Genomic DNA, 57,671 nt, shown 5'->3' on the forward strand with positions numbered 1-57,671 from the left:
TGCATCGACCTATCGACGTCATCTTGGCCGCCTTACTCATCAGTCCTGAACTCTATTTATGGGTGAACCTCATCACATTCACAAACGTATGGCCAGGTAAACTATCCGCGAACAAAAAAGACGGCTGGGCCGTCCAATACAGCGCCGAGCGGGGGCAAACAAAGAGTAAGCTCGTAGAAGGAATGGTTGCAGTCATCTTGCTCGCAGCAGTGGTCATCTATCTATGTATCGATCAAAGGGAATTTCTAACTAGCGAGACCGTTCGAATTGCTCTAAGTCCTTACTTACAATCTGGATGGATAGTGCTTACCTATCTTACAATTATTTCAACTTTCGCAATGGTGCATCAGATTTGGAAGTTGAGGGGACGTTATCATGCTTAGGTGGATAGTTTGAAGGCATTGGTTCCAGTGAATCCAAAAAGACGCGATCCGGAAATCCGGATCGCGTCTTTTGACGGGAATCACCGTAATATATTTAACCTCTCTTGCGTGTGAAATTGGTGGATTAAGGATTATCCCCAACATGATGACTAGAATATTCCTCTTAAAAATTTATAATTGTTGGTTACTAGCTTCCACGAAACCTTCAAATATTCGTAATGAAGTTTTGTCTCCACGATTCGAAAGCGCTTCAGGATGCCATTGCACACTCATCACAAATTTGTGTTCAGTGCTTTCAAGGGCTTCGATGATTCCATCTTTTGCTATTCCAGTCACAACTAATGGTTTTGGTATAGCGTTAACAGCTTGGTGATGTAGCGAGTTCACTAGGATTTCTTTGCCACCCGCATAAGTCGATAGTCGACTGCCTTCATCCACGACTACAGTATGTGTCGGATAGTTACGATCCGCCTGTTGCTTATGTTGGTTTAGCGGACCTTCCAAGTCTGAATAGATGTGCTGATAGATTGTACCACCGAGCGCAACGTTCAGTACTTGATGTCCACGGCATATACCAAGTACAGGAATATTCTTTCCAATCGCACACTTTGCAATTGCAATTTCCATAGTATCCCGTTCAGGTGCTATTTTCCCTAGCTCACGTTTCGGTTCTTCACCAAACACTATAGGATTCACATCTTCCCCACCTGTTAAAAGTAATCCATCGATCCTGTTACAGATTTCTTCTATGTCTTCTAATCCTGCTGGTAATACAACTGGTAACCCTCCAGCCCGCAAAATCGCCCGACTGTAGTCCGCTTTTAAGAAAGTTTCTCCTTTTTCGTCTATGTCTGAAGTAATTCCTATGATTGGTTTCATGGTAAAATCGTCTCCTTCGGAATGTGAATAGCCACCGTAATCTACATTGGCTGATTTCTATCGCATACTACTATTCCCGGTGAAGTGATTTTTAACCTTGTTGGTAATTTCAGAGCTTTAAAATACACACCGTTATTTAAAATAATTTATTAAAGGCACTAGAGATTAATCATTTCAATATCCACAACGACATCAAGAAGCAAATTAGCGCATACAAAAATAATCTTACAAAAGCAAAAAATCTCTGGGTTAGCGAGAATCCCAGAGTCAAATGCATTCTTCATATTCATGCAACGTTTAAAATCAATTTTTTCTTCTGTGATCAAACTCCACATCGAAATGTTAAAGCTCGGAATCAGTAGCACTCATTACCGAAGTGGAAGATCATTCCTAAATTGTCCCGATAGTTGAACGACCTTTACTTCCAATATATTTATGGCATCTTGAAGCTCCTCAATTTGCCGATTAAAATCAGTGATCTCCTTCTGAGTCAACTGGTGCTCAGCAGCATACTCAGCTATCCTCTTCATCTTGCGTAATCTTATTTCAATTTCCTCCAATAACTTATCTTGTTGCTTACTCAACTCTAACTGTTGCTTAGCATTTTCTAATTCAGTCTGCTCGTTATTATGCATAGGTTTCTCCTTAGGTAAACACTCTTTATTTTTATTAAAGCATAAAGTATTTTACTCTTTTTAGCTTTATTTTCAAATTGAATTATGTATTAGAAATTGAATATCATTATAGCAACGCCACCTTAGAGAGGTAGCATGCACATTCAAATATATAATGATAAAGAAGTAGGTGGAACGTGGCAAGGGAAAATTGTTAATCATTCGATAAGTACATCATTTGACGGAATAGTGTCTGAATTGCACCGTGCACAGGCAGTCAAACTTAGTTGAAGACCTTCAGGCTGTTTATTTTCTTATTAATGGTTGAGACGGCAAACTGTTTGTCCAGCAGATGTTGCTTGTATCGAACGAAAGAGAAGCGAGAAAGCGGTTGTGTTTCATTTGCCGCCTTCTCGTTCAGGAACTTCTGGAACCCTTTCACATCACTTCCGTATGATTCAATCGTTTTTGGTGCTCGCCTTTCTTCCAAGAGCCATTGTTCAAAGTTTGTTAACAGATTCATTCTGTATTCCCCCTAAACACAAAAAGAGCCATTGATGCGTATGTTTCTGCACCAATGGCTCTTACCAGTTATGATAGTTCCCAGTGAACTTTTTAAATGTATCGTTTATGTCGGACCATTCGCTTCCCCATGCTTGTCGCACGTTCTGCGGGTCAAGGATTCGGTAATGTTCAGTAACTACATTTTGTTGAAGCTTCCAACCGCTTGTTGATTCAATCGTTTGCCAGAAGACTTGACCACCTAGCGTTTTAGTTGGCATATTCGGAAACAGCATTTTTCATCATTCTCCTATTCATCGATTATTTATTTTTCACTACTTCTTTTACAACTTCAACCGCAACAGCAACAACTACTGGAATAATCGCTTTCCACATTTTCTTTCACCTCCCTTAAAGCCAACTCACGACAGTTATATAATAATGTCAGGAGTTTTTTCATTCAGAAATCATTCAAGTTCTTTGTCAATCATGGATTCTGCAAAAATGGATACACCCCCAATAAGTTTTGCCGTAAGATTACGGAAAGAAATGTCGTGAATTCCGCTTGTAAGGTTCAATCAGCAATCAAAATAGCCCAAATGATTTTTTACTCGATATACATTTCATACGCTATTGGTTCCCCATTCTTTACCCACAATTCATACAGTTTCTTTCTTGTTCCTTCCTCTGTTGCAAATGCTGCTACCCACTCATTATCTTTGTCATCCGCATACATCACTGTTTCCAAGAGCAACGGATTGGGTAGCTTTACAAGGTGTCCCGCAGGAACTAACAAGTCATCCAAATCTTCATGATAGAAATCATAGGCTTCAAAGCTTACATCCTCTCTATTGACATCGATATTAAACATCTTTTTCATTGTTCCTACAAACCAATCCACATACATCATCTTTTCTCCTCCGATTAGTAACCTTGAATATTAACTTTTTTTCTTGATAGATTTTAATAATAAAAATGCCCCAATCCCATTTCTGAGATTGAGGCACTATTCTGCACGTTCTGCTAAAAAGCTTTCTGTTTCATAACCTAACGTTCCAACGATGGAGTACAACATGATTCCACTTTCATTGTCATTCAGGATGAAGGTTCGATACATCAAAACGCTTTCTTCAAATGTCACTAACTCCACGTACTCCACAGTGCAATCAACCAAGTTGCTAGATAACCCAATCAACTCGATATCATCCTCCGATGTTTCTAGGAGAACCATTCGGCAGTGCCTACTCATGTCAAAATCCTCCACACGTCCTTCTAACGAAAAGGCATTGTAAAATTGTAACCATTCTTGCACAATGTACCGTTTCACTTTATGAGGAATTCTCTTTTCACTTAGATGATTCAAATCACTGTATTCGTCAAGTACCTTCATTTTATTTCCTCCTTATCAATTGAAAAAGGACTTCCCTCCTAAGAGAGAAGCCCAGTGTTTGTGAACATCAGATGAATGCATGTTCTAGTAGATAATATATGCTTTCGTTCTAATTCATTACCTCTATATGTAAAAGAGACCCTAGCAAAACTAGGGTCTCTTTTACATAATCTAATATTAACGAAGAAGTTGTAGAACTCCTTGTGGTTGTTGGTTCGCTTGAGCCAACATTGCTTGTGCTGCTTGTGAAAGGATTGAGTTCTTTGTTTGTTCCATCATTTCTTTCGCCATATCTACGTCACGGATACGAGATTCCGCAGCAGTTAGGTTTTCAGAAGATGTGTTTAAGTTGTTGATTGTGTGCTCCAAACGGTTTTGGTTCGCACCAAGTTTAGAACGTTCAGCGGAAACTTTATCTATCGCTGTTTGAATTTGTGTAACAGCCGATGCTGCATTTTTTGCAGATGAAACATCTAATCCTTTTTCACTTCCAGTAGAGTCTGTACCATTGTTTACACCAGAGTCAGTAGTAAATCCTGTTCCTGTGCCAGTGAGTCCTAGAGCTGTTGCTCTCATATCATTAATATTAATTGACATAGATTGGTTTTCATTTGCTCCAATTTGTAACGAAGCAGATTGGTCGTTACCTGTTACTACTGGACCTGTTGCGGATTCTTGACCAACTTTTTGGTCTAACTGTATTTTACCGTTAACTACGGTAGCTGTATAATTAACACTTAGTCCTGCATCATCATTAATTGCTTTTGCTAGAGAAGCTGCATCTTTCCATCCTGCTGCTCCACCTGCTGCATCATAAGTAAGAGTTGTACCATCAATTGAGACATCTTGACTTCCGAAACCAAATTGGTAAGTACCAGCTTCTGCGGGTGAACCTGCTGAACCTGCCGAAGCATCAAGACCGCCAGTAATTGCAGCCGATGTAGTAGCAGTTGTTTCAGCCCCAGGAGTTCCAGTGACCGCTACAGTAATTCCAGTAAATGAACCAGCTTGAGCAGTGAATGCTGTTTCAATTGCTGTTTTGATATCTGCTGCTGATGAGAAAGTACCAGCTAAATCAGTATCATCAAAGTCACCATTGATAACAATTTTTTTGTTCGTTGTATCAATTGTAGCTCCTTCAGCAGTACCATCAGCTACAGTTCCAAATTCAATTGTATATCCATTTAAAGTTGCGTTAGCTCCAGTAAAATCAAATGTTAGTGCGCCAGCTGTAGCGGTTCCTGGGTCTTGAGCTGTAACTGGTCCACCTGCAGGAACTTCTGCTTTACCAGCAGTTATAGTGTTCGCTCCACTTAATCCTTTTGAACCATCTAGTAATTTCTGAGTATTGAATTCTGTAGTGTTACCAATACGGTTAATTTCAGAAGTTAATTGGTTAACTTCTTTTTGAATTTCTCCACGGTCCTTATCAGTATTTGTATCATTGCCAGCTTGAACTGCTAATTCACGCATACGTTGTAGAATATCATGTGTTTCGTTCAATGCACCTTCGGCAGTTGCAATTAACGAGATACCATCTTGAGCATTTTTTGAAGCCATGTCTAGTCCGCGAATCTGTCCACGCATCTTCTCAGAAATTGCAAGACCAGCTGCATCGTCCCCAGCTTTGTTAATACGCATGCCTGAAGCCAATTTCTCCATAGATTTTGATTGATTTGTTGTTGCACTGTTCAACTGACGATGCGTGTTAAGTGCCGCGATATTGTGATTAATAATCATTATAATTTCCTCCTTGAGTTGTGTTAGGTCCACGTCCTTGTGAACCTGATATATTTGTTGCTCGCTAGGGATCTAATGCCGGCCGAAACATCTATCCCTTGCTTACATAACTAATATCGGACCAGTTGCTTAAGTGTTTAGCAGTTTTGCTAAGTTTTTTTAAATATGAAGAAAACTATTTGACTCTTTAGCATTTTAAGAAGTTCAAGGATGGAAACCCCTTTAAGATTATCTACACAAAAAAAGAGAACCCTCACCAAGCTCTCAATCCCTCTTCATCAACTGCTCAAACACACTCAACTCCACAGTAATCGCCTCAGCATTCGTTTCCGAAATCGACTGCACCAGCTCGCCCCGTAATATATCAACGGACTTCGGCGCCTCTATCCCAATACGAACCGTATCCCCTTTAACCTCCAAGATTCTCAACTCAATATTGTCACCAATATTTATAGTCTCATTCGTTTTCCTAGAAAGCACGAGCATATCAACGCGCCCCCTTTTCTACGGGTTGACCAATTGACTGTCGTAACTGGTATTTTGCATTGTTTAAAATCATTTGCTTCGCTGTTTTGGAATTGATATTAAAAATCAACGGCGCTTGCAAATTAACAGTCGATGACTCAATCGGCTGTTTCATTGTCATAACGGCAAGCACCATGACATCTTCTTGTGACTTTATATCCAAGAGTTCAATTGTCGGTTCATCGATTTCAAAAGAATAATTACTTACTAATGTATAAGGGTTGGATACAATCAACGCAATTTCAGGTCTTCCCACGGACTGCATCACTTGTAAACTGTCATTCCCCTCAATCGGTAGCAAGACGAACTTCTTTTCGTCCTCCAGTCCAGGAAGCCCTTTTGGAAACGTCCACTGACTAATTGTTTCAATATCAACTTCCCCATGAAATTTCGTTTGGACACTCATATCAAACTCTCCTTTGCCATTCTCTTTCATCCTTTCCAGTCAATCTGGATGGATGGGTATTGCTCGATATGCCCGGTCACTTTCCCCGGCGTATATGTATGGATTGGTTTATTCACTTGAACGTTCAAAATTGGTTTTCGAGGCGTTGCATTGATAGTCGTGGTACCCGGCGTGATCGACAACTGGATCTTCGAGCGATCCGCAATGAAACGGATTCCTAGCGGTGCTGGTGGAGGAGTCCCATTCTGCTTCGCAAGATCCGCAATGACATTCCCGCCATTCTCAATACTCAACAATTGCTGCCCTTCTGAAGCTCTACGACCAATCCCATCCAATACAGCCTGACGCCCAAGCTGAGCATACTCCTCCGTCCGCCTGAACGAACTCTTCTGATCAATATCCTCCCGCACCGCAGTCGTATCAATCGACAACTTAGAAGGCGTAGTCGTAATATCTAAAACCGCAGCAGGCTGCTCCTGCTCCATCGTCGCCTGAGGCTGCTCAATTTCCTGAACCGACTTCTCAATAGTCAACCCTAATCTACCAGGCGTCGTTTGTACTTGTAATTGAGGTATCGCCATACATAGCACCTCCATCTGTCTCTATTAGGACTTCATCTCTATTTCTATCAATATCATGATTAATGAAAGCTCTATTTTACTGACAGTCTCGTTGATTGAAGTGGAAGATGGCGACTCCGGAGGGATCAGCACGATGGTTAGACCCTGGAAGGAGCGAAGCGAATGAAGCGGCTTACCATCCGTGCCCCTCGGAAAGCGTCCATCTGGAACGTAAATCAACACCGTCTAATGTACAAATGCCAGGCACAAAGCACCTGGCACAACGTAGTTATCTTAAGAAATCCACCAGCGATGGCTGAATAATCCTTGCCCCCACCGACAGTGCCGCACGATGCACCGACTCCTGGGATATCATCTCTGTGATAACCTTCTCATAATCGATATCCTCATTTAGAGATTGCTGCTTCTTCGCAATCCCTTCCTGAGCCTCCAAGCGATTGTCCATCAGCTCAACACGGTTCATCCGTGCACCTACACTCGCACGTTCAGTCAATAGAGCATCCATCTGGTTATCCACATCTGTAAGCCCTTTATTGAAATCCGCATCTGATCCAACAAAACTCTCAAACATATCATCGATATCCTTGAACATTTTCGCCGATGTCGAATTCACATTCAGCTTCACACCATCGAACACATCGATATTCACATCAGACTCGAATGCCGTCGGGCCAGAAGCGGGATTTTCAGCATCCGTACTCAGCTGAGGATACGCACCGTCTTTATACAACGGTGTCCCCGTCTTAGTGCCACTGAACAAATACTTATCTCCAACCTTCGTATTTGCAATATCTTGGATCTGTTCCCGTAGCTGGCTCAATTCTGCTTTGACTTTATCCCGGTCTTCCTCCGTCATCGTTCCGTTAGCTGCGCTACCCACAAGTTCTCTGGCACGCTTCAGCGCTTCTCCAACTTTATCAAGCGCGTCATCCGTACTGTCCAGCCAATTGTTCACTTCTCCGATGTTCCGCTGGTATTGTTCAACTTTGTCCGTTTGCATACGATAAGCCAGACCACGCATGGCAACTACCGGGTCATCTGAAGGGCGATTCACCTTTTTACCAGTCGTCAATTGGTCATTGAGTTTGCCCATTTTAGTGTAACTTGTCGTCAAGTTACGAAGCATATTAGTAGAAAGCATTGATTGTGTTACACGCATTGCAGTTCCTCCTCATTATCTGCCGACGACACCCATGCCGTTTATGATCTTATCAAGTGTTTCATCGACAACTGTTACCATTCTTGCGGATGCATTATATGCTTGTTGAAATTGGATCATGTTCGTCATCTCTTCATCAAGTGATACAGCACTAATGGAATCACGTCGATTCGATACGGATATCAAGAGAGTCGCCGAGTTGAACTTCATTTTATCTGCCTGCTGACCGTCCACACCTAGTTGTCCAATGATTCCTTGGAAGAAGGTTTGGACAGTGGCTCCTTCTAACTGGTTTGCATCCGTTCCTTCTATTTTCAAGAACTGAATATTTCCGAGTTCTTTCGCATTTTCTCCGTTCCCTTCCTCACCTGGTTTTGAAGAAGCGGCAATAAGAGACGGGTCTTTAATAATTGCATCACTAACTTTAATACCGCCGGCCCCAGTACCTTCACCTTCGAAGAATATATTACCGGTAGAATTATCACCTAACCCATGACCAGCCTTATGCTGCTCGTTAAAAGCGGTCATAAAAGCATTTGCCATTTTGTCGAGGTCAGCAATCATTTTTGGAAGCAAAGTGTTATTCGTAGCAACTAATGAAGCCAAACGACCTTTGTCTTGCTCCATGTTGGCAACGTCTAAAGAACCTGCAGCATTACCGCCAAACCCGCTAATTGCAAATCCATCTATTGTATCGCCTGTTTTTACAGCACTTAATTGACCTGTTTCTTTTCCACTTAGTAACGGTATACTTCCATTTTTTGTTTTAATGTTGATAACTAAAGAGCCTTCAGCCATCCCTTTAATCGCCTGTCCCCCCGAATCTATCGGAGTTCCCATTTCTATAGGCAGATACTCTGATAGCTGATCGACTAATGCATCACGCGCATCGTACAAATCATTTGGCAAGTACCCGTTTGGCTCAACGCTGCTGATTTGTTTGTTCAAATTTACGATTTGATTCAAAATCGAGTTAATTTCCTTTGTTGAGATTTCGATTTCTTGTCCGTTGTTCGTTCTCAGTTCTTCCAACGACTTGTTCATATAGTTGAAGGAATCTGCTACAGCTATTCCACGCTCCACAGTAACTTTTCGTGCACCGCCATTCTCCGGATGCACTGCCAGGTCCTGAAGACTTCCCCAAAACTGACTGAGTGACTTTTGTAAACCGCTATCCGAAGGCTCGTTCATTACATCTTCAATCTGACCGACCGCCTTTGATCGCGTATCCCAATAGCCGAGTTTAGTGGACTCCCCACGAAATTGATGATCGACAAAGCTGTCACGTACTCGCTGGATAGATCCTGCTTGCACCCCAGTCCCTAAGAACCCAGGCATCGTACCCGAATTTAAACCCACACCGGGAAAGCCCCCTGTAGCTTGCATGTTTACACGCTGTCGCGAGTAGCCGAGTGTGTTAGCGTTACTGATGTTATGCCCTGTCGTATAAAGAGCAGACTGCTGAGTTTGCAAGCCGCGTCTACTTGTTTCTAGTCCCATAAATGTTGAGCCCATGATGATTTCCTCCTCAAGCTTGCGAATCGAATGATGCGATTTTCTCTGTTAGTGGTTTGCCTTGTACTTCATTTTTCGAGTAGTTCACGGATTCGGTCCGTGGACGGACCATGTCCAGCGACAGATTCACAAATTGAAGCGATTGATAGGTCAGCTTCTGGTTTAAATCGTTCTGCCATTTCAATTCATGAATCGCGTGCAGGAGACGGTCCTTCGCCTCCTTGAGCTGAGTGTGTTCCGGCTCTTGGATGATGTTGAGTACATCTGTGATTGTCGGTTGAAGCGGCACCGGACGTCCTTGTTCGGTGAAAAAAGATACGACTGCTGTTTCGCGAGCTTTGTCTGTTTGCAAGATTGCAGCGAGATGAGCTTGCTCGTCTTTGAGGAGCTGATCGAGTCCACTAATGTCGTTTTTCTTAATGCGTGTTGTTTTGTCGTTTGCAATGCGCAGCAGGCTTCGATGTAACTTTTCTAGTTGGTCCAGCGACGCTAGAATCTGTTCGATTGGCATGGTTTTCCCTGCTTTCTTCAAGTTAAGTGCGCCCGCTTATTGTTTCGGTTGGTAATAGCCGATCAGATCGGAAGCGAGCTGTTCCGCGTCGACCTTATACGTACCAGCTTGGATTTGAGCTTTCAGTGCGTTGACTTTTTCATTTCGTTGCGCAGTCACTGGGCTTATTTCGGAAAGTGATTTCGCCTCTTTCGAAATTTCCAATCTGTCGCTTTGAACAGCTTTCTCAAATCCTGCTTTCTCACTCTTCACCTGATTCGCCCGGTACGGGTTCACAGGTGGAATAGGGTTATTATTAATCTTCATGTGCTCTCGCTCCTTTGGAATAGTTTTGACTATTACTCTCTATTTCGGCTGAATCCCAAGTAGTTAAAGGGTCTTTCGTACGAAATTATAGTTTTACCGATATATACACCTCTATACCTACTGGTTTGGTAGCGCTTTACACGTACCCGTTTTTAGGGTTACAAAACTAATTCATTAGGTGGATATTATATTGTAGACAACCCGAGTCTCCCGAGAACCCCGTTGATTGTAGTGGAAAGTGGCGACTCCGGAGGGAACAGCGAAAGCCGTAACGAAGAACGGCTTTTGCGAGTAAAAGCGAAGCGTTAGGAGCACTTCTTTTGAAGCCCCCGATCAGATGCCTTAATTTCTGCAAAAAACGCAATAATACGGCAAACCGAACTCTTCGTTGTTCGATTGGCTGAAATCAAGCCCCTCGGAAAGCGTCCACTTGAAACGTAAATCAACACCGTCAACAATCCAGTTTTATACCAGAAAAATTAATGGCAGTCCCATAGTCATTTTATGACCACTCGGAACTGCCACATAATCACTTTTTACGCTCTGCAAGATACGTCCCTTTGTCTTTTTGTTGAATGGCTTCCCTAAACTCTGTAGCTGCTTCAAACGTTTGCAGCTCTTTCTTAAGTTCTGCTGTACACTCGTCACACAGTTTCCCTTTAGAAGTCAGCTTCCCACAATTATCGCATGGATAGCCTAAATTCGGAAACAAAGCTGGTTGTAAGCGTCCTTTTCGTACCCATTTGTGAAGCATGGCCTCAGTAGCTTCTGTCATTTCTACAATGCGTTCGATTGTCGCTGCACGGTTTTCTCGCTTCCGTAAAAAGCGGTACACCTCTTCATAGATGCGTTCTTCGTTCATCCCACATTTCCCGCACACTTCACGCACACCTGTATAGTTGAAAAAATCGCCACATGATGGGCAATGTCTTAGTTCTGCCATTTGTAGTTCCTCCTGTACTCATTTCTGAATTGATCGAATAAGGGTTACCGCTTCTACCCTCGAGGCGCCTGCTTGTTTCAAGACGGTTGCCGCCTGACGCAGCGTCGTTCCCGTCGTATAAATATCGTCCACCAATCGATACGTGATTGGTTGTACAACTGCACCTGGTACGAGTTCAAATAAATGTTCCACGTTCAGTCGCTCGTGTCTGGACTTTTCTCCCATGACACTTGTATTAGTCTTAGTCAGTAACTGCACATAGGGTCGTTTTGAACCATCCAATAATTTTTCCACGTGAGCAAATGTCCTGATCCGTGCTCGTTCTGGATGCATTGGTATGGGAACGATTGTATCGTTGCTTGAAAATGCACGTCGCAGTTCGTTTGAGAACACTTGTGCAAGTGCTACATCTTGCATGAACTTGTATTGATGAAGCCAATCCCGCATTGCTTCGTCGTACTCGTACAGAGAATGAACGGCATCTAATACGTCCCCTTCTTCCTTTATGTCGGCACGAACGAAGCGTTTTGAACAGTCGTCACAAAGTGTCTTTTTCTTTTCTAGAGCGAAGAACGATTGCCAGGAGGCGACTTCTGAGATTGGTTTCATACACAGTAAGCATGGGTTCATGGTTGATCCCCTCCTGCATTCAGCCGTTTTATTTCCCGACGCGCATGGTCCATTGCGTAACTGATTCCATTATGAAACAACACGAAATCACCAGACGGATGGTTCACATTTCGACCTACGCGACCGCCAATTTGAACAAGTGCACCAGCGTCAAAAATGGATTGTTCAGCACCCACTACTGCCACTTGGATGTTATTAATCGTTATACCCCGTTCTAAGATTGTTGTCGTCAGCAAGCCTGGTATCTTCCCTGCCCGTAAGTCTTGGACATGCTGTTTACGGTCAGGATGCGCGGAATGGACAGCTCGGACCCGATCATCGAGTTGTCGAATGGCTTGCTCCGCTTTCATCATTAGTTCTATTTCATGAAAGAATACTAGGAATGGTTCGTTCAGATCGAGCCGTTGTATGATCCAGTTTTCAAGTGCTTTCGGTATTTTTCCTTTGGATAGCTGTTTGGAGTAGTTCCAGAGTGGTTCATATCGTGGACCAGGGAGTGGGTGACCGTGATAGCGACGATAGATGGTCGAGACTGCGCCTGTTTTCTTGATGTCTGTCAGTAGTTTGTCTGATGGTGTTGCTGTGACGAAGTGGATTGGTGCAGCTGATTTTGCAGCTTTTCGAACGGCGTGCTGAAGGGTTTTCTCTGCAGTATATGGGAATGCATCGGCTTCGTCGACAAAAATCGCGTCGAATGCATGACGGAATCGGTAGAGCTGATGGGTGGTTGCTAGGATAAGTTGGGCGTCGAATGCTTTAACATCTGCTCCGCCATACAATGCTTCCAGTTTTGTCGATGGAAATGCTGCGCGTAGTCGTGGTTCAAGTTCTAATATGACATCGACGCGAGGTGCTGCGATGCATATGCGTTTACCTGCTACTAGTAGCTTATGTATTGGTTCGAATAAAATCTCGGTCTTTCCAGATCCACAAACTGCGTGAATCAGATGCGGACGAGCCCTCACAGTACTCTCATATAATTCTTCGGAGGCACGTTTCTGGTGTTTCGTCAACGTTCCTTCCCACGCAAGGGAGTGTTCTGTGGGGTAATTGGTAGGTGGACCTTTCCAGACGATGAGTTCCGTACAAACGGAGACTCTTCCCATTTGCAGGCAGTTACGGCAGTATGCACAAGGACCTTCGCATTGCAGGCAATTAAACGAGGTGAATAGTTGAGGGTCTTCATTTTCGCACCGAGCACATTTGCAGCTAATTTGCCCGAACAATCCTTTTTTCATCGTGACTCCTGCGGTCGTTTCAATCATTCCACTCTCAATATGTTCATTAATGATTTCCATAGAAAAAGGCGTATGCTGACGCAACCAAATGCGACCGTCCAGAAAGTCTCTGACGGCCGGATCGAATGGTTTGTTCATCCGCACACCCCCTACTGTTTAGTTGTTCATTTTCCGCTTGACCCAACCGAGTCCCATGGCACCTTCACCGAGATGAGTACCGATAACAGGTCCGAAATGGCTGATGGTGAATTTGACATCTGGGAGACGTTCGCTCAATTCTGCTAGCCAGAATTCCGCCTCTTCGGGTTGATTGCCATGAATGATTGAGGCTTCAAGAGGCATTTTAATTGCGTCTTCAGCAAGCATATCTGCGATCCGCTTCATCGCTTTTTTACGAGTCCGGATTTTCTCGAAAGGCACAATGACTTTATCGACAAAATGCAAGATGGGTTTCACTTGTAGTAGGCCACCAATTAATGCTTGTGCACTGGATAGTCTGCCGCCACGTTGCAAGTGAGACAAATCATCGACCATGAAATACGCACGCATCGTTTGTTTCATTTCTGCGAGTTCGCTCATGATGTCGCTCATAGAAGCGCCTGCTTGTGCCAGTTCCGCTGCGCGAATCGCATAGAATCCCTGCAAGTAACAGGAGATTTCTGAATCGAAAACACGGACGTCTAAGGTTTCAGCCAACTCACCAGCTTGGACGGCGCCGGTGTATGTACCGCTGATGCCACTCGACAAGTGAATAGAAACGATTCCCTCTGCACCTGCGTCTTTCAATTCGTTGAACTTCGCTGCGAATTGGCCGACGGACGGTTGTGAAGTTTTCGGTAGCGGCCCATCTCCACGCACTTTTTCGTAAAATTCTTTAGAGGTTAAATCGATTTCTTCGTCATAATCTTGTCCATCTATTGTTACTGCGAGCGGAACAATATGGATCTGTAGCCGCTTGCGCAAGTCTTCGGGTAAGTAGGCCGTACTGTCTGTAACAACTGCAATTTTCACTCTCATCAACTCCTTTCCTCATTCTAACGAATTGCGCTAGAATTGGGAAATGCAATGTGATGAAAAGTAAAACTTTTTTAGTCAAGCTGACGGCCCCACCGGATTGCTTCTTGGGAATAAACACACAAATCGTTCAAAGGGATGTCAAGTTCCTTACAAAGCACTTTCATCTGTGGCAAGTCGAGACGTTCGACAGCAATCGCGATTTGAAGGAACGGTGTCATCTTTGTCGCTTCCCCCATTAGTGTTTGCATTACTTCATCAGAAAGGGGAATATCGTGTTCAATTTCGTGCCAATCACGATGTAATATCGCGTCCAACATCGAAAACATGCCTACTAAGAAAAATTCGTCCGAGTTTTGGTGTCCATTTCTTTTTGCAAGCAGCTCACACAATTTCGCGCGTACAAGGGAATAATCGACAAGTACTTTCGTTCTCCCTTTCCCTTGACCGACACCCATTTGATGGAGCGTAATGATGTAGAGCCATTTTTTTGTTTCTTGCAGTCCAATAAGGACGATCGCTTGTTGGATGGATGTAATTTTTCTTGGGATGCCAAACGCATAGGTGTTGATGAATCGGAGTAGTTTGTAAGTGAGTGACATATCTTGCGTAATGAGTCCTGCCACTTCCCGCACACTCGGCAGCTCGGTATTCAGTCGATCCATAATCCGGAAATTGTGCTCATCAATCGCAGGCACTTCAGCGCCCTTTACGATTTCAGGTGTAGCGAAGAAATACCCTTGAAAGAGCGTGTATCCCGCATCTTTCGCTTCCTTGAATTCGGCTTCTGTTTCAATTTTTTCAGCTAGCAATTGGACATTCGGATAGACTCTTATGAAATTTTGAATCCGTTCGCGTTCTTGTAGATCTGATTGGATGAAATCGACTTTGATGAAATCGATAATTTCAAATAACCCTTTTTCGACTTCATATTGCTTCGTCAGGACAAAATCATCTAGGGCGATTCGAAAGCCTTCGTTTTTCAATTTCCGTAGTTTAGTTAGAAGTGTTGGTGTAATTTCGACATTTTCCAACACTTCGATGATGACTCTCGCCGGATTGAGATGGTCGTACAAATCTTGTGCCAACAATTCACCTGTAAAGTTGATGAAAGAAGGATATGCTCCTGAAACGCGATCGACACCGATCGTGAGAAATGTATTGACTAATACACCGATTGTCGCTTTTTCTGGATTGACGTTTGGAAACCGGTTAACCTCACTGTTGCGATATAAAAGTTCGTAGCCGAAAAGGTTTCCATTACGATCTAAAATCGGCTGTCTACCTACAAATACACTTGCGTCCACTGGGATTCCACCTAACTTAGTCCATTTTCCTACATTGTAGCAAATAAGCACTGTATTGCAAGTTCGATATTTTACAATAGTATCCTTCTTCTGGCTTCAACTTCTTTGAAATGATATGTTTTAAGAGTATTCAATGATTTTGGGGGTGTAAGGGATGAAGACAATTTTATTGGAAAAGAAAAATGGACTTGCATGGGTGACGTTGAATCGACCTGATTCGATGAATGCATTCAATTACGACATGATTCGCGAGCTTGGTGAAACGGTCGAGCAACTTCGCATTGATCCTGAAGTACGTGTCGTTGTATTGACAGGATCAGGGGATCGTGCGCTTAGTGTGGGGGCTGATTTAAAAGAACGAAAGACGTTAACTGACGTTGAAGTGAAACGCAATTTGAACAAAATCGGTGATGTCTTTACTTTGATTGATCAGTTACCGCAACCTACAATTGCGATGATCAATGGCTTTGCGTTCGGTGGTGGAATGGAACTTGCGCTCGCCTGTGATTTCCGATTCGCTGCGATGTCCGCTGTTATGGGACTGACGGAAACGGGTCTTGCGATCATTCCAGGTGCAGGTGGAACCCAGCGTTTGCCGCGTCTCGTAGGAGAAGCAAAAGCGCTTGAGCTCATTTTGACCGCTCAGCGAATGAGCGCATCTGATGCCGCATTATGTGGACTTGTGACGCGTACTGTCGAAGATGCTGTGTTGATAGAAGAGACACAGGCATTTGCTGACAAAATTCTCGCAAACGGGCCAATTGGCGTGCAACAAGCGAAATTTGCGATTAAACAAGGAATGAAGGCGGATCTTGCGACGGGACTTACAATTGAACGAAAAGCGTATGAAATTACGATTCCGACAGAGGATCGAATTGAAGCGTTGAATGCGTTTTCAGAAAAGAGGAAGCCGGAGTTTAAAGGAAGATAAGAGGGAGGGACGCGGATCTGCTTTGTGGTGGATTCGTGTTTTTTTTGTGGGGATGGAGGAGCAGATTCGCTGTACATGCTCGTTTTCTCGCTGTACTCGCTCGTTTCCCCTCCGTACCCGATCATTTCCCCTCCGTACTCGCCCGTTTCCCCTCAGTACCCGATCGTTTCCCCTCCGTACTCGCCCGTTTCCTCTCTGCACCCGCTCGTTCTCACGTGCCCCACAATCCCTCTCCATACAAAAAAGCTGCCTCCGCGGGCAGCTTTTTATATTTAAATGTATGAACTTGCTTCTTCTTTGCGTGCTGCCAATCGGTATGCAGGCTCCTCACAATCGCCTGGGCTTCCGAAATAGCATCCACGTCTGCTTTGAGTGATGCAGTCACTAGGGTTTGATTGGCATAGATATAGAGGGTTAGTAGTCGCTCGCCTTCTACAGAGGTAGCGTCAGTCATTGCCATTAATTCGAATATTAATTGCTGGGCTTGTAGGAGTCCGTCTCGCCAGCGTTTGTCGTTTTGTTCGAGTTGGTGAAGTGAAGCAAGCGGATTGGAACTTTAACAGATTTTTGCCGCCATCAATGATACAGCGGACAAGCTCGAGTTCAACACGATGAAGATTCTTGGAGAAGATAGCGAGCTAACGCTTCAAGTAGGTGGAAACGCCTCGCAGCATATGAAGATTAGCTTGTTTGACGTTCACACAGATGCGATTGGGCTTGGAGGCGCATCGCTAGCGACGCAGGAGGACGCAGACAAGCTGATCAGCACGATTGATAAAGCGTTAGGGACAGTGACAGGATACCTCACAAAAATCGGTTCGCAAATGGAATCGCTTGAGCATCATTTAACGAACGCTGGCGTTTTTGAAGTGAACTTGAATAAGTCGTTATCGCTATTAGAAGACGCCGATATGGCGAGAGAGATGATGGACTTTGTCGGATCCGACATCCGTAAAAAAGGCGACGAGTTATTGATCAAGCATGTAAATAGTACATTACAGGAGTCGCTTGGATTGTTGAAATAAATTTCAATGTCAATATCTAGTGATTCAAGACTGTCCCGTTGATTGAAGCGGATGGCGGCGACTCCGGAGGTATGCCAATGGAAACAACCTAAGTTCACGGCGTCCTGCCGCAACGGTTGCATGACCTACATCCTGTAGGCCCGCGTCCGCCAGAAGCGGAAATCAACACCGTGAATTATATTATTAGTGAAGAAAAAACACCGAAGCCACAAGCGCTTCGGTGTTTTTTACTGCCCTTGTTTCATCGCAAACGTCTCACAGCGTGGACTCTGCGAAACAAGAGCTGCTGATTTAGCGATGATGGCTATGATATTAGTGACCCCTTGGTGATCCGCTTCGTGGGTCGCACGGACATACGGACTATATTTTGAGTTAGAGATGTACCGGGGTGGCAACTCATTGAGGGCGAGTGCCGAGATGTCATTTAAGCACTGCTCGCAGTCACATGCAAGATTCATATTATTCTTATATGACAACAAGGTATCCCGAACGACATCTTCCATTACATTGTGGACTCCCACTTCGTTCTCCTCCATTCGAATTCCCTTCACGACTCTATGTAGCTATCCAAGCCTTCAGGGAATCTGGAAAAGTCTGGACAGTTTTTCTAATACGTTCATCCTACAATATTTCCTAAATAGTTGCAATCGCTTTTGTTTTGCTGAAATTCCTAGTCCCCATAAGAAGTTTGTCCCCATACGTCTGTCCTTTCACCATTTCCGCATTAGAATATAGTAGAAGTGTTCGGATGAAACATGCTTGAAATGCACTCACATCAGCACTTTGACTCGACAAGACAGTTGGCCCCGGACGGTTGTCCAATTGTCAGTAAACAATCAGCATATAGTAGTAGTGTTCGGACGAATAAATCCTACCTTAAACGGAGCGTAGTTCAAAACACATCCACAAGACAATTTCCCTCGGACGCTTGTCCAACTCGTGCAAAATTCACATCATACACTACTAATGTACGGACTAGTAAAACCTTCCTTCCTCGACATGTCGATCAAAAACACATCCACAACACTTTGAGTAGATTGTCCCACGGACGGTTGTCCAACTCTTGTAAAACGAGCTGCATATACTAGAAGTGTCCGGACGCACCACATTTAAAGGAGGTGAATGACCATGGACCACGCTAAAATGCTTAATCAACTTCAATCAGTAGCAGCAGAATCTCTCAACAATCCTCGTATCACGTTGGGTGAGATCACTATCGTTTCTGCTTTGCTGACAGAATTCGCAGTCACACTAATTTTGTTCGAAGAAGTAGAAAAATTCCGCGAGTTCAACGAAAATAATACGACACCTTGCGAAAAAATCGAGTTCGACAAAGCTCTAGCAGATGTGTTAAAAGGCGTTTGTTGTATCGAAGACGCAGTTGTTAAGAAAATCAGAGCAGGCATCGCAATCGATGCAGCCGACGATTCAGTAAATCCCCCTTATGTAGGAGAATGCTGCACACGCTAACCCCTTACTACCTCATCAAAAAACGCCTGTCCCTTCCCCCGGGACAGGCGTTTTCCTCATGTCAAAAGCTCTTTTCAAACCAGCCTGTTAACTCGTTCAAGCGCGTAATACGCAAGTTCGGTTTACCTGTTCGGGACAAGTTATGGTCGGACTCGGGGAACCGAACGAATTCGGTTTCCTTCTTCATGCTTTTCAATGTAATGTACAACTGTTCCGCTTGTTCAATCGGACAGCGTAAGTCATTTTCGGAATGAAGAATGAGCAGAGGTGTTTTCACATTTTCTGCGTATTTCAGCGGCGAATGCTTCCACAATGTGTCGACATCCGTCATATCCGCTTTAATCTGCCAGTCACTGAAGTAATACCCGATGTCTGAAACTCCGAAGAAACTGATCCAATTGGAAATGGAACGTTGTGTAACAGCGGCTTTGAAGCGATCCGTATGGCCGACAATCCAGTTCGTCATGAATCCGCCATAGCTTCCGCCTGTCACGCCGAGCCGATCTTTATCGATCCAGCTATGATTTTTTAAAACATTATCAAGTGCATCCATAATATCTTGGTAATCACCGCCACCATAATCGCCGCGTACTGCATCGACAAATGCTTGGCTATATCCATGACTACCGCGTGGATTGATGTACAGAACACCCCATCCTTGCGCCGCTAGCACTTGCATTTCGTGGAAGAACGAATTGCCGTACATCGCGTGTGGACCACCATGAATGTTCACGACAAGCGGATACGTGTTGCCCTCTTCATAGTTAGCCGGTTTCATCAGCCAACCATGTACATCAAAGCCTCCAGCACCTTCTAATTGGATCGTTTCTGGCTGTACTAATAGTGTGTCTGCTACATAGTTTTCATTGAACGATGTCAATACTTTTCGTTCCCCCGTTAAAATGTCAAGACGATATAATTCTCCCGGGTTCACAGGATTACTAACAGCTGCGAGTGAGAACTGTCCGTTTTTCGCGACATCATAATCGTAGACATGCTCCGACTCAGAAGAAGCAGGATACAAGCTACCGTCCAAATCTGCGAAATACAGTCGGACATCCCCCATCGTCGTCACTTGGAAGTACAAGTAATTGCCTTCAGTCCAAACCGCTTCAGGTGGATTCGGTCCTTGCTGATGATCCGCGACTACCGCATCCCCAAGTGGCGCATCGAGTGCTTCCGTCAGATTAAGCGTCGTCTTGTTTTCACAGTCATAGACATACAGGTCAGAGTGAGTCGCGTTCTCAAACGTCCGATCCGATCCGCCATATGCAATATAGCGATCGTCTTCTGAAAATGAAGCACCACCAAAATAGCCTTGTTCATCAACAAGAACCGTTTCTTCTTTCGTTTCAACATCGACAAGCACCAAAGGCTGACGGAAGTCGAAATCTTTGTTTTCAGCGCGATTCACGCCCACAACGAGCTTCTTTCCGCAATGCGACACCGCTTGCAATGAATGATGGAAAGGATCTTCTGTGAATGCTGTGATTTCTCCACTTTCCAGATTTAAACAACCGATTTGCGAATGACGGTCTTCTTTCACAAACCCTGCCCCATCCGCCTTATATTTCATCGTCGTAACGCGAAGCGCTTCAGGTTGTTTCTTTTCGTCTTTCTCTTCTTTATCTGTAAACGTTTTTCCGTCTTCCAGTGTACTTGTTAGCCAAATTTTCTTTCCGCATGGCGCCCACAAGAAGCTACTCACACCCGTCTCATAGTCCGTCAAACGGCGGGCTTCTCCTCCAGCAACTTGCATAACAAACAGCTGGTTCTTCTCATCACGTGTCGATAAAAACGCAACTCGACTTCCATCCGGCGACCATTGAGGCTGAGAAACGCGCTCTTTCCCATACGTCCATTGCGTCGAACTACCAGACTCCACATCGAGGTGATGCAAATGTGAATGATACGCATTCTCTTCCTTATCTATCTGCGTCACAATAAACACAGCTTCAGAAGCATCCGTAGACAACACCGGATTCGTCACCGACTTCAATTCAAATAAATCCTCTTGCCGAACCATCTGTTTATCTGTCATCTTCATTCCTCCCTAATGCCATCTATTTCGACACCCGGAAGACTTTCCCTCCTAATCTCAAAACATTTTCTGAGAGTATTTGGATTTCCCTTTTCTTTCGCTATCCTGTTTGAGTAAACACTGCCACCTCCCATAATGCAACGCTGATTTGGACTATCGAGCGTTTGCCCGTTCGAACGGAACGCTTCGCCAGGTAAACCCGACGAAACGGGCGGGTTGCCGCGTGGAATGAGCGGGTTACTCATCGGAACGGGCGGGTAGACACTCGAAACGAGCGGGTAACTCTGCGGAACGGTCGGGTAGACGCCTGAAACGAGCGGGTAACTCTACGGAACGGGCGGATAGCACCCTCTCGCAAAATTAAAACAGAGGATGCGTCCGCATCCTCTGCCCCTCTTCCCACCTATAACTCAAGCGCGCACGAAATCCTTCAAAGAACGGCGCAAGATTTTACCGGTCGTGTTCTTCGGCAGTTCATCCAAAAATTCGATATGCTTGGGTACTTTGTACTTCGCTAGACGCTTCTCGCAAAATGCGATCAGCTGCTCTTCCGACACATCTGCCCCTTCTTTTGCGACCACATAAGCAAGTACTTCTTCACCGAAATTCGGATCCGGTACGCCGAGAACTGCTGCTTCTACGAGGTCGCGATGCGTGAACAATACTTCTTCCACTTCTCGCGGATAGACATTATACCCACCAACAATGATCAGATCTTTCTTGCGATCGACTATGTAGAAGTAGCCATTTTCGTCTTTCCGTGCGAGGTCGCCTGTGTACAACCAACCGTCACGAAGGGCAGCTGCTGATTCTTCAGGCATTTTATAGTAGCCTTTCATGACATTGTCGCCTTGAACGATGAGTTCTCCGACTTGTCCGACAGGTACTTCATCTCCAAGCTCATCGACCACTTTGTTCTTCACATTCAAGATCGACGTTCCGATTGAACCCGGAACGCGTTCACGATCTAGTGGATTAAAACATGTCACTGGCGACGCTTCCGACAAACCGTATCCTTCCGACACTTTTACTTGGAACTTCTCTTCGAAGTTTTCAAGGAGTGCAACTGGTAGGGACGCCCCACCTGAAATTGCGAGTCGAATCGACGAAAAGTCTTCACGTGTTGCTTCCGGATATTGCACCATGAAGTTGTACATCGTCGGCACACCCGCAAAGATTGTCGCTTGCTGCTCTTTCACAGCTTTGAACACTTCAGCCGGGCTGAATCTTGGCATCAGGACAATCGTCGCTCCTTTGACAAGAGGTGCGTTGACAACAACAGTCAGTGCGAACACATGGAACACTGGCAATGTTGCGATGACGCGGTCTTCAGACGAAAATCCGAGGTACTCTCCAACGTCACTAGCATTTGAATACAAGTTTCGATGCGTCAACATAGCGCCTTTTGGACGACCAGTCGTACCGGAAGTATACAAAATGATAGCGGTTTCATTTTCATCGACAGCAACTGGCTCCATGTCAGGCTTTCCACTTCTGAGCACTTGGGTGAACAAATGCGTTTTTGCTTTCGCCCCTTCGGACAATGCCTCAACTTTTTCACTTGTCTCCCCCGTTGTCTCACACACAATATAGTGTTCAATGACAGGAAGCTGAACAGATGCTGCTTCAACGAGTGGAAGTAGTTGTTCAAGCGCAACGACTACTTTTGCATCGCTATCCTGCAGAATGTACGAGATTTCATCTGGTGAATAGATTGGATTCACTGGAATCGCAGTTGCACCTAATCGCATGGTTGCATATAGCGATATAAGAAAATGTGGTGTATTGCCGAGTAACAAAGCGACGTGATCACCTTTGTTTACTCCTAAGTCTTGTAAAGCGGATGCGAATAGTGCGACTGATTGGTCAAATTCTGCGTACGATGTATCCTTACCTGTAAAGTGATAAGCTGTTTTTCCAGGCTTTGATTTTGCGGTTGCCCGGACTCTTTCTACTAAATTCATCGTAGTACCACCCTTCGTAGTTGAATGAATAGTCATTCATTACCATCAACTATTAGTATATAAGAAAAATTTAAATAATTCAATAGCCTTTATTTTTAGATATTTTATTATCAAACTAATTTCTCGTAATATAAAAGACACCGGAAATTACTCCGGTGTCCGAATGTGAGATAAGTACCGCCATCGAATCAGGTAGAAATAAGAGATTTGTAAGACCGCAAATCCACCCAATACAAGAGTCAGCTCTTTTACAATTGAAATTTCTGCGAGTGCATCCCAAATGACTTGAAGCGCCAAGAATGCGAACGCACTATGCACAAATGCCACTCCCCAGGGGATGAAGAACTGTGGCAACAGCTGTCGATTCACAATCTTCTTCAACTCTTTATCTGTAATGCCCATCCGGCGCAACACGTCAAACTGTCTGCGGTCACGGTCCAAAGTTGTATACAAACGGAAATAAACGAAACTTCCTGCTGCAAGGAATAATACAGCTGCGAGCATTAATCCCATGAACAGCAATAAAGAAAATGTTGTGCGGATGATAGAATAATTCAGTCCTGGATTGCCGAACGAAAACAGCGTTCCAGATTCGCCACCAAGTAAAATAGACTGCAATTCGTCTTCATGTAGCGCACGACCAACGTCTTTCGTCTCTTGCCAGTCAGCTATATTGAACGCGTAATAACGGAATAACGATGAATCCGCACCGTCCTCACCCATTAGTACCCGTTCAAAGTCTGTATCCGTCAAAATGATTGCATTGGCTCCAATTGCGTTCGGTGGAAATAGCTGATGCGGATATGCTCCAACAATCTCCATATCGAGACCACTTTTTTCTAGTGAAGTGTTGACTGTGCGATCTTTCAATTGTTGGTAGGATGATTCGGACTGTGGCAAAAAGAGTGCTTTCCCATCCTTTACGTCAACAGCGGGAAAGCCAAATGTGTATCCGAGTGCGTTGATACTCGACAGTCGAATAATCGACACGCTCATATCAGTGAAGGATGACTTTTGTTCAAGCACCCGAAATTCAACAAGACTATAGTCGATTTCCTTCTCATTCAACTCGTCCGTGAGCTGCCGGACATGAATCTGTTCCAGCACGTTTCCTGGGTAACTCTTGTAGACGAGCCCTAGAGGGTTTATTTCCCGGTATTGATTGGCAAAAGAAGTAAGGGATGCGAGCAATCCGACAGACATGAACGCAAGCGTCGATACCATCGTAACGATGAAAAACATGCGCGCATTTTCTTTCAATCTGACAACGCCCTCTGAGAGCGACAATAGCCAAAACGGCCGCCAATAAATGCGTTTTCTTGTCCGGAATAGTTGAATCAGATACGGTAAAGAGTCGCTAAAGAATAAGTATGTACCAATTACAGCCGCTGCCGGTAACATAAAAATGACACGGATTACATACGTATGTGTTGCGTAGACTGCCATGACATACGTCAATATAAGCATTGCGATTCCAGCGAATGCACGCCATTTTGACGACGAATATGCATCTTGCTCCGCTGCTTCTCCTTGCAGCAAGTCATACACTTCCCCCGTGCGGATGAACATCGGAGCAAGCAGTGAAATAATGATGAATACACTCGCGAAACTGCCTACTGTCAACACAAAAGGATGCCATGTGAAATAAAGGGGTAGCGTCGGAACTTGGATGAGTTCTTTCACAATCATCAAGAAAAATTTAGAGAAAACAAATCCAAGAAACGTTCCGACAACGATTGCAACACTACCTATCAACATCGTTTCAAGGAAGATGAGTCGTTGGAGCTGCCTCCTTGCCATCCCGAGCAATAACAAAATGCCGAACTCTTTCGTCCGAGCTTGTAAAAACGCACGCATCGAATAGAACAAGAAAAATAGTGTGAAGATGAACAACACAAATTCCGCTGTAATCATGCCACTCGTCGCAACCTCTTGGACAAAGCCCTCGTTCATCGCAGGATGGAACAACAGCATGGAGTACAGGAAGAACACCATGACCGAAAACGCACTTGCCATGAAGAAGGCTGCATAAATGCGCCGATTCCGTACGACGTTACGGTATGCGAACTGACGAAAGGTCATTGACATTCCCTCCGAGCAACGACAGCACGTTTAAAATCTGTTGGAAAAATGTCCGGCGCTGTTCATCTTTGTACAATTCGTTGAAAAACTCACCATCTTTGATGAACAACACACGATCACAATAACTTGCAGCAAGCGGATCATGCGTCACCATAATAATCGTGGTGCCTGCGGTTTGATTGATTTTCGATAGTAGTTCCAATACATCCCGCGCTGATTTCGAGTCCAGATTCCCTGTCGGTTCGTCCGCCAGAATGAGTTCTGGCTCATGGATAAGTGCACGTCCAACTGCTGTGCGTTGCGCTTGTCCACCAGATAATTCGTCTGGCCTTCTGGATAAAATCTCATTTAACGCCAGTTTGTCAGCAAGAGCTGCAATTCTCCGCTTCATCTCCGGCACTGGCACGCGATCTAGCGTCAGCGGGAGTACCAAGTTTTCCTCAACTGTCAGCATTTGTAGCAAATTAATCGTCTGAAAAACAAATCCTAAGTGCCGCCTTCTGAATAACGCGAGGTCGTTCTGATTAAGCGTCTCGGGTTCAATTCCATTCACTGCAATCCTGCCATACGTTGGCAAGTCAATTGTTGAAATAAGATTGAGCAATGTCGTCTTACCACTTCCAGATGGTCCCATAATTGCGATGAACTCGCCTTCTTCCGCTTCAAAATCGAGACGATTCAACGCCCGATGCATCACTTTGCCTTCATAGATTTTCGTCACTTCCGATAACTCGACGATTTTCCGTGCCATCGTTTTCTACCGCCTCTCCATTTGAGAACAACACAGACACAGCTGTCCCTTCGCCCACTTTCGACTCAATTGTCAACGCATGTCCTAGTCGTCCACATACTTCAGATGCGATATATAATCCCATCCCTGTCGATTCTCCAGTTTTCCGACCGTTTTCTCCAGTAAAAAACGCCCGAGTCACTCGCTTCACATCCGTTTCAGGTATACCAATTCCTTCATCCTTTACGGTCAACTGGATGCCTTGCCCCGTTCTATCAGCGGTCACGTACACTTTTCTTCCTTTTTCAAACGTATACTTTACTGAATTTGTTATAAATTGTCCAAGTATGATTTTCAGCCATTTCGGGTCGGTGGCGACGACAAATTCCGTATCCACTCGAATCTCTGGAAACACACCATTTGTAATGAACAACCGCTTATGCTCTGTCACCACTTGTCGAACGAGGTCCTCCAATACAATCCGCTCAATTCTCATATCATCTTCAAATGTTTCGAGCCTTGCATTGACGAGCACCGCATCTAGCCCATCCTGCAATCTGTCGAGCTCTTCATGGAAACTTTTCCGGTCGATTTCCTCTTCTTGCAAGAGCAAGCCAAGAACTGAAATCGGTGTTTTCATTTGATGGACCCATTGGTTAATGAAATGCAATTGCCGTTGCTGCGCAGCATCAAGCTTTTGAACATCACTATGATAGAGTCGATACAATTTCCGCATATATTGTGCCGTCATCCGATGTTCCGGCGTTTGTGGTCGACCGATTAACGCATCTTCCATTCGTCCTGGTTCTCGCTCAAACACTTCATAAAAAGATCGCCGAGTAATGAATTTCGCGAGTAAGTAGCCGAACGTCAACATGATCCCCATCAATATTGCGTAGACGGCTGTGCTCCAGTCGCGCGCACCATCAAGCCAAAAAAGGAGGACGATAAATAGCAGCAATACAAGCTGGAACAATAAAAATGAGGCATGTTCTTTTATAAATAACTTGTACTTATTCATACATCTTCAGTCGCTAGTACAAATCGATAACCAGCTCCGCGAACTGTATCGATTGTTGAAAGAATATCAAAATCAGCCAGTTTTTTCCGTACACGAGCAATGTTGACATTTAATGTGTTTTCATCTACAAACGACTGGTCGTCCCAGAGTTCTTCGAGTAAAGTTTCGCGGGATACCACTTTTGGCGCGGCCTCCATCAACAACTCCAGAATAATGCACTCCTTTTTCTGAAGAGGAACAATGGTGTCTCCCGATTGGAGTTCCATTCTCTCTGCAAACAGCGTCAACGTCCCTGTTTTCACAATCCGTTCCGACTGCGCAGGAGCATATTCGCCAAACGAACGACGTAGATGGCTTCTGATTTTCGCTAATACGACATCATAATGGAATGGTTTAGTGATGAAATCATCACCGCCATTTTCAAGCGCAAACACTTGGTCCATATCACCCGAACGTGCCGAAATAAAAAGAATCGGACATGTCGTTTGAGTCCTCAACTGACGGCACCAATAATAGCCGTCGTATGTAGGCAAGTTGATGTCGAGTAAAATCAGATGCGGATCGAACGACAGACACTCATCCGCGATTTGATCGAAATCCTCCGCAACGGCTACTTCATACTGGTATTTCCTCAGTGTGTCTGCAAGCAGTTCCGCGATTTTGCGATCATCCTCCACGATAAAAATACGATGTTTCTCCATAGATCCGCGCCCCCTTTACAAGTAGTTTCAGTATACCGTAAATCCTCTCCACTCGCCTTTCTCACACATGTAAAAAACAGGCTCCTCTCGCCGAATAGGCAGAAGGAACCTGTTTGAATGTCAGTATATCAAATTCACGAATTCATCTTGTGTAATGCCACCGAGTAACTTCGGAATATCAAGGTTGCTAACTGCAGCTGTAATCGACTCGCGGTCATACTGACAATTCACGAGACGATTTTCAATCTCTGTGACACTGCCGATTCCGAAGAAGTCACCAAAAATGTGTACTTCATGGATTGTCCCTTTTTCAACTTGTAGTCGAACATCGATGCTACCTACCGGGAAGCGATGGGAGTGTTGCACGTTACACTTCGGCGAGCGACCATAGTTCCAATCCCAGTTGCCATAACGCTCTTTGGACAATTGGTGAATGTTTTTCCAGTCTTCCTCAGTTAATTCTTTGAACTGAATTTTTTCTTCCCCGCCAAAGATCGAATTTAAGATTTCCATACGGAATTGTTCGATAGTCATCGGCTTTTCCATATGCTCAGAAATATTCGTGACACGACTGCGAATCGATTTAATTCCCTTGGACTCAATCTTATCTTTTTTCACACGTAATGCATTGACGACCTCTTCAATTTCCGTGTCAAACATGAGCGTTCCATGGCTGAACATGCGGCCTTGGGTTGCAAACTGTGCATTTCCTGAAACTTTTTTACCGTCGACGAGTAAGTCGTTGCGTCCAAGTAACTCTGCTTTCACACCCATTTTAGCAAGTGCTTCCACAACAGGCTCCGTGAACTTTTTAAAGTTACGAAATGATTGTCCATCATCTTTTGTGATGAAGCTGAAGTTCAAGTTCCCTTTGTCATGGTACACTGCACCGCCACCAGAAAGTCTGCGTACAACATGGATGCCATTTGCATCGACGTACTCTGTATCAATTTCTTCAATTGTGTTTTGGTTCTTTCCGATAATGATGGAGGGTTCATTGATATAGAACAGAAGGTAGGAATCTTCATCGGTATCCATTGTATTGAGTACATATTCCTCGATTGCTAAGTTAATCCGTGGATCCGTAATGCCTTGGTTATCTACAAAACGCATGCTAGTCTCCCCTTTATATGAAGCTGATAGTGCCATTCTAACATAACTCGTATTGTGAGGGACAAGAGTAGCCTACATCTGTTCGTGAATAAATAGACTGAGTTTCACATGTGAATATTGAACCATTTTTCTAAATTGTTCAAAAACTATTGACAGATAATCATCTGTTATAATACACTATGAGTAACAAGTCGAAGTGCTAGTACAAAGGAGCTGAAGAGCACAATTTTTTTTGTCGCCTCTGTTGCATAACACTCGTCACTGGACAAGGTAGTACTACTACAAATTGAATGGAGCGGATGAGAAATGATTGAAAACGTTGTGGAATTTTTTAAGAATTTGCCTCCGAAACAGTGTGTTACTTGCGGTGAACAGATTGAGGAACAACATGAGTGCTATCAAACAAAATGCCCATCGTGCTCAGAATAACGAGCTGCTGTTATAGGTTAGATTAATTGGCTGCTACAGAACGTCAGTATACACTGGCTTCTGTGGCAGTTTTTTTGTGGGAGTAGGAGTAGGACAGATTAGACGGTGTTGATTTCTGCTTCGGATGGACGCTTTCCGCGGGCTTGAACTCAGCCTCCTCGATCGCTTCGCTCTCTGCGGGGTCTTCATTCTTCGCTTATTCCGCAGGAGTCGCCATCCTACGCTGAAATCAACGTATCTCTGTTAACTTTAGTTGTTCCCATTGTCATAATAGTTATATGAGGATACTCCCTCAACATCACTCCCACACAAGAATCAAGCAAAGCGCTACCAATTAATCCCTTAAAGTACTTGAATTATGTCCCGATATCGAGAAATTCTTCTAGGTGTCGGAGAAATCCATAAGTTTGATCGAGAAATCATCATGAGTGATCGAGAATCTATGCTGAGTGTCCGACAACGATCAAAACCTCCATTTTAACCTGACGAGCAAACAAAAAAGACCTCACACATGCCGAAAGTCGGCTGTGTGAGGTTTTCAATTTAATCAATTTTAGCGAGTCAATCGCTGCACAACACGGTCCGCGGCTGCTTTCCCTTGATCGATACAATCTGGTAAGCCGACGCCTTCGTATGATGCTCCTGCTAGTTCTACATTTGGAAATGCGGTGCGTAATTGTTCTTTGGCGTCTGCGATGAGTTTTTTGTGACCGACCCGGTATTGAGGGCGGTCATCTTTCCAACGTGTGACGATGGAGAACTCAGGGTCTTCATTAATTTCGAAGATTTTCCGCAAATCCGCTAGAACGATTTGTTCAATTTCATCGTCTGGTAAATCGACGATGGCTTCTTCACCGATTCGTCCAACAAATGCGCGCAATAATACTTTTCCATCAGGTGTCGTAGTCGGCCATTTACGGTTCAACCAGGTGCAGGCGGTAATGGAATAGTCACCGCTGCGTGATACTAGGAAGCCGGTTCCTTCCTTATCTTGGACAACAGCACTTTCCGGGAATGCGAGAGTTATCGTCGCAACGGATGACGTTTTAATCTCTCCCAGCTTCTGCAAAATGCCATGCGGCTCGAATAATTGACGAGCGACTGCATGTCCCGTAGTGAGGACGACTGCATCCGCTTCGATAACAGAACCTTCGTTGAGCGTGACAAATGTCCGCTCATCCTCTTGTTCGATTTTCTCCAGTCTAACTCCCTTGATGAAATTCACCTCAGGTAACTGTTCTTCTAAGGCTTCAACAATTGTCTCGAGCCCATTTCGGAACGTATGGAATGCTCCCTCTTTCTTCGCAGCATGTCCTTTGTTCGGCAGCTGTTCCGGCTTCGGTTGCGTTTTCTTCATGCCTAGGATGAGACTCCTGTGTTTCTCTTCCACACTGACAAATTGCGGGAATGTCGACTCCATGCTCATGTGGTCAATGTCACCTGCATAGACTCCAGAGAGTAACGGTTCAATCAGGTTATTCACGACTTCATTTCCGAAACGACGGCGGAAAAAGGCACCTAATGACTGATCACCTTTAATATCGGAGCGGGGTAAGAAAATATCCCCTGCTGCACGCAGTTTACCCGTTAACGAAAACAGGTTACTTTTGAGAAAAGGGCCAATTTCTGTCGGAACGCCCATAATCGAACCACCCGGAATCGGATGCAATTCATCGTTCAGTAATACATACGATTGTCCCGTTGCATTTTTCACGAGCTGATCAGCGATGCCGAGCTCTTGCGCAAGACGGTCCATACTTTTTTTTCGTATCAAAAAGGAATCTGGACCGCGTTCTATAATATAGCCGTTGCGTCTGACAGTCTGGATCTTACCACCAAGTCGGTTGGTTGCTTCGACAAGAATAATATCGATGGGAAGATTCTGCTCCCGGATTTGTTGCTGCATGTAGAATGCCGCAGATAGACCCGTGATGCCGCCCCCCGCAATGACAACTTTTTTACGCTGTTCGTCCATTGCCTTCACACGTCCTTTTCAAAACTTACTTGTTTACTTTTTCAATTACTGCGTCCGCAACTGCTCCGATAAAGAGTGGATCAGTATTCGGCATAGCTGGTCGGTGATATGTTGCACCGATTTCGTCGCAAACCACTTTACATTCGTAGTCATTGTCGAATAGCACTTCGAGGTGATCTGAAACAAAACCTACTGGTGTATAGACAAATGACGTATACCCTTTTTTCTCGTTTAATTCACGAGTCAAGTCCTGTACATCAGGTCCAAGCCAAGGTTCGCCTGTTTGCCCTTCACTTTGCCAGCCAACAGCGTATTCTTTCACGTCAGCAGCTTCTGCAAGGAGTTTAGCCGTTTCTTCCAGCTGATCGGGATATGGATCGCCAGCTTCACGGATTTTTTGTGGAAGTGAGTGTGCAGATACAACAAGAACTGACTTTTCGCGTTCTGCATCGCTCATGCTGTCGAAGGTTTCGCGAATTTTCTCTTCCCAATATTTTAGGAATTTCGGCTGTTTGTACCAACTTTCAACGGATGTGACGGAAATTCCGTATTTGTCCGCTTCTTCTTTCGCACGTGTATTGTACGATTTCACAGAGAATGTTGAATAGTGAGGAGCAAGGACAACAGTTACCGTTTCTTTGATTCCGTCTTTATCCATCTGTGCCACTGCGTCTTCAATGAATGGCGTAATGTGCTTTAGACCAATATATAGTTTGAACTCAATCTCATCTTGTGCTTGATTCAACGTATCACAAAGTGCTTGTGCTTGACCTTCTGTGATGTGAGCAAGTGGAGAAATTCCACCGATTGCTTCATAACGATTTTTCAAATCTTCAAGTTGCTCCGGTGCAGGTTTACGCCCGCGGCGGATATGTGTGTAATACGGCTCGATATCCTCTTCCTTGTAAGGTGTACCGTAAGCCATTACTAAAAGTCCCATTGTGCGTTTTCCCATGTCATTCACCTCAAGATTAGTTTTTATTTGCGCGTAGTTCTGCACTATATGTGTGAATCAGTTCAGTTAGTTTCTTCAGCTTGGCAGGTTCGATTTCTGGGAATACTCCATGTCCTAAGTTGAAGATGTGGCTGCCGTGTGCAACCCCTTGTTCAATAATCACTTTTGCACGTTCTTCAATGACGGACCAATCTGCTAACAACAATGTAGGATCAAGATTCCCTTGTAGCGGCTTTGTTAGTCCACGTTGCCCAGCTTCTTCTATAGAGAGTCTCCAATCTAAACCTACGACATCAACAGGAAGGTCATGCCATTCGTTTGCTAGGTGACTTGCACCTACTCCAAACGTGATTAAAGGAACATTCAATTTGCGTAGTTCTGTGAAAATACGTTCCATTACAGGCTTGATGAAAATACGGTAGTCGGATACATTCAGTGCACCAACCCAAGAATCGAACAGTTGAATCGCAGACGCACCTGCTTTGACTTGTGCAGTGACATAGGCAATCATTGTGTCCGCAAGTTTGTCCATAAGTGCGAACCAAGCTTGAGGCTCAGATACCATAAGTGCTTTTGTGCGTGCATAGTTTCTAGATGGACCGCCTTCAATCATGTAACTCGCAAGTGTGAAGGGTGCTCCTGCAAAACCGATGAGAGGTACATCCAATTGTTCTTTTGTTAGTATTCGAATCGTTTCAAGAACAAATGGAATATCATCTTCCGGATGCATCGCTGTCAGTTTTTCGATATCCGCGACTGATTTAATTGGATTCGAAATAACAGGTCCTACTCCAGCTTTAATCTGAACGTCGACGCCCATTCCTGGAAGTGGTGTAACAATATCTTTATATAAAATTGCAGCATCGACACCATATTGGTCGACAGGCAACTTTGTAACATAGGCACACAATTCAGGTTGGTGCGTAATCTCTTCAAGTGAGTACTTTTCCTTGATTTTGCGATATTCAGGCTGCGATCTTCCTGCCTGTCGCATATACCAAACCGGTGTGTGATCAATATGTTCTCCACGAGCAGCTCTAAGAAGCGTATCATTTACTATAGTCATGAACAAATTCCCCCATTCTCTTTTTACCGAACTGAATTATGCATTTCACGAGTAGCTTATCGTTTTCAATATAGACGTAAACTGTTGGGATGTATAGCAATATACACCCATTGTCATAAATTTGTGCCACATTCCGTCATTGTTTTGACATGGTTTGTTTTAGGAGCAGGATTCGGGGAAATAACTTAAGAAGAGGTTAATTTGTTAGACTAGCCAAGGAGGGTATCAATAATGAAAAATTTATACATTACACGAGGCACTCCAGAATTCATGGAGAAGGTCAAAGAGAAATACGCCGGAGAAAATATGATTTTAATGCACGGTAGTGGGTCTTCTCAGCTGCTACACGAAACAACAGGAAAAACGGTTTTCCAGACACCACAGCGATATGAAGTCATAGAGGAAATGGGGCAGCTCCAGGAACATGGATTTTTTGCACTAAACAACATATCCGTCTCCGACGAAGGGAAACCCATTTTTGAAGAACGTTTCAAAAGAGACCATTTAGCTATGAAGGACACTTCAGGTTTTATCGCTTTTCGATTACTACGATCACTCGATTCAGATACGTATATCATTTTAACAGAGTGGGAAGATAGCCAGTCATTCGATTTGCATAAAAACACCCCTGCCTTTTCAGCTGCATATGATACTACAAAAAGGGATATCGTCGCTGGTCCTTCCATTCATATCTTCTCGAGTGCACCTTATATTACATTATTTAGTTCACTTCAAACTCATGATTCCGAATGATAATTCCATAGGGGCCTTGTGCCTCTTTTTTGTTGTCAAACAATTGCGAGTTTGAAAACACACTGATATACTGGATACCATACTCAAAAAAGGAGATGTCTTTTAATGAACGAAAAACTTTATACACTACTCGACAACTCTTTTGATGACATGGTTAGCGTTCGTCGCTATTTGCACCAGCATCCAGAAGTGTCATTCCATGAAACCAATACAGCACAATACATCCAAGATTTCTACACGAAATTAGGGGTGGAATTTAGGAGCAACGTTGGTGGAAACGGTGTCGTTGCTCGTATTGAAGGTGGAAAACCTGGTAAAACAGTTGCACTTCGAGCTGATTTTGACGCACTGCCGATTCAAGATCAAAAAGATGTACCTTACAAATCAACCGTTCCTGGTGTCATGCACGCATGCGGGCATGATGGCCACACTTCCACATTGCTCCACCTTGCTAAAGCAGTCAATGAGCTAAAAGGGGAACTTGCCGGTACATACATCTTCATTCACCAACACGCTGAAGAATATGCTCCAGGTGGTGCTATTTCTATGATTGAAGACGGTTGCCTGGACGGTGTCGATGTTATTTTCGGTACTCACTTATGGTCAATGATGGAACCGAACACGATTCAGTACGTAAGCGGTCCGATTATGGCAGCCGCAGACCGTATCGAAATTACAGTTCAAGGCGCTGGTGGTCATGGTGCTTCACCGCACCAAACAAAAGATGCGATCGTAATTGCCTCCCAACTCGTAACCAACTTCCAACAGCTTGTCTCTCGTCGTGTCGATCCGATAGAGTCCGCTGTGCTATCGATTGGTTCTTTCGTATCTGACAATGCGTTCAACATTATTGCCGATCAAGCGGAACTCAAAGGAACCGTGCGAACGTTCTCTCCTAAAATTCGCGATCTTATGGAATCTGAGATCCAAAGAATCGCTGAAGGAACCGCGCATATGAACAACTGTGAAATCAACGTTACATATACACGTGGCTACCCAGCTGTCGTAAATCACGAAAAAGAGACAGCATTTTTGCGTGATGTTGCCAAAGAAGTCCCAGGAGTAAAAGAGGTCGTTCAAACAATCCCTCAAATGGGCGGAGAAGATTTCGCTTACTACTTGGAACAAGTTCCTGGAACGTTCTTTTTCACTGGTGCGCAACCTGAAAATGCGTTCCCACATCATCACCCACGATTCGACTTTGACGAATCCGCAATGCTAACTGCTGCCAAAACACTCGGTGCAGCCGCTCTTGCTTATCAAAATTAATAACCATCTACTCTGCAACCCTGCTGCATGCCTTGATGCCCTTTTCAACACAGGTCATCAAGAAGTGGCAAGTTCAGAGTTTTTTTATTTATTTCTGATTATTTCATTTTAACTGATTGCTTTCCAATATTTATCCTATATAATAGGAGTTATTACTTATTGAGTAGGAGTGACTTGGATGCATTCACGAAAAAACGCTGAGAATTACCTCATCAATTCTGATACGTTTGTGTTACAACCGATTCGAGAGGACTTTAAATTATCGACTCGTGTAATTGAGCGTAATGCCGAATTTGATCTTCCTAAAAAACCGATTCAAATTGTCAAAAAAACGTGCGAACTTTATGGAGCTTCGTTAAAAACACGTACGTTGACTGCGCGCCATGCTCTAGGCAATCGCCATAAAACACCTATTGTTGTTGCACATGCGTTTGACACCCCTTATATCTTTTTGCCGACCATGTCACCGAATTCAGAAGAGAACATTTGGATTTCCTACCAGTCCATTGTCGACTTTCAGGAAGAGAATGTCGGATGCTCTGTTCTACTGGAGAATGGCTATAAAGTGAAGGTAAACGTATCTACTCCGACTATGTGGCGTCAGTTTGCTTTTGCGGCTTTACTTGAACGGGACTTTGCAAAAAAACAATTTTTGCTGCACAGACCTAGAACGTTTCTTGCACAAGAAGGCTCATTTAGATACCCGGTTGTCGAAGATACTGAGTGAGCAGCTCCTCCGTTCGATTACGTAAACGTACATTCAAGTATCTTCGACAGTCCTGTTGGTGGTCGTGGACAAAGATATATTCTGTAAAAATATCATCCATTTTCCCCCTCACCACCGATAAATGATTCCTACGTAAATATGCGGCCGTATTTCCAAGCTCTTTGTGTACGCGCTTAGCGACATCATCCATGAGCCCCAAGTACGGTTTTTTCAATTTGTAATCCCCTTGCTGTATTAGCAATCGATCCCTCTCTAAAATGGTTAAAATCATCGGTAAGTAAATCATATTTTCTAAATAAGGGATAACTTCTGTTTTTAGAGCAGACATTTCCTCACTCCTCTCAAACGAACAAGTGTTCTTATTCTTAATCATAAGATACTTACTTCAAAATTGCAACAAAAAAAGCAAGTGAGCCTCAGCACCGGACTGAGGCTCACTTGCTTTAAGGTGTTATATGATTCATTCACTAGGTACCGGATCAGCTATCGCATTAATGGAATTCACTTTCCAATTACCATCTTTTTGTGTTAGAACCGTTACTTGACGTCCTAAAGTTATTTCTGCTTCTTCACTATCTTTATCTTTCACTTCTACCTTCATCGTTGCAAACACTTGCGCCTCATTTTCCGTATACTTCACAATGGTAATATCATCTGGCGTTCGTGTGAGCTCGGTTGTTGCTAGCATGCTTTCTGTAGCTTCTCGTTCCTCGTCAATGTCATAACCATCTGCTGATAGCGTTTCAAGATAAGCATCTACTTCCCCGGCATTCAGCGTTTCGATATAGCGGTCAAACGTCTCTAAAATAGCTTCTTTTTCCCCGGAAGGTACGTTTACCGCTTCCTCGATAGGAACTCCATTTATGCTATAACCTTCATCCTCGCCATCCAACTCACCTTTATCCTTAACTCCATGGTCAATCGAACCATTTTCGTTAGTCTGCTCACCATCGTCAATAGAACCTGAAGTCTTTTGAGCGTTGTCATCGTCTCCACTGCAAGCGCTTAGCATAAGAGCTAGCGTTGCTATTCCGACGAGTCCTTTAACTTTCTTCATACCCCTTCTCCTCTCATAGCAAAAGGACCATCCGATTGGAGGTCCTTTTATAAATTCTGCTTTACTTCACTTCAACCCAACCATTTTTAATCGCTGTGACAACAGCTTGTGTCCGGTCGTTAACGCTCATCTTTTGTAGAATACTTGAAACATGGTTTTTCACAGTTTTCTCTGAGATGAACAATGTTTCTCCAATTGCCCTATTACTTTGACCATCCGTCAACAATTGCAGTACTTCGCATTCCCGCTTCGTTAACAAATGCAATGGTCGGCGGATTTCGTGTTGATGGAATGAGCCTTTATGTTCCCGTTCACTCAATCTGCGATATTCTGTCACTAAATTATGCGTTACTTTTGGATGTAAATAAGATCCGCCAGCTGCTACTACTTTAATAGCCTGAACTATTGCATCTGCATCCATTTCTTTCAACATGTATCCGAGTGCACCCGTTTTTAACGCCTGGGAAACGTATGACTCATCGTCATGAATGGACAATACGATGACTTTCGCATCAGGATATTTGGTCATGAGTTGTTCAGTCGCTTCAATCCCGTTCATCCGTGGCATATTAATATCCATAAGAACTACATCCGGATTATGCTCTTCGTACAAAGTGAATACTTCGCTACCGTCATCGCCTTCTGCTACAATTTCGAACGTATCTTCAAACTGCAAAATACGCTTGACTCCTTCGCGGAATAATTGATGATCATCTACTATTAAGATTTTTGTCATGTTCGTTCCCTCCAAAGCCTCTATTTGCCTATACTATCAGGATTAATCGGAATTTTAAAGAACACGCTTGTCCCTTTTCCAACTTCTGAAGTGATTTTAAAATCGCCTTTTAACAAGTCGATGCGTTCTTTCATCCCTATAATCCCGAATGATTTGTCTTTTACTTCATTTTGATCGAATCCTGCTCCATTATCTTTTACAATTGCATTCATCGTCTCACGCAACCATTCAACTTTCACCCATATATCACGACTATTTCCGTGCTTAATGGCATTAGTTACGGATTCTTGAACTAAGCGGAACACCGCAATTTCAAAACTCGACTCGAAACGTCGGTCTTCTCCGATACTCTGAAAGTGAATACGAACATCAGGTTCATATTCCATAAGAGTGGATAAGTACTTTTTCAATGTTGGCACCACACCAAGATCATCAATTGCCATTGGGCGAAGATCATAAATGATTCGTCGTACTTCATATAATGAACTTCGTACCATTTCTTTTAAATCCTTAAACTCTTCAAGTGCTTGTTTAGGACCTTTTTGCTCATACACTTTTTCGATGAGTCCAGAACGAATGAGCACGCTGGCCATCATTTGAGCAGGTCCATCGTGGATTTCTCTTGAAACTCGTTTACGTTCCTCTTCTTGTGCTTGAATGATCCGAATCGCAAAGTCCTGCTTATGTCTGGCTGTTTCAAGTGCTTCACCCACATTCTTCAAATCTGAAGTTAAGTAAGTGACAACAGTGGATACTTGGTTGACGAGCTGATCGGCCCGTTCAATCGTCTCCAACAGTTCCGCCAGACGACGATCCAAGTCATCGCGTTGAATACGCAATTGCTTTTCTTCCATTCTGTTTACGGACAGTCTAACGAGAAGGTCGTTTGCAACCTCGTACGCCTTTCGCACTTCTTGTTCCGAGTAATTCACAAAGTTCTTCGAGACATCAGCAAGCCTTCTGCGTGAGTGACGTGTCATTTCTTCAAGGTGATCTCCTTCGGTTATTACCCGGGAAATATCTTCCTTAACAATAATGAGCTCACGCTGCATGGATTCAAAACTTCGACGGCTTTGCTCACTGATCATGAAGATGTCGTTCTTGGACTGATCCATTACATTCACCATGCTATCGAAGATACCTTCAAGCTTTTGAATATCAATTGCCGCCTTATCCATTGTTCACACTCCCACCAATGCTGAAACCTCATTGTAGAATCCATAGGCTATTGCGATTACATTGGATTCACTATACACTTTATTCAGTATAGCATCTTAATGCCCATAACATATTAAAATTGTATTACAGATTGAGGAGGTCTTGCAATGAGAATGGACTATAAGACCGTAAAACAACAAAGTGAATCGGAAATCATTATCAATAAATCTCGATTCATCACTTCCGTAAAACGAACCGAAACTGAACAAGAGGCTCTCGACTTCATCCAGGAAATAAAACAAGCACATCCATCAGCTAACCATAATTGTTCTGCTTATTTAATAGGTGAGCACGATCATATTCAAAAAGCGAATGATGACGGAGAGCCTTCAGGCACAGCAGGTTTTCCAATGCTAGAAGTACTAAAAAAGCAATGTTTAAAAGATACAACTGTCGTTGTCACTCGTTATTTTGGGGGCATCAAACTCGGCGGTGGTGGCCTCATACGTGCATATGGACGTTCAACTTCAGAAGGAGTTGCGGCAGCCGGCACGGTTGAGCGTGTACTTCATAGTACAATGAGCGTAACAGTCGACTACACCGCACTTGGGAAAGTGGAAAATGAAGTACGTCAATCAGAGTGGCCGCTTGAGCATATCGAGTACGGCGAACAGGTAACGTTATATATATTGGTACCAATCTTGGGAGTAGACACATTCCATACTTGGGTTGCAGATTTAACGAACGGACAAGGCAAGATTACTGAAGGTGAACAGAAGTTCTTGGAGTTTTCTGTCTGAAAAGGTGTACGCGCTTCCGTAAAAATAGTATACTGTTGATAATTGCAAAAATTTGCAGGCAAAATGCCCGTTCGACAGATATAGCCATTGCTATCATTTGACAGCATCTACTCTACTACGATGGAGTTCGACATTATGGACTGATTAACGGAGGCTAAATAAAACATGAAACGAAATGAATATAAAAAAGCCAAAAGAAAATCTTCAAAAACAAGACTTATTTTGAAGATAGGACTTGTGTTGACGATTGCGGCTTTTTTGACAATTGCAGCCTACGGAGTCACACTTCACAAGAAGGCTGAACTCGCTGCAGATAGAGCGTATGAGCCGATTCAAAACCGTAATGGCCGATCAACTGTAAAAGAGGACAAAATCCAACCCGCGAAAGACAATGTTTCGGTGTTATTAATCGGCGTGGATGACAGTGATGACCGACAACAGGGGGACAGCAACAGCCGGGCGGATGCATTGCTCGTAGCTACGTTGAATCCAAAACAAAAGACGGTCAAACTGCTAAGTATCCCTCGTGATTCTTACGTTTACATTCCAGAAGTGGATTATAAAGATAAAATTACACACGCGAATGCTTATGGTGGAACAAAGGCAACGATTGAAACTGTAGAAGAAATGTTGGACATTCCGATCGACTACTATTTGAAAGCCAACTTTAACGCGTTCATCGATGTAGTGGATGCACTTGGTGGAGTCGAAGTCGATGTTCCTTATGAACGAATTGAAAAAGATGAAACAGATGCAGGGACGATCCACTTAATGCCAGGACTTCAAGTATTAGATGGCCGTCATGCACTCGCACTTGCTCGAACACGTAAACTGGACAACGACATTGAGCGGGGTAAACGTCAACAAATGATTATTCAGGCGATGATGGACCAAGCGAAATCTCCTGCTGCCATTACGAAATTTGGTGATGTGATTGATGCACTTGGAGATAACATTAAGACGGATATGCAGTATAAAGAGATGTTGTCGTTCTTAGAGTATGCAAAAGGCGGTATGCCATCCGTTGATACGCTGTCACTTGAAGGCGATGACGATTGGTCGACTGGTGTATACTATTGGAAGTTGAACGATAAAGATCTTCAACAGAAGCAGTTAATTCTACAATCACACTTAGGATTGATTTCTTCTCTAGTACCTAATGTAGATGATGAAGCTTCCTCAGACTCAGAAGAAAATACGAAACGTGTCGTTATCTCCCCTTCAGAAGGTACAGATGTTAAATAATGATTGAATGATAAAACAAACGCGAAAGGAAACTATTCCTTTCGCGTTTTAATTTGATTTCATCATCAAAAAAGGCTGTCCCAGGTAGAATCCCTGGGACAGCCTTTTAAATTATTTTCCAATCATGCGGACTAAGTTTAATATTGGACGGTAATTTGTACCGGCGAGACCGATGATTTCCACGAACAATTCGATAGCGAGTAGGATGACGAAAAGTAACAAGATTGCTCCCCATACAGTCGCCTGTGAGAATAATACTGCCGCGATTCCAAAAAGAATGGCAATGCCGTAAATGACGAGCACAGTTTGTCGATGCGAAAACCCTGCGCGTAACAAGCAATGGTGCAAGTGGGATTTATCCGGCGCGGTAATCGATTGTTTCATCCGAATGCGTCGAACAATCGCGAAGAATGTATCGGAAATCGGAACACCTAGCATAATAATAGGGATAACAAGTGACACGACTGCGACGTTCTTAAATCCGAGTAGTGCCAGTACAGAAATCATAAATCCTAAGAACAACGACCCAGTGTCCCCCATGAAAATCTTTGCTGGATGGAAGTTGAACAGTAGAAATCCAAGTGAACTTGCCGCAAGAATTGCTGCGGTAACAAGTACGAATGTGTTTCCCATGATGAGTGCCATGACGGAGATGGAGATAAGCGCAATTGTTGAAACTCCTGCAGCGAGTCCATCGAGCCCATCAATCAAGTTAATGGCATTCGTCACTCCGACAATCCAGAGGATCGTAATTGGGATGCTCAAGTATCCGAAGTCAATTTGTCCGAGAAAAGGTAAGTTAATGAAATCAATTTGTAGATCTCCAACAGTCATTACCACAATCGCGGCAACTAACTGTCCTAAAGCTTTTGCTTTCGCTGTAATTTCCAGCATATCATCGAAGAACCCAATTGCAATGATGATTACAGCACCGATCAAGATTCCTGCAGCATGCTCATCTTTAGGTAAAAGGATGGCATAACCGATTAAAAACGCTCCAAATATCGCAAGGCCGCCAATACGCGGCATAACCGCAGCATGGACTTTGCGGTAATTCGGTCTATCAACCGCCCCTATTCGGAACGCGAATTTTATGACAAGTGGAGTTAGTATGATGGCGCCGACAAATGCAGCTGCCATTGCAAGGAATAACATGTCCTTCCTCCCTGTAGTACTCAATTTTAGTTAAAGCCTACCGTATTATAACATGCCCACAGAAAGAAAGCACTCTGCGAAACAATTTTTCTATGAGAAAACAAAACGGTTAGTTACCAATACCCTCTCTTAGCAAGGGTTAAGCCTATTATTCAAAACGTTCTTTCACGCACTTCTAGTCTTTTCCTCTCTTGTTTGATAAAATAGAGTCGTGTCCGTTGAATGGACAATATGAAGGAGCGTTAACTATATGCTATCCATTTTCAGACGATCAAACCAAACCAGTGATCGACAGCTTAAGAAATACCGAAAAATCGTTGATCATATAAATAAATTAGAAGCGAATTTTATCGACTTGTCAGATGAGCAACTTGCTGAAAAAACACTTGAATTCAAAGAACGCCTTGCAAATGGGGATACCATTCAATCGATTATTCCTGAAGCGTTCTCAGTTGTAAGAGAAGCTTCAAAACGTGTCCTCAACATGCGGCATTTTGACGTGCAGCTCATTGGTGGAATGGTGTTAACTGAAGGAAATATTGCAGAAATGCCTACTGGAGAAGGAAAAACGCTTGTCGCGTCTCTCCCCTCTTATGTACGTGCTCTCGAAGGTAAAGGCGTTCACATTATTACGGTGAATGACTATCTTGCTCGCCGTGATTTCGAACAGATGGGACAAATCCATCGTTTTCTAGGTCTTACTGTCGGACTGAACGTACCGATGATGCAAGGTCTTGAAAAGAAAGAAGCGTATGACGCGGACATTACGTATGGAGTCGGTACTGAATTCGGTTTTGACTACTTGCGAGACAACATGGCGCAGCATATCAGCCAAAAAGTACAACGACCGTACCATTACGCGATTATTGATGAAGTCGACAGTGTGCTAATTGACGAAGCGAAAACGCCGTTAATTGTTGCGGGTAAGATGCAAGCAGACGCGGATCTCCATATGATTGCAGCTCGTCTAGCAAAACGTTTTAAACAAGGTGTCGACTTCGATTTCGATGATGAAACAAAGTCCACATCGTTAACTGAAACAGGCATTGAAAAAGTTGAAAAATCGTTTGGTGTTGATAACTTATATGATCTTGAGCATCAAACACTCTACCATTATATGATTCAAGCGGTTCGTGCCTATGTTATTTTCAATCGTGATGTTGACTATATCGTACGCGACCAAAAGATCGAGTTGGTCGATATGTTTACCGGTCGAATTATGGACGGACGGACGTTATCTGACGGACTTCACCAGGCAATTGAAGCAAAAGAAGGTCTTCCAATCACTGATGAAAACAAAGCACAAGCACAGATTACGATTCAAAACTATTTCCGCATGTACCCAAGACTTTGCGGGATGACAGGTACTGCGAAAACGCAGGAAAGAGAATTCCGGGAAGTCTACAACATGCAAGTCATCCAAATTCCGACAAACCGTCCTCGTCAACGTGTCGACCAAGACGACTTTGTCTTTAAAACAGTCGACCAAAAATACAAGGCAATGGCAAAAGAAGTAGCTGAACGTCACAAAGTCGGACAACCCGTACTTGTCGGGACGACTTCAATTTTGCAATCAGAAAAAGTTGTCGAGTATTTAGATGAACACAAACTCGATTACAACTTGTTGAACGCGAAAAGTGTTGAGCAAGAAGTCGAACTCATCTCGAATGCAGGTCAAAAAGGACATATTACGGTTGCTACAAATATGGCGGGACGCGGGACTGACATCGTACTTGGTGATGGGGTGGAAAATCTCGGCGGATTGTTCGTACTTGGTACTGAAAAACACGAAAGTCGACGCGTCGATAACCAGTTGCGCGGCCGTTCAGGTCGTCAAGGCGACAAAGGAGAATCCCGATTCTTCCTATCCCTTGAAGATGATATGTTTAAGCGTTTTGCAAAAGATGATATCGAAAAATTTGAAAAGAAAGTCGATACTGATGACAACGGCTTAGTACTCAACAAAGACGTGAACGAGCTGACAGAGCGTACACAACGTATTGTGGAAGGCTCTCACTACTCAATGCGTGAGTACAACTTGAAGTTGGATGACGTCATCAACGATCAGCGCAACGTGTTGTACGGATTGCGAGATAATGTCTTGAAACGTAATGACGTGAATGTACTCTTACAAACGATGTTGAAAGAGACGACTGAGTTCGTCGTATTCGACAGCTGTCCAGAAGGTGTAACTCCGGATCAATGGGATTATGAACGTATTGAACGCACCATGAATTCGTTGCTCCGTACGCCTATTAAACTACCACGGACATATGAGAAACCAACGCAAATTGTTAAGTTTTATCGAGAGCCACTTGATGAATTGGTTGCATACATCCAATCCTTTGAGGATAATGAGCAAGTGAACCAACTTATTCCACAAGTGATGCTGAGTCATATCGATACGATGTGGGTCAAGCACTTGGAATTCATGACACGGTTAAAAGAAGGAATTGGACTTCGCTCATATGGACAGGAAGATCCGATGCGAATTTATCAGCGCGAAGGATTGGAACTCTTCGGGAAACATTATCAAAAGCTACGCCGCGATATTGCTTCTGAAGTCATTCAATTCATGAAGATCCTGACAGAACAGCAGGAACTACAATCACAGGAGGTTAACTCATGAAATTTCTTTCATTGTTTAAAAAGACCGAAAAGACAGGTAGCGACAGCACAATCGGCTCTGAAGAACTAATGGACGGTACTGGTGGACCCGCTGGTGACGAGGATATCGAAACAGCGCTATCCCTCCACCCATCATGGGAATTACCGCAAGAACAGGAATACGTATTCCGTTTTCTTGCGAATGAACTAGAAACCCTTAAACCAAACCAAATTTCGTTGTCTGGTATCGATATTGACCTCGAACCAGCTACAGGTGATTTTTTGGTCAAAGCGTTTTTCCGTTCTTCTCTAGACCAAGCGATTACGATTGGTGAAGTGGAATTGATGCTTATGGATGAAGAAGGTAAAACACTCGGATCTCAACAATTCGACTTAAGTGAGCTTGGAGAAATTGCTCCACGCAGCGCACGCCCTTGGGTATTCGTTTTCACCAAAGACAATCTCTTCGTCGAAGAGCCTCCTAAAGAAAACTGGAAACTTGCGTTCAACGTACAGTCTATGGTGCCTCACAAGTTAGAACTTGAAGAGTCTTGGGAGACAAGTCTTCCAGCAGAGCAAAAAGCAGCGCTTGAAGAAGTCGTTGGCAATTTACCAAAGTTGAAGCCACGCGAAGTGAATATTGCTGGATTCCAAGTAGGAAAGCAAGAAGACGGAAGCATCGCGGCGTCCGTGTTCATCCGTAATGGCCACTCGAAACAAATTAACATTGAAAAGTTGCCACTTGAACTAATTGATGCAACGGGTAAAGTCGTTGCGAGCGGTTCGTTCGACATCGGTTCACTTCCTGTCAATGCGAATACAACGAAGCCTTGGACATTTGTGTATCCAACAGAAATGGTTTCAAAAGAGGACCCCGATTTCTCTCGTTGGACAATCCGTGTTCCTCAGCAAAATGCATAAATAATCGATTCCCCGTACAATTTCGGTTGTGCGGGGTTTTTTTGTGTTCAATAAATATACTCGCCTTCTATTCATCTCGTTGAATTGTGTCCAGTTATCGAGAAACTTCGAGTTGTGTCGGAGAAACTCCAACATGCGATGAAGAAATCCTTTATTTGTCGGACAACTACCAAGTTCTGATTGAGAACCTATTCTCCCCACAAAAAAAGACTGCCCACGTGGACAGCCTACCCTCAAACGTCTTCTATTATAATTTCAAATCTGTAATAACGATCACATCTGGGTGATCCAACAAATACGTCACTGGCCACTCCGTTGATACAACACCCGCGAAGAGTTTCTCTAGAGCTGGACGTTTCTTTTCACCGAATGCCGCCACAATCAGCTTTTTAGCTTGCATAATCGAGGAGATTCCCATAGTCAGTGCCGTCACTGGCATCGTTTCGTCTTCTGTGAAATATTGACTATTCACTGCAATTGTAGACTCTGTCAGTTCGACAACATGCGTCACCGATTCTGGAGATGTACCGGGTTCGTTGAATGCGATATGACCGTTCTCACCAATTCCAAGGAACTGGATATCAAGAGGATTTTCCTTCAACAGAGTTTCGTAGCGCACGCATTCGGCGTCAAGATCTTCCGCCATCCCGTTTTCAATATGAGTTTCTTTAAATGGCTTCTTTGAAAATAACAATTCGTTCATGTAATACGCATAACTATTTTTGTGCGTTGCTGGAATACCGATATATTCGTCAAGGTTAAATGCGGTCACATTCGTGAAGTCAAGGTCCGATTCAGTCATTTTTTCATATACCGGCTCCATCGTACTTCCTGTCGCCAGTCCTAGAACATGTAATTGTCCTGCATCTAATTCTTTACGGACTAATTCGCATATCTTTTCTGCACCTTGCTCTTTACTATCCACAACAATTGTTTGAATGTTTTCCATGACTATCTACCAACTTTCTTCTAGAAGTTTACTTCATTAATTGTAAAGCGTCGTGCCATGTTGGTCAACAAACTCCCTTTCTTAAGCCATTCCCTAATCTTTCTGTCCTACACATGAACTTTCTATTCCCAATTTCTATTTGTCTAAAATGTGGTGAGTCTATGAACAAAGTGTGAACTTCCTGATTACTACGAAAGTATTAGGGAATTCCCTAGTATTTTAATTTCTCAGTTTCAATATGATAAAAGTAGTTCTTATTGAGTAAGCAAACACCAATTAGAGGCGGTGAGTGAAATGACAAAAAAGCACGCTAGCAACGATCTTCCTACTACAGAAGCATCATCCGATTTAAAAGGAACGTTCATCATGGTTATGATTCTTGGTTTACTAATGGTTGGTGCATGGTTTGGCGCATATTGGCTTTTCATTTCTAGATAACGAGAGAGAAAGGAGGCAGAGATTATGCATCTGCACAAGTATGAGAAAGTTTGGCTCACGTTCGGCATGGCATCATTAGTTATTTTTCTTTTAGTTATAGGATTTGCAGCTTTTTGGAAAGGGACTCATCCACAGAGTCACTTGGAAACAATCGATCAGAATAACGTGGAGGCACATGATTCCTTTAAACCTGAAAACTTAGGTCTGACAGAAGTCGCAGACGGTAAATATAAAGTCAACATGGTCGCATCTGCATTCAACTATGATTTCGGTGTGGACAAAGATGAAAAACCTGTAAAAACAATCCGTGTCCCACAAGGTTCTACAGTTCTCTTTACAATTACATCAAAAGACGTAGTTCACGGATTCCAAGTAGCCGGAACGAATGTCAATATGATGGTTGAACCTGGTCATATTAGCCGTTACGAAGCGGTTATGAAAAATAAAGGCGAGTTCACAATCGTCTGTAACGAATATTGCGGCATCGGTCACCACCAGATGTTCGGAAAGGTAGAGGTGTATTAATATGGACGGAACTGAAAATAACCTTCGCTTATTCCCTAAAAAAGATGCACGACTCTACATGTCATTCATGTATGTCACGTTTGTTTCATTGCTCGTTGGTGGACTTATGGGTCTCCTTCAGACATTTGTCCGGTCTGGAAAATTCACACTTCCCTTCAACATTAACTACTACACGATACTAACGGTTCACGGTGTGATTCTTGGGCTTGTATTGACAACATTCTTCATCATCGGATTCCAGTTTGCTCTCATGGGGAAAACAGTCGGAATTTCGGATAAACAACGGAACGTCGGTTGGATTTCATTCTGGATGATGCTCGTCGGTACAGTCATGGCCGCGGTCACAATCCTAGTTGGCCAAGCCAACGTACTGTATACATTCTATGCACCACTTGCAGCACATCCGGCATTTTATATAGGTCTTGCGCTCGTAATCGTCGGAAGCTGGATTTCCGCATTTACAAACTTCCGACAGTTGTATGTATGGAAAAAAGCCCACAAAGGTGAAAAGTCACCGTTACTTGCATTCATGGTAATCATTAACATGCTTATGTGGGTGATTGCATCTCTCGGGGTTGCGGTTTCAGTAGTTATTCAATTCATCCCTTGGTCACTCGGATTTACAGAAACCATTAACGTGCTCGTCAGCCGTACATTGTTCTGGTACTTCGGGCACCCACTAGTGTACTTCTGGTTGCTCCCTGCTTATATGGCGTGGTATGCAATCATCCCGAAAATCATCGGCGGAAAACTCTTCAGTGATTCACTTGCCCGTCTAGCGTTCATCTTGCTGTTGTTGTTCTCGATTCCAGTCGGGTTCCATCATCAGTTGACAGAGCCGGGTATTGATCCGACTTGGAAGTTCATCCAAGTAGTACTTACAATGATGGTTGTTGTTCCTTCATTGATGACCGCATTCTCGATCTTTGCAACGTTTGAAATTACAGGGCGCAAAAAAGGGTTCAGCAGTCTCTTCGGTTGGTTCAAGAAATTGCCATGGGGCGACGTACGATTCTTCGCACCGTTTGTTGGAATGGTCGCTTTCATCCCAGGTGGAATTGGCGGTATCATCAACGCATCTCACCAGATGAACGCACTTGTCCACAATACAATTTGGGTGACAGGTCACTTCCACTTAACAGTTGCGACAACAGTCATTTTGACATACTTCGGGATTGCATATTGGCTCGTTCCTCACTTGACAGGACGTCGCTTAACGAAGCAATTAAACAAACTTGGAATCATCCAAACGATCATCTGGACAGTAGGTATGACGATTATGTCGACAGCGATGCATATCCAAGGACTTCTTGGCGGTCCGCGACGTTCTGCGTACTCAGAATACGCAGGTGGTACACAAGTCGATACTTGGATTGGCTATCAGCTTGCTCAAGCTATCGGTGGCACTATTCTCTTCATCGGTATTCTATTAATGACGTATATTTTCATTAAACTTACTTTCTTCGCACCAAGAGGGGTCGAGGAATTCCCGATTGCTGCTGAGGATGAAGACGCCCAAGTTACACCTAAAATTCTTGAAAACTGGTATTTGTGGATTGGCATTACCATTGCACTTATCGCGTTTGCGTACACGATACCTATGATCGATATTATCAAACACTCTCCTCCTGGATCCATTCCATTCAAATGGCCAATCGGAAGAATGTAAAAAACATCCGGATTGTAAGCGACTTTGCTTACAATCCGGATGTTTCATTTTACGCAGGTTGTATGGGTAAGTATAGGAATGGAAATCTTGGTGAAGCGAGCAACCATCTATTCAATTCTTCGATAGGTACCGGTTTACTGAAATAATATCCTTGAATTTCGAAACATCCTAGCTCTTCTAATCTTTTCATCTGACCAAGAGTTTCTACCCCTTCAGCTACCGTGTGCATGTGAAGGCTCTTCGCAAGTGTTAAAATCGCACGACTTTTCGGATCGGTTTCGATATTTCCATGCTCAAGCACCTCCTCAAAAGGATTTAATAGTAGTATCTATTGTGCTTTCATGATTGTTCGTGCAATATCTTCCTATTACTATGTAATTCAACAAATTAGCCAATTCACCATTAAAGTTTTCAGTAAACTCTGCGCATTTTTACAGATTAGTTTGGTATACTAATAGTGAGCCACTATTCATTTTTAGGAGGTTGGGAAACTTGGTAATCGAACACGAAAAAGATCTTCAACAAACATGGGAAGAAATTGAGCGGCAACTGAACGATAATTCCGCGCCTATACAAGGCTTGGATGTGAGTTATGGTTTTAATTTATCTGGGGATGAAGCGGGAAATTATGTATTAGTCTTTGCAGATAATAAGGCTAGCGTGACTACAAAAGAGACCGAAGAAGCGGATTGTACGTTGACGATGAAGGTCGAGGATTTCTACAAGTTACTTGCTGGAAAGTTAAACACAACCACTGCGTTCATGGTGGGTAAACTAAAAGTAAAAGGCAGCCTCGGTCTCGCGCTTAAGTTAGAAAACATTTTGACGCAATATCGTTTTTAATTTATCCAAGGGATAGTAGACGGTGTTGATTTACACTTCAAGTGGACGTAGATCATGCAACCGGTGCAGCAGGACGCCGCGAACTTAGACTGTTTCCATTAGCATCCCTTAGGAGTCGCCGCCTTCCTTTTCAATCAACGGGAATGCAATTAGTAAACATCATCACTGAATATAAATCAAAGATAAGTAACAAAAAAAGACGCCTCCTCAATAATGAGAAGACGTCTTTTCCATTTCAACTACCAATTAGCGTGCTGAGAATCCACCGTCGATTACTAGTTCAGCGCCAGTGATGTAAGAAGCTTCATCAGAAGCTAAGAACATTACTGCGTTACCTACGTCTTCAGGTTGTCCAAGACGAGCAAGTGGAGTCATTTTGATAAGACCCTCAAGAGCTGCTTTAGAAGACTCAAGGTTTGCTACCATTGGAGTCTGGATAACACCAGGGAATACTGTGTTTACGCGCACTTGGTCTTTACCGAATTCAGCTGCTGCTGCACGTGAAATCGCACGAACAGAACCTTTAGAAGCTGAGTATGGATTGAAGCCCATACCAACTAGTGCTGTGTAAGAAGAAATGTTGACGATTGAACCTTTGCCAACTTTCTTCATGTAAGGAACTACTGCACGCATACCCGCGAAAGTACCGAACGAGTTAATGTCGTGTAGGCGCTGCCAGTCAGCAAGTGTAATGTCTGCTGGTGCTTTTTCAGTAGAGATTCCTGCACAGTTGATAAGGATATCAATTTGACCGAATTTATCTGCTGTTGTCTTCATTGCTTCTTCCCAGTTGTCAGCGTCAGTTACGTTTAATTTAAGATATTCAACGTTTTCTTTTGCTTCCCATTTAGCTTTAAGAGCATCTGTGTTAATGTCTGCAGCGATGACTTTTGCGCCTTCTGCTGTAAACAAGTTAACCATCATTTCGCCCATGCCTGAAGCTCCACCTGTAATAAATGCTACTTTATCTTGCATTCTACCCATTTAAACCGCTCCTTTTTATATGGTTCATAAGTTTTAACATCTAAATAGTACTCCTATATTTCTCACATTGCAAACAACGACACTTCATTACACATATTTCAATTCTTCATATAAATGACAACTATCACTAACTCATTTAGCTATAAATTAACGACATTTTGTCAAGTCATTGTACTTTAAAACTTGCAATTTTCAGCGTCTCAGCAAGGATTTTAGCACCTGTTAAAAGGGCATCCCGATTGAATGTCATCTCTGGATGATGCAATCCTGGTCCTAAATCAGCCCCCAATCCAATCATTGTCGCTTTCAACTCTGGGTTGCGAATCGTATAGAAGTGGAAATCATCACTTCCTGAAGTGACAACGTCTGCTGCAAGCCCCTTTTCACCAAGTACCGCAAGAATTCCTTCGCGTGCGATTGCGACAGCTTCATCTGACACTTCAGCTGCCGGCGTATAGTCTGCCCATTCCAAATCGATTTTAGTACTGTAAAGTTCAGCAATCTGTTGTACACCTTTATCGACACGATTTTGTAATTGTTGTAACACATCATTCGACTGAGCACGGATGTCTAATCCAAACTTCGCTGAGCCAGGGATGATATTCAGACTTTCTCCACCGGCTTGAACGTGCGTCAATTTCACGGAATACGCTTCATATGGTGAAAACTGAATCGTTTTCAAAAATTGACCGATGGCAAGTAATGGATCGATGGCATTGACGCCTTGATGTGGACGTGCTCCATGGGCATCCACTCCGCGAATCATTCCTTCTACAAAATAGGCAGCTCCGTGACGAATCGCAGCGGAAGCTTTGCCTAACGGGAGCTCCTCTTGGGGTCTCAGATGAATGCCGTACATATAACTCACATCATCTACAGCTCCACGGTCAATCATTGCATTGGAGCCATTTCCTTTTTCTTCGGCTGGTTGAAAGATGAAGCGAATTCTGCATCCTAAGTTTTCTTCCTTCAAATAAGTGAGCGCTCCAAGCACCATAGCCATGTGACCATCGTGTCCACATGAGTGATTCGCTTGATAAACACCCTCAACCTCTTGCCAAAGAGCATCGATATCTGCGCGCACCGCTATAACAGAATCCCCTTCTCCGATTTCTGCAACAGCTCCAGTGACATCTTCAAAAGTTTTATAAGGGACTCCCATTTCATCCAAAATGCGTACGATTTCATGTGTCGTTTCTTGTTCTTTCCAACTTACTTCCGGATTCGCATGGAAGTGTTCGAACCAATTTCTGATTTGTTCTGTGACAGCCATTCCCTTATCCCCCTTTACCGTGTACGTTCTGCTTCCCCATATATCTTCAACATGTTCTCCAATATCATCTCATAGGAATGTTCATGAACGATTTCTTCTCGCTGAGCAACATTACTTGCTTCATCAGCAGAAAGTGCTTGAAGTAATCCTGCTGCAAGACTTTCCACATCGCGTGGTGGCACTAAAATCCCAGCATCATCCGCTAACAAATACGACAATCCCCCAACGTCTGATGCAACTACAGGCGTACCTGCTGCCATTGACTCAAGCGCAACGAGCCCAAATCCTTCATGGTAGGAAGGAAGCGCTAGGACATCTGCTGCTGCTAGCCATTTGGCAAGTTCACTCTGGGGTTTCGTGCCTTCAAAGTGTACTCCTTCGATTTGGTGAGTCGTAATGTACTGTTTGACCTCTTCTACAAAGGTAGCTGACTTCGAAGAGCCTAGTAGATGTAGCGAAACTTCTGGAAAAGAATTTTGAAGAGCCGCGAATGCCTGTACTAATTCTAGGATCCCTTTTTCACGGATCAAGTTGCCGATGAATAAGATCACATGCTCACTCTCCGGTAAGTTTAGTTCATCACGTACCGCATCTCTTGCTAATGGATGAAATACTGTTCGGTCAACTCCCATACTCATCACTGTTACATTTGTTTCAGACACGCCAAAGTTTGTAACAACTTCTTGTTTCAGACGTTCCCCAACTGTAATAACATGAGTTGCCTCCTGAAGAATTGTTTGAGTTAGTCCCGCAATTCTCGCACTCTTTTTCGCCATTTTATCGATATCCCCGCCATGAACCGTCACGACGTAAGGAATTTTAAACAATCGCTTTCCTATTAATGAAAGAAGTCCTGTCGGAAACGCATAGTGAGCGTGCGTTAATGCGAGTTTACGACGATTCCCCATTAGATAAAGAACCGAGCTAGCAAACCATTTCCCATATTTTAAAAGCGATTGCACTTTTCCGCCGTTTGGATTATCAATTGCCTTTACATCAACCTTGACGCCAGATTTTTTAAGTAATTCGACTTGGTTTCTAACAAAAATCCCGTACGTAGGGTGTTCTGCAGATGGATACATATTGCTAAATACTACAATTTTTTTCATGTCAGCTCCGTTCTGCCAGATTCCACATATAAGTTCCGGCATTTAAATACGTTTGGTTACAAAGATACAGTAATTTCGTGTTTTTTTCACGTTCCACAGCAATTCTACACAAAAATAAAAACGCTTTCATCGGAAATATTATCCGATAAACCGCGTCAAATCAGTCTTTTATACATTAACCGACCATTTGTAACATCATTGTAATATAACTGTAACCGAAATAAGGTTTAGCCTATGCTAAGATAATCACAGATAAAGACACTGTCAATGATACGGTGCGAAAGGGGAAACTGAGAAACTTATGAAACTGAAACGTCTTTTGGCACTAGGAATCGCTAGTTTAGTAATTTCAACGTCCGTACCGTCTATGGCTTCTGCTACAACACTTTCTGCAACTAATTTGGTAAGTACAGCTAAAAATTATATAGGAACACCTTATCGTTACGGTGGAACAACTACTTCCGGAATCGATTGTTCAGCATATACACAACTCGTTTACAAAAAGAGTGGATCTTCTCTACCGCGCACAACTGGACAACAATACCAAAAAGGTAAATCCGTTTCGAAAAGCAATTTGACTACTGGCGATCTTGTCTTCTTCAACACAAGCGGTCGCGGTGTATCACACGTCGGAATCTATATCGGTTCTAGCAAGTTCATTCACGCGTCAACTAGTAAGGGTGTTACAATTTCATCTCTTAACGATCCCTACTACTGGAAGAGCCGTTATGTAGGCGCAAAACGTCCTGCTGCTTTTGGAGAAACATCTGTCGCTTCAAAACCAGCAGCAAAAGTTACATATGCTACTCGTGGACAAGTTGCAAATATCGTTGTAAAGACGTTAGGTCTTAAAAGAGATTATAGTGCTAAAGACTACACTGACGTAACCCCAAAAACTTCTTACTATAATGAAATCATGGCTGCAACTGAAGCAGGAATTTTTGAAGGTGGCAATAGTGGGAGATTCGATCACAATTCATCTTTAACACGTTCACAAATGGCAAAAGTTCTTACAAAAGCATTCGATCTTCCTTTATCAAAGGAAGGAAACTTTAAAGATGTACCTGCTAACTATTGGGCAGAAGATTACATTGGTGCTCTTTATGCGAATGATGTAACAAAAGGTTACACTAACGGTAACTTTGGTGTAGATGACAAAGTGAAAATTCAAGACATGCAACGTTTCTTGGACAGACTAAAATAAGACCTACAAACGTGGATTCCTCTTACTATAGTGGATTCCACGTTTTTCTTTTATTAAACCTATTTTCTGAAATTCTTTACTTTGTTCAGCTTTTAATGGCATAGTAAAAGCGCATTCCCCTCATCATATGCGGGGAGTGCGCTTTTTATGTTCACTTCTTACACTTGAAATCTACTAACCTCTTGCTGGAGCTCGTCTGCGAGGCGTGTAAGGCTTAGTGCGCTCGCACTAATCTCTTGGCTTACTGCGAGCTGTTCTTCCGTCGCTGAGCTTGTTTCCGTCGCTGAAGCAGACGCTTGTCCGCTTAACCGTTGAACTTCACGTGCTCCGTCTGTCACTTCATCTGCCATAGCTTGGATCTCTTCAATTGCTGCAGAAACCGTTTCAACCTTAGCGGATACATCTCCAACTGCTTGTTGGATGTCTTTGAATACCGAGTTGGACTCGGCTGTAGCTTTCATGCCATTTTCAACTTTTTCGCTACCTGTTTCAATCGATTTCGTTGCTTTCTTTGAATATACTTGGATGTCACTGACCATAGTTCCAATCTCTGACGCAGATTTTTTGGATTGCTCTGCGAGTTTTCTTACTTCATCTGCAACAACCGCGAATCCTTTACCTGCGTCTCCTGCACGAGCTGCTTCGATCGCTGCGTTAAGTGCCAACAAATTTGTTTGTTCAGCAATCCCTGTAATAATAGCCGTCACTTTTTCAATTTCAGAAGAGTGATCTGCCATCTCTTTCATAATCGTTGCAGTTTCTCCAATCGTTTCTCGAATGGTTTTCATTTCTTCGACGACCTCGTCCATGGATGCTGAGCCTTTACCAACAAGTTGTGTAACTGCTTCTGCTGAACGCAACATGTCCTCATTGCTTTCTGAGATTTCTCCAACCCCTACAGATAGCTCATTCATCGATTGTGTGGATTGGTCCGTTATCCGTTGCTGACGCTCACTGCCTTCGAGTTGTTTCTCTGCAGTACTGGCGATTAACTCAGACGATGCCAAACTTTCCTCAGAACTTGCGGATAACTCTTCCGATTGCATTGCCAACTGTTCCGCAGAGGCATTAATTTTGCGGATCATGTTCGCTACATCTGCCCCCATTTGATTGAACGCCGCTGCCATTTCTCCGATTTCATCTTTACTGCGCACGACGAGTGGATCGATGGAGAAATTACCATCTGCAATTTGATGTAATCCTTCCGTTACGATGCCAACAGGTTTTGTAATAGAGCGGCTAATGCGTTGGGAAATTAGGGTGCCTATCACTACTGCAATAATTATAATTGCGGCGATAATGATTGTTAGCTGTGTCATCATCTGATTGACTTCTTTTCGTTTCTTTTCCAGAGCCTTGTATTGGTTATCTTTAATCAATTCAGCACGAGTCATTACTACGTTCCCTACATCTTTAGAGGCTTCAGACATCCATTTCGCAATATCATCTTTACCTTCTTCCAAGTTACCGACGATATTATTTTGGAGCGTCATCGACTTTTCGTTCGAATCGACAAGTGCTTCATATTCTTTTTTCATCGTCGCACTGTCTATCATTTTACCTAGTTCCTGAATAAGTTGTTCTGAGCGCTCATAGTTTTCCTGTCGTTCCTCGAGCAATGTGTCATCCTGATAGAGCATATATCCTCTGATTTTACTTTGCATTTGTTCTTGCTTCAACACGAATTCATCTACAATATCTACTTTATGCACTTCATCGTCGAGCATATGCTTATAATCATTATTCAATTTCACGAGTAATAGTATACTAGCCACCCCAATAACAACTAGCAGGACTAATAATAGTCCAAACCCATTTCGTAACTTTCCTGCAATTGTTCGTTTCACCCATTCCACCCCGTTTTTATCTCTTTTTTCAGAAACAACGAACTTTACCAATCATCTGAATAGTTATTACTAGTTCGATTATATCTGTTTATTAAGAATAAATCACTACTTTTCGACCACTTTTCAAAATTCGTTATACCCGTAATGCCTAATTCCTTCATATAATTGCATAAAAAAACCACGCAAGCATAGCACTCGCGCGGTTTCCTACTCATCTGTCGACGATGAACCTGCCGTTTCTTTAAATATGGATACTACCTGGTAATAGTTATAAAATCTATCTTGTTCATACAACCTATTAACTCTTCCGCTTTGCAATCATTTCACGTACAGTATCCGGATTCGGTCCTCCCGTGATACTTCGACGTTCTACGAAAACTACAGGATCTATAATTGCCTGCCAGTCTGCTTCAGATAGGGACACGTCCTCTAACCACTCATTTACAAGCTCCACAGGAATTTCATATAACTCTTTCTGAAGAGTGATAGCTCTTTTAGCAACTATAACAGCTTTACCGTGGGCTTGACGAAACGAGATATCATAGTCTCTAGCTAACACATCTGCAAGTTCAGTTATCGTAATCATATTCTCCCTCGCTTGCTGATGCGCTCGTTCCTTATCGAACTCCATCGTAATCATGACAGCATTCAATAGCTTCAAAACTCGATCAGCTTTCTTGAACCCCTTGTATAGATGAGGTTGTAAATCGTCTTCCGTATCATTGATATCTCCATAAGGAGTGTTGTGAATCATATGGAGTACGGCAAGACCTTCTGCTAGTGCACTGGAGGCAAGAGATCGAGAGTGTTCAAGCGACACAGGATTGCGTTTCTGCGGCATGATGCTGCTGATTTGCACATAGGCATCCGAAACACGCAATAGCCCCACTTCTTTCGACGCCATTCTTAAGAGCTCTTGCACCCACCGGCCGATGTTGGTCATCAAACTGATTAAACTTTGTACAGCCTCCAACAAATAGTCACCCGCACCGATTGCATCGTACGAGTTTTCGATCAATCCCTCAAAATCCAGTAGACTGACCATTCGTTCGCGACTAATCGGGAATCCTGTTGTCGTAATTGCCGCTGCTCCCATTGGGGACTGATTGACAACTGTCCTTGCTCGTTCCAGACGCTCAATATCCCGGTAGAGTCCATCATAGATGGCTACTAGATAATGGCCTAATGTAGTAGGTTGTGCGGGCTGTGTATGCGTGTGGGCTGGCATAATGGTTTCAACATGATATTCAGCCTGAC

At 43.4% G+C, this 57,671-nt stretch carries 59 protein-coding genes and 1 pseudogene (2 of these 60 running past the window's edge); 17 read left to right on the plus strand and 43 right to left on the minus strand.

Features of this window, described 5'->3' with window-relative positions:
- Positions 1-383 carry the final stretch of a glycosyltransferase family 2 protein gene (locus RL70_RS04035; RefSeq protein WP_082003298.1) on the plus strand. It extends 1,072 nt beyond the left edge of the window, so 383 of the gene's 1,455 nt are visible here — the last part of the coding sequence; the start codon falls outside the window, past its left edge; the stop codon is at positions 381-383.
- A gap of 171 nt (positions 384-554) precedes the next feature.
- On the opposite strand, the gene RL70_RS04040 is transcribed toward RL70_RS04035, so the two are convergent.
- The 19 genes from RL70_RS04040 to RL70_RS04130 form a co-directional block, all read right to left on the minus strand.
- On the minus strand, positions 555-1,262 hold the full coding sequence (locus tag RL70_RS04040) for a gamma-glutamyl-gamma-aminobutyrate hydrolase family protein (protein ID WP_039042122.1): 708 nt from the start codon (positions 1,260-1,262) through the stop codon (positions 555-557).
- A gap of 368 nt (positions 1,263-1,630) precedes the next feature.
- On the minus strand, positions 1,631-1,897 hold the full coding sequence (locus RL70_RS04045) for a hypothetical protein (protein ID WP_052245755.1): 267 nt from the start codon (positions 1,895-1,897) through the stop codon (positions 1,631-1,633).
- Between the two features lie 262 nt (positions 1,898-2,159).
- Entirely contained in the window at positions 2,160-2,399 is a 240-nt protein-coding gene (locus RL70_RS04050; protein ID WP_039042123.1) for a site-specific integrase, read from the minus strand.
- Between the two features lie 61 nt (positions 2,400-2,460).
- Complete coding sequence (locus RL70_RS04055) at positions 2,461-2,673, minus strand: hypothetical protein (RefSeq protein ID WP_039042124.1); 213 nt, start codon at positions 2,671-2,673, stop codon at positions 2,461-2,463.
- 311 nt (positions 2,674-2,984) lie between these two features.
- Complete coding sequence (locus RL70_RS04060) at positions 2,985-3,287, minus strand: hypothetical protein (protein ID WP_039042125.1); 303 nt, start codon at positions 3,285-3,287, stop codon at positions 2,985-2,987.
- 96 nt (positions 3,288-3,383) lie between these two features.
- Positions 3,384-3,767, minus strand: coding sequence for a hypothetical protein (locus RL70_RS04065; RefSeq protein ID WP_039042126.1), 384 nt, complete (start codon positions 3,765-3,767; stop codon positions 3,384-3,386).
- Positions 3,768-3,944: 177 nt separating this feature from the next.
- Positions 3,945-5,507, minus strand: coding sequence for a flagellin (locus tag RL70_RS04070; protein ID WP_039042127.1), 1,563 nt, complete (start codon positions 5,505-5,507; stop codon positions 3,945-3,947).
- 264 nt (positions 5,508-5,771) lie between these two features.
- Positions 5,772-5,993, minus strand: a complete 222-nt coding sequence (gene csrA, locus RL70_RS04075) for a carbon storage regulator CsrA (protein WP_039042128.1) — start codon at positions 5,991-5,993, stop codon at positions 5,772-5,774.
- Between the two features lies 1 nt (position 5,994).
- Positions 5,995-6,438, minus strand: coding sequence for a flagellar assembly protein FliW (gene fliW, locus RL70_RS04080; RefSeq protein ID WP_039042129.1), 444 nt, complete (start codon positions 6,436-6,438; stop codon positions 5,995-5,997).
- A gap of 26 nt (positions 6,439-6,464) precedes the next feature.
- The gene (locus tag RL70_RS04085) at positions 6,465-7,019 is read right to left on the minus strand and encodes a DUF6470 family protein (RefSeq protein WP_039042130.1); all 555 of its coding nucleotides are present in this window, start codon (positions 7,017-7,019) and stop codon (positions 6,465-6,467) included.
- 268 nt (positions 7,020-7,287) lie between these two features.
- Positions 7,288-8,178, minus strand: a complete 891-nt coding sequence (flgL, locus tag RL70_RS04090; protein ID WP_039042131.1) for a flagellar hook-associated protein FlgL — start codon at positions 8,176-8,178, stop codon at positions 7,288-7,290.
- A 15-nt stretch (positions 8,179-8,193) separates the two neighbouring features.
- Positions 8,194-9,693, minus strand: coding sequence for a flagellar hook-associated protein FlgK (gene flgK / locus RL70_RS04095; RefSeq protein ID WP_039042132.1), 1,500 nt, complete (start codon positions 9,691-9,693; stop codon positions 8,194-8,196).
- 13 nt (positions 9,694-9,706) lie between these two features.
- Entirely contained in the window at positions 9,707-10,204 is a 498-nt protein-coding gene (locus RL70_RS04100; RefSeq protein WP_039042133.1) for a flagellar protein FlgN, read from the minus strand.
- A 36-nt stretch (positions 10,205-10,240) separates the two neighbouring features.
- Complete coding sequence (gene flgM, locus RL70_RS04105) at positions 10,241-10,510, minus strand: flagellar biosynthesis anti-sigma factor FlgM (RefSeq protein WP_039042134.1); 270 nt, start codon at positions 10,508-10,510, stop codon at positions 10,241-10,243.
- Positions 10,511-11,039: 529 nt separating this feature from the next.
- Positions 11,040-11,453 carry a TIGR03826 family flagellar region protein gene (locus RL70_RS04110; protein ID WP_039042135.1) on the minus strand — a complete coding sequence of 138 codons (414 nt, stop codon included), beginning with the start codon at positions 11,451-11,453 and terminating at the stop codon, positions 11,040-11,042.
- Between the two features lie 18 nt (positions 11,454-11,471).
- Complete coding sequence (locus tag RL70_RS04115; RefSeq protein WP_039042136.1) at positions 11,472-12,083, minus strand: ComF family protein; 612 nt, start codon at positions 12,081-12,083, stop codon at positions 11,472-11,474.
- The gene (locus tag RL70_RS04120; protein ID WP_039042137.1) at positions 12,080-13,459 is read right to left on the minus strand and encodes a DEAD/DEAH box helicase; all 1,380 of its coding nucleotides are present in this window, start codon (positions 13,457-13,459) and stop codon (positions 12,080-12,082) included. The genes RL70_RS04115 and RL70_RS04120 overlap by 4 nt, the downstream gene beginning before the upstream one ends.
- A gap of 18 nt (positions 13,460-13,477) precedes the next feature.
- Entirely contained in the window at positions 13,478-14,332 is an 855-nt protein-coding gene (locus RL70_RS04125; protein ID WP_039042138.1) for a DegV family protein, read from the minus strand.
- Positions 14,333-14,409: 77 nt separating this feature from the next.
- Positions 14,410-15,642 carry an EAL and HDOD domain-containing protein gene (locus RL70_RS04130; protein WP_039042139.1) on the minus strand — a complete coding sequence of 411 codons (1,233 nt, stop codon included), beginning with the start codon at positions 15,640-15,642 and terminating at the stop codon, positions 14,410-14,412.
- 154 nt (positions 15,643-15,796) lie between these two features.
- Here RL70_RS04130 and RL70_RS04135 point away from each other — a divergent pair, with 154 nt between their 5' ends.
- Positions 15,797-16,573 (plus strand): enoyl-CoA hydratase-related protein, encoded by a 777-nt coding sequence (locus RL70_RS04135; RefSeq protein ID WP_039042140.1) that lies wholly within the window; start codon positions 15,797-15,799, stop codon positions 16,571-16,573.
- Between the two features lie 211 nt (positions 16,574-16,784).
- Here the strand turns inward: RL70_RS04135 and RL70_RS04140 are convergent.
- Positions 16,785-17,063, minus strand: a pseudogene (locus tag RL70_RS04140) (flagellar protein FliS); the annotation flags it as partial.
- 121 nt (positions 17,064-17,184) lie between these two features.
- Between RL70_RS04140 and RL70_RS04145 the strand changes: the two are divergent.
- Positions 17,185-17,598 (plus strand): flagellin, encoded by a 414-nt coding sequence (locus tag RL70_RS04145; RefSeq protein WP_052245756.1) that lies wholly within the window; start codon positions 17,185-17,187, stop codon positions 17,596-17,598.
- 227 nt (positions 17,599-17,825) lie between these two features.
- On the opposite strand, the gene RL70_RS04150 is transcribed toward RL70_RS04145, so the two are convergent.
- Positions 17,826-18,119 (minus strand): late competence development ComFB family protein, encoded by a 294-nt coding sequence (locus RL70_RS04150; protein ID WP_197054072.1) that lies wholly within the window; start codon positions 18,117-18,119, stop codon positions 17,826-17,828.
- 607 nt (positions 18,120-18,726) lie between these two features.
- On the opposite strand from RL70_RS04150, the gene RL70_RS04155 reads away from it, so the two are divergent.
- Positions 18,727-19,068: a hypothetical protein gene (locus RL70_RS04155; protein WP_039042143.1), complete on the plus strand. Its 342-nt coding sequence runs from the start codon at positions 18,727-18,729 to the stop codon at positions 19,066-19,068.
- 61 nt (positions 19,069-19,129) lie between these two features.
- Here the strand turns inward: RL70_RS04155 and RL70_RS04160 are convergent, their stop codons facing one another.
- The 7 genes from RL70_RS04160 to RL70_RS04190 form a co-directional block, all read right to left on the minus strand.
- A complete protein-coding gene (locus RL70_RS04160) occupies positions 19,130-21,109 on the minus strand; it encodes a S9 family peptidase (protein ID WP_039042144.1) in 1,980 nt (659 codons plus the stop codon).
- A 410-nt stretch (positions 21,110-21,519) separates the two neighbouring features.
- Positions 21,520-23,073, minus strand: a complete 1,554-nt coding sequence (locus tag RL70_RS04165; RefSeq protein WP_039042145.1) for a fatty acid--CoA ligase family protein — start codon at positions 23,071-23,073, stop codon at positions 21,520-21,522.
- A gap of 147 nt (positions 23,074-23,220) precedes the next feature.
- Positions 23,221-25,155: an FtsX-like permease family protein gene (locus tag RL70_RS04170; RefSeq protein WP_039042146.1), complete on the minus strand. Its 1,935-nt coding sequence runs from the start codon at positions 25,153-25,155 to the stop codon at positions 23,221-23,223.
- The gene (locus RL70_RS04175) at positions 25,127-25,906 is read right to left on the minus strand and encodes an ABC transporter ATP-binding protein (RefSeq protein ID WP_039042147.1); all 780 of its coding nucleotides are present in this window, start codon (positions 25,904-25,906) and stop codon (positions 25,127-25,129) included. The genes RL70_RS04170 and RL70_RS04175 overlap by 29 nt, the downstream gene beginning before the upstream one ends.
- Positions 25,860-26,906 carry a HAMP domain-containing sensor histidine kinase gene (locus tag RL70_RS04180; protein WP_039042148.1) on the minus strand — a complete coding sequence of 349 codons (1,047 nt, stop codon included), beginning with the start codon at positions 26,904-26,906 and terminating at the stop codon, positions 25,860-25,862. Before RL70_RS04180 ends, RL70_RS04175 begins: the two co-directional genes overlap by 47 nt.
- A complete protein-coding gene (locus RL70_RS04185; protein WP_039042149.1) occupies positions 26,903-27,607 on the minus strand; it encodes a response regulator transcription factor in 705 nt (234 codons plus the stop codon). The genes RL70_RS04180 and RL70_RS04185 overlap by 4 nt, the downstream gene beginning before the upstream one ends.
- A 120-nt stretch (positions 27,608-27,727) precedes the next feature.
- Complete coding sequence (locus RL70_RS04190; protein WP_039042150.1) at positions 27,728-28,720, minus strand: lipoate--protein ligase; 993 nt, start codon at positions 28,718-28,720, stop codon at positions 27,728-27,730.
- A 306-nt stretch (positions 28,721-29,026) separates the two neighbouring features.
- Between RL70_RS04190 and yhfH the strand changes: the two genes are divergently transcribed.
- Positions 29,027-29,149 (plus strand): protein YhfH, encoded by a 123-nt coding sequence (gene yhfH / locus RL70_RS17465; protein WP_082003300.1) that lies wholly within the window; start codon positions 29,027-29,029, stop codon positions 29,147-29,149.
- A 553-nt stretch (positions 29,150-29,702) separates the two neighbouring features.
- Here the strand turns inward: yhfH and hemY are convergent.
- From hemY to hemE, 3 genes are read right to left on the minus strand one after another with little or no spacing between them, the layout of a single operon-like run.
- Entirely contained in the window at positions 29,703-31,124 is a 1,422-nt protein-coding gene (gene hemY, locus RL70_RS04195; RefSeq protein ID WP_039042151.1) for a protoporphyrinogen oxidase, read from the minus strand.
- 25 nt (positions 31,125-31,149) lie between these two features.
- Positions 31,150-32,079, minus strand: a complete 930-nt coding sequence (gene hemH, locus RL70_RS04200; RefSeq protein WP_039042152.1) for a ferrochelatase — start codon at positions 32,077-32,079, stop codon at positions 31,150-31,152.
- 16 nt (positions 32,080-32,095) lie between these two features.
- Complete coding sequence (gene hemE / locus RL70_RS04205; protein ID WP_039042153.1) at positions 32,096-33,145, minus strand: uroporphyrinogen decarboxylase; 1,050 nt, start codon at positions 33,143-33,145, stop codon at positions 32,096-32,098.
- 231 nt (positions 33,146-33,376) lie between these two features.
- Between hemE and RL70_RS04210 the strand changes: the two genes are divergently transcribed.
- From RL70_RS04210 to RL70_RS04220, 3 genes are all read left to right on the plus strand, one after another.
- Positions 33,377-33,898 (plus strand): antibiotic biosynthesis monooxygenase, encoded by a 522-nt coding sequence (locus tag RL70_RS04210; RefSeq protein WP_039042154.1) that lies wholly within the window; start codon positions 33,377-33,379, stop codon positions 33,896-33,898.
- Between the two features lie 105 nt (positions 33,899-34,003).
- Positions 34,004-35,167, plus strand: a complete 1,164-nt coding sequence (locus RL70_RS04215) for a M20 family metallopeptidase (RefSeq protein ID WP_039042155.1) — start codon at positions 34,004-34,006, stop codon at positions 35,165-35,167.
- Positions 35,168-35,345: 178 nt separating this feature from the next.
- Positions 35,346-35,894 (plus strand): competence protein ComK, encoded by a 549-nt coding sequence (locus RL70_RS04220; RefSeq protein WP_039042156.1) that lies wholly within the window; start codon positions 35,346-35,348, stop codon positions 35,892-35,894.
- Here the strand turns inward: RL70_RS04220 and RL70_RS04225 are convergent.
- The 4 genes from RL70_RS04225 to RL70_RS04240 form a co-directional block, all read right to left on the minus strand.
- The gene (locus tag RL70_RS04225) at positions 35,863-36,222 is read right to left on the minus strand and encodes a hypothetical protein (protein WP_039042157.1); all 360 of its coding nucleotides are present in this window, start codon (positions 36,220-36,222) and stop codon (positions 35,863-35,865) included. The genes RL70_RS04220 and RL70_RS04225 overlap by 32 nt on opposite strands.
- 132 nt (positions 36,223-36,354) lie before the next feature.
- Complete coding sequence (locus tag RL70_RS04230; protein ID WP_052245757.1) at positions 36,355-36,951, minus strand: nuclear transport factor 2 family protein; 597 nt, start codon at positions 36,949-36,951, stop codon at positions 36,355-36,357.
- 61 nt (positions 36,952-37,012) lie between these two features.
- Positions 37,013-37,687 (minus strand): response regulator transcription factor, encoded by a 675-nt coding sequence (locus RL70_RS04235; protein WP_039042158.1) that lies wholly within the window; start codon positions 37,685-37,687, stop codon positions 37,013-37,015.
- 20 nt (positions 37,688-37,707) lie between these two features.
- Positions 37,708-38,865, minus strand: coding sequence for a sensor histidine kinase (locus RL70_RS04240; protein ID WP_039042159.1), 1,158 nt, complete (start codon positions 38,863-38,865; stop codon positions 37,708-37,710).
- A 147-nt stretch (positions 38,866-39,012) separates the two neighbouring features.
- Between RL70_RS04240 and RL70_RS04245 the strand changes: the two genes are divergently transcribed.
- Entirely contained in the window at positions 39,013-39,645 is a 633-nt protein-coding gene (locus tag RL70_RS04245) for a YigZ family protein (RefSeq protein WP_039042160.1), read from the plus strand.
- A 165-nt stretch (positions 39,646-39,810) separates the two neighbouring features.
- On the plus strand, positions 39,811-40,890 hold the full coding sequence (locus RL70_RS04250) for an LCP family protein (RefSeq protein ID WP_052245758.1): 1,080 nt from the start codon (positions 39,811-39,813) through the stop codon (positions 40,888-40,890).
- Between the two features lie 111 nt (positions 40,891-41,001).
- On the opposite strand, the gene RL70_RS04255 is transcribed toward RL70_RS04250, so the two are convergent.
- Complete coding sequence (locus RL70_RS04255; protein WP_025785973.1) at positions 41,002-42,045, minus strand: glycosyltransferase family 4 protein; 1,044 nt, start codon at positions 42,043-42,045, stop codon at positions 41,002-41,004.
- 250 nt (positions 42,046-42,295) lie between these two features.
- Between RL70_RS04255 and secA2 the strand changes: the two genes are divergently transcribed.
- Together secA2 and RL70_RS04265 are read left to right on the plus strand one after the other, a co-directional pair.
- A complete protein-coding gene (secA2, locus tag RL70_RS04260; protein WP_039042161.1) occupies positions 42,296-44,674 on the plus strand; it encodes an accessory Sec system translocase SecA2 in 2,379 nt (792 codons plus the stop codon).
- On the plus strand, positions 44,671-45,573 hold the full coding sequence (locus RL70_RS04265; RefSeq protein WP_039042162.1) for an accessory Sec system S-layer assembly protein: 903 nt from the start codon (positions 44,671-44,673) through the stop codon (positions 45,571-45,573). The genes secA2 and RL70_RS04265 overlap by 4 nt, the downstream gene beginning before the upstream one ends.
- Positions 45,574-45,820: 247 nt before the next feature.
- Here the strand turns inward: RL70_RS04265 and RL70_RS04270 are convergent, their stop codons facing one another.
- Entirely contained in the window at positions 45,821-46,513 is a 693-nt protein-coding gene (locus RL70_RS04270; RefSeq protein ID WP_039042266.1) for a glucosamine-6-phosphate deaminase, read from the minus strand.
- 303 nt (positions 46,514-46,816) lie between these two features.
- On the opposite strand from RL70_RS04270, the gene RL70_RS17745 reads away from it, so the two are divergent.
- The 3 genes from RL70_RS17745 to RL70_RS04280 are packed head-to-tail and all read left to right on the plus strand — an operon-like array spanning position 46,817 to position 49,154.
- Positions 46,817-46,960 carry a cytochrome c oxidase subunit 2A gene (locus RL70_RS17745; protein WP_156137889.1) on the plus strand — a complete coding sequence of 48 codons (144 nt, stop codon included), beginning with the start codon at positions 46,817-46,819 and terminating at the stop codon, positions 46,958-46,960.
- Between the two features lie 24 nt (positions 46,961-46,984).
- Entirely contained in the window at positions 46,985-47,485 is a 501-nt protein-coding gene (locus RL70_RS04275; protein WP_025785969.1) for a cytochrome c oxidase subunit II, read from the plus strand.
- A gap of 1 nt (position 47,486) precedes the next feature.
- On the plus strand, positions 47,487-49,154 hold the full coding sequence (locus RL70_RS04280) for a b(o/a)3-type cytochrome-c oxidase subunit 1 (RefSeq protein ID WP_039042163.1): 1,668 nt from the start codon (positions 47,487-47,489) through the stop codon (positions 49,152-49,154).
- Positions 49,155-49,203: 49 nt separating this feature from the next.
- On the opposite strand, the gene RL70_RS04285 is transcribed toward RL70_RS04280, so the two are convergent.
- Positions 49,204-49,455 carry an EAL domain-containing protein gene (locus RL70_RS04285; protein ID WP_039042164.1) on the minus strand — a complete coding sequence of 84 codons (252 nt, stop codon included), beginning with the start codon at positions 49,453-49,455 and terminating at the stop codon, positions 49,204-49,206.
- A 191-nt stretch (positions 49,456-49,646) separates the two neighbouring features.
- Here RL70_RS04285 and RL70_RS04290 point away from each other — a divergent pair, with 191 nt between their 5' ends.
- On the plus strand, positions 49,647-49,997 hold the full coding sequence (locus RL70_RS04290) for an SCP2 sterol-binding domain-containing protein (RefSeq protein WP_156137890.1): 351 nt from the start codon (positions 49,647-49,649) through the stop codon (positions 49,995-49,997).
- A 246-nt stretch (positions 49,998-50,243) separates the two neighbouring features.
- Here the strand turns inward: RL70_RS04290 and RL70_RS04295 are convergent, their stop codons facing one another.
- The 3 genes from RL70_RS04295 to RL70_RS04305 all read right to left on the minus strand — a co-directional run bounded on the left by RL70_RS04295 (position 50,244) and on the right by RL70_RS04305 (position 53,363).
- On the minus strand, positions 50,244-50,981 hold the full coding sequence (locus tag RL70_RS04295; RefSeq protein WP_039042165.1) for an SDR family NAD(P)-dependent oxidoreductase: 738 nt from the start codon (positions 50,979-50,981) through the stop codon (positions 50,244-50,246).
- Between the two features lie 166 nt (positions 50,982-51,147).
- Positions 51,148-52,254, minus strand: coding sequence for an amidohydrolase (locus tag RL70_RS04300; RefSeq protein ID WP_039042166.1), 1,107 nt, complete (start codon positions 52,252-52,254; stop codon positions 51,148-51,150).
- 14 nt (positions 52,255-52,268) lie between these two features.
- Complete coding sequence (locus RL70_RS04305) at positions 52,269-53,363, minus strand: glycosyltransferase (protein ID WP_039042167.1); 1,095 nt, start codon at positions 53,361-53,363, stop codon at positions 52,269-52,271.
- A 301-nt stretch (positions 53,364-53,664) separates the two neighbouring features.
- Here RL70_RS04305 and RL70_RS04310 point away from each other — a divergent pair, with 301 nt between their 5' ends.
- On the plus strand, positions 53,665-54,567 hold the full coding sequence (locus RL70_RS04310; RefSeq protein WP_039042168.1) for a C40 family peptidase: 903 nt from the start codon (positions 53,665-53,667) through the stop codon (positions 54,565-54,567).
- Positions 54,568-54,725: 158 nt separating this feature from the next.
- Here the strand turns inward: RL70_RS04310 and RL70_RS04315 are convergent, their stop codons facing one another.
- Positions 54,726-56,414, minus strand: coding sequence for a methyl-accepting chemotaxis protein (locus RL70_RS04315; RefSeq protein ID WP_197054073.1), 1,689 nt, complete (start codon positions 56,412-56,414; stop codon positions 54,726-54,728).
- Between the two features lie 298 nt (positions 56,415-56,712).
- Positions 56,713-57,671, minus strand: the 3' portion of a protein-coding gene (argH, locus tag RL70_RS04320; protein WP_039042170.1) for an argininosuccinate lyase. The gene runs 442 nt beyond the window's last position; the window shows 959 of its 1,401 coding nt (coding positions 443-1,401); the start codon falls outside the window, past its right edge — the gene reads right to left on this strand; its stop codon occupies positions 56,713-56,715.

Origin of the sequence: Sporosarcina sp. ZBG7A (assembly GCF_000813425.1) — a bacterium.
GTDB lineage: Bacteria > Bacillota > Bacilli > Bacillales_A > Planococcaceae > Sporosarcina.

Bases quoted from the DNA above. Each gene is read 5' to 3' on its own strand.
- RL70_RS04040 (WP_039042122.1), bottom strand. From the start codon at position 1,262: ATGAAACCAATCATAGGAATTACTTCAGACATAGACGAAAAAGGAGAA.
- RL70_RS04045 (WP_052245755.1), bottom strand. From the start codon at position 1,897: ATGCATAATAACGAGCAGACTGAATTAGAAAATGCTAAGCAACAGTTA.
- RL70_RS04050 (WP_039042123.1), bottom strand. From the start codon at position 2,399: ATGAATCTGTTAACAAACTTTGAACAATGGCTCTTGGAAGAAAGGCGA.
- RL70_RS04055 (WP_039042124.1), bottom strand. From the start codon at position 2,673: ATGCTGTTTCCGAATATGCCAACTAAAACGCTAGGTGGTCAAGTCTTC.
- RL70_RS04060 (WP_039042125.1), bottom strand. From the start codon at position 3,287: ATGATGTATGTGGATTGGTTTGTAGGAACAATGAAAAAGATGTTTAAT.
- RL70_RS04065 (WP_039042126.1), bottom strand. From the start codon at position 3,767: ATGAAGGTACTTGACGAATACAGTGATTTGAATCATCTAAGTGAAAAG.
- RL70_RS04070 (WP_039042127.1), bottom strand. From the start codon at position 5,507: ATGATTATTAATCACAATATCGCGGCACTTAACACGCATCGTCAGTTG.
- csrA (WP_039042128.1), bottom strand. From the start codon at position 5,993: ATGCTCGTGCTTTCTAGGAAAACGAATGAGACTATAAATATTGGTGAC.
- fliW (WP_039042129.1), bottom strand. From the start codon at position 6,438: ATGAGTGTCCAAACGAAATTTCATGGGGAAGTTGATATTGAAACAATT.
- RL70_RS04085 (WP_039042130.1), bottom strand. From the start codon at position 7,019: ATGGCGATACCTCAATTACAAGTACAAACGACGCCTGGTAGATTAGGG.
- flgL (WP_039042131.1), bottom strand. From the start codon at position 8,178: ATGCGTGTAACACAATCAATGCTTTCTACTAATATGCTTCGTAACTTG.
- flgK (WP_039042132.1), bottom strand. From the start codon at position 9,693: ATGGGCTCAACATTTATGGGACTAGAAACAAGTAGACGCGGCTTGCAA.
- RL70_RS04100 (WP_039042133.1), bottom strand. From the start codon at position 10,204: ATGCCAATCGAACAGATTCTAGCGTCGCTGGACCAACTAGAAAAGTTA.
- flgM (WP_039042134.1), bottom strand. From the start codon at position 10,510: ATGAAGATTAATAATAACCCTATTCCACCTGTGAACCCGTACCGGGCG.
- RL70_RS04110 (WP_039042135.1), bottom strand. From the start codon at position 11,453: ATGGCAGAACTAAGACATTGCCCATCATGTGGCGATTTTTTCAACTAT.
- RL70_RS04115 (WP_039042136.1), bottom strand. From the start codon at position 12,083: ATGAACCCATGCTTACTGTGTATGAAACCAATCTCAGAAGTCGCCTCC.
- RL70_RS04120 (WP_039042137.1), bottom strand. From the start codon at position 13,459: ATGAACAAACCATTCGATCCGGCCGTCAGAGACTTTCTGGACGGTCGC.
- RL70_RS04135 (WP_039042140.1), top strand. From the start codon at position 15,797: ATGAAGACAATTTTATTGGAAAAGAAAAATGGACTTGCATGGGTGACG.
- RL70_RS04145 (WP_052245756.1), top strand. From the start codon at position 17,185: ATGAAGATTCTTGGAGAAGATAGCGAGCTAACGCTTCAAGTAGGTGGA.
- RL70_RS04155 (WP_039042143.1), top strand. From the start codon at position 18,727: ATGGACCACGCTAAAATGCTTAATCAACTTCAATCAGTAGCAGCAGAA.
- RL70_RS04160 (WP_039042144.1), bottom strand. From the start codon at position 21,109: ATGACAGATAAACAGATGGTTCGGCAAGAGGATTTATTTGAATTGAAG.
- RL70_RS04165 (WP_039042145.1), bottom strand. From the start codon at position 23,073: ATGAATTTAGTAGAAAGAGTCCGGGCAACCGCAAAATCAAAGCCTGGA.
- RL70_RS04170 (WP_039042146.1), bottom strand. From the start codon at position 25,155: ATGACCTTTCGTCAGTTCGCATACCGTAACGTCGTACGGAATCGGCGC.
- RL70_RS04175 (WP_039042147.1), bottom strand. From the start codon at position 25,906: ATGGCACGGAAAATCGTCGAGTTATCGGAAGTGACGAAAATCTATGAA.
- RL70_RS04180 (WP_039042148.1), bottom strand. From the start codon at position 26,906: ATGAATAAGTACAAGTTATTTATAAAAGAACATGCCTCATTTTTATTG.
- RL70_RS04185 (WP_039042149.1), bottom strand. From the start codon at position 27,607: ATGGAGAAACATCGTATTTTTATCGTGGAGGATGATCGCAAAATCGCG.
- RL70_RS04190 (WP_039042150.1), bottom strand. From the start codon at position 28,720: ATGCGTTTTGTAGATAACCAAGGCATTACGGATCCACGGATTAACTTA.
- yhfH (WP_082003300.1), top strand. From the start codon at position 29,027: ATGATTGAAAACGTTGTGGAATTTTTTAAGAATTTGCCTCCGAAACAG.
- hemY (WP_039042151.1), bottom strand. From the start codon at position 31,124: ATGGACGAACAGCGTAAAAAAGTTGTCATTGCGGGGGGCGGCATCACG.
- hemH (WP_039042152.1), bottom strand. From the start codon at position 32,079: ATGGGAAAACGCACAATGGGACTTTTAGTAATGGCTTACGGTACACCT.
- hemE (WP_039042153.1), bottom strand. From the start codon at position 33,145: ATGACTATAGTAAATGATACGCTTCTTAGAGCTGCTCGTGGAGAACAT.
- RL70_RS04210 (WP_039042154.1), top strand. From the start codon at position 33,377: ATGAAAAATTTATACATTACACGAGGCACTCCAGAATTCATGGAGAAG.
- RL70_RS04215 (WP_039042155.1), top strand. From the start codon at position 34,004: ATGAACGAAAAACTTTATACACTACTCGACAACTCTTTTGATGACATG.
- RL70_RS04220 (WP_039042156.1), top strand. From the start codon at position 35,346: ATGCATTCACGAAAAAACGCTGAGAATTACCTCATCAATTCTGATACG.
- RL70_RS04225 (WP_039042157.1), bottom strand. From the start codon at position 36,222: ATGTCTGCTCTAAAAACAGAAGTTATCCCTTATTTAGAAAATATGATT.
- RL70_RS04230 (WP_052245757.1), bottom strand. From the start codon at position 36,951: ATGAAGAAAGTTAAAGGACTCGTCGGAATAGCAACGCTAGCTCTTATG.
- RL70_RS04235 (WP_039042158.1), bottom strand. From the start codon at position 37,687: ATGACAAAAATCTTAATAGTAGATGATCATCAATTATTCCGCGAAGGA.
- RL70_RS04240 (WP_039042159.1), bottom strand. From the start codon at position 38,865: ATGGATAAGGCGGCAATTGATATTCAAAAGCTTGAAGGTATCTTCGAT.
- RL70_RS04245 (WP_039042160.1), top strand. From the start codon at position 39,013: ATGAGAATGGACTATAAGACCGTAAAACAACAAAGTGAATCGGAAATC.
- RL70_RS04250 (WP_052245758.1), top strand. From the start codon at position 39,811: ATGAAACGAAATGAATATAAAAAAGCCAAAAGAAAATCTTCAAAAACA.
- RL70_RS04255 (WP_025785973.1), bottom strand. From the start codon at position 42,045: ATGTTATTCCTTGCAATGGCAGCTGCATTTGTCGGCGCCATCATACTA.
- secA2 (WP_039042161.1), top strand. From the start codon at position 42,296: ATGCTATCCATTTTCAGACGATCAAACCAAACCAGTGATCGACAGCTT.
- RL70_RS04265 (WP_039042162.1), top strand. From the start codon at position 44,671: ATGAAATTTCTTTCATTGTTTAAAAAGACCGAAAAGACAGGTAGCGAC.
- RL70_RS17745 (WP_156137889.1), top strand. From the start codon at position 46,817: ATGACAAAAAAGCACGCTAGCAACGATCTTCCTACTACAGAAGCATCA.
- RL70_RS04275 (WP_025785969.1), top strand. From the start codon at position 46,985: ATGCATCTGCACAAGTATGAGAAAGTTTGGCTCACGTTCGGCATGGCA.
- RL70_RS04280 (WP_039042163.1), top strand. From the start codon at position 47,487: ATGGACGGAACTGAAAATAACCTTCGCTTATTCCCTAAAAAAGATGCA.
- RL70_RS04295 (WP_039042165.1), bottom strand. From the start codon at position 50,981: ATGGGTAGAATGCAAGATAAAGTAGCATTTATTACAGGTGGAGCTTCA.
- RL70_RS04300 (WP_039042166.1), bottom strand. From the start codon at position 52,254: ATGGCTGTCACAGAACAAATCAGAAATTGGTTCGAACACTTCCATGCG.
- RL70_RS04305 (WP_039042167.1), bottom strand. From the start codon at position 53,363: ATGAAAAAAATTGTAGTATTTAGCAATATGTATCCATCTGCAGAACAC.
- RL70_RS04310 (WP_039042168.1), top strand. From the start codon at position 53,665: ATGAAACTGAAACGTCTTTTGGCACTAGGAATCGCTAGTTTAGTAATT.